The following is a 57,671-nucleotide window of genomic DNA, read 5'->3' as shown; positions in this document are numbered from 1 at the left end:
TCCGACTACCAGAAGAAGCTTCCGCTGGCGCTGAACAGCGGTCAGAAGCTCGACCTGGTCGGCGTGCAGACCTCCGCGATGGCCGAGCAGTTGCACGCCAAGCTGACCCCGATCGCCGACCTGGGCATCGGTGACGAGGTACTGAACCAACTCGCGCCGAAGGCCCTCGACCAGAGCCGGAAGCTGGTCAAGGACGGCAAGCTCTACTTCATCCCGATGGGCCGCCTCGGCTCGGCCGCGATGTTCTACAACAAGGACATGCTCGACCGGGCCGGCGTCACCACCGTGCCCAGGACCATGGCCGAGCTCAAAGAGGCCGTCACCAAGGTCAAGGCGACCGCACCGGACAGCATCCCGGTCGTGATGGCCGGCGACTCGTGGTTCCAGGACGAGGTCGCGCTCACCGTGGCCGGGCAGACCACACCCACGCTGTTCAACGACATCCGCTACGGCAAGGGCCGCTGGGACAACGAGGCGTACGTCGGCGCGCTGCGCGACTACGCGGGCCTGTACAAGGACGGCACTCTCAGCAAGGACACCCTCGACCTGACCGGCACGCGCGCCACCGAGCTGTTCGCGTCCGGCAAGTCGGCGTTCTACGTGGGCGGCACCTGGGACGCGGGCATGCTCTCCCCCGGCTACCGCAGCGCCAACAAGATCGACATCAAGGACGTCGGCGCCGCCGCCCTGCCCGTGCTGAATCCGACCGCGACCCCCTCGCTGCGCGGCTTCATCGAGACCGGCCTGGCCGTCCCGAAGAACTCCAAGCACCCCAAGGAGGCGGCCGAGCTGCTCAAGTTCCTGACCGTCGGCGACGGCGTCTCCGTATGGGGCGCGGACCTGGGCCTGTTCCCGAGCAAGAAGGACTTCGCACTCGCGCCGGACGTGCTGTCCACCGAGACCGCGAAGACCGGCTACACCGCGCTCCAGCAGCTCGTGGACTCCTCCGTCGGCGAGCGCAACAACATGAGCGACTTCACCGTGGTCGCCGGCGACACGGTCAAGAAGGTCATCCAGGGCTCCGACCCCTCCTCCGAGGCGAAGAAGCTCCAGGAGGAGTTCACGAGCGGCCGCTACAGCAAGTAGCCGCACCACCCGGCGCACCCCAAGCATGCGCGTGGAACACGCCGCCCTCCCCCGGCCGGCACGCCGCCGCACCGCCCCCGATCGGCAAGGACGCCCATCATGACCACCACCGCCCCGGGCCCGGCCGGCACCGCGTCAGCCGGGGCCGGGCCGGCGGCCCCCCGCCGCCTGCCCGGCCTGCGCCGCGCAGGCAAAGCCGGTCGCACACGCAAGACCAAGCGGATCGACGGCCCGCAGCAGCGGGGGATGATGCGCACGGCGCTGCTGTTCCTCCTCCCGCTCCTCGCCTTCTACCTCGTGTTCTACGTCTTCGGCTTCGTATTCCTGGCCCGCACCAGCCTCCAGCGCACCGACCTGTCCTTCCTGGACCCGGAGTCGGTCGGACTGGAGAACTATCGACTGCTGTTCACCGACGACCGGTTCATCCGGGCGCTGCTGAACAACGTCGTGTTCGCCGCCGCCGCCGTCGCCGGCGCACTGACCCTGGGCTTCTTCCTGGCCGTCGTGCTGAGCACGGGCATGCGCGGCCGCAAGGTCTTCTACGCGGTGTTCCTGGTCCCCTCGCTGATGCCGGTCGCACTGGTCGCCTCGGTGTTCGGCGGCATGATGGAGAACCGCTACGGCACGCTCAACGAGACGCTGCGCAGCGCCCACCTGGACTTCTTGGCCGGCCACTGGCTGACCGAACCGGGCCTGGCGTACGCCGTGGTCATCGGCATCTTCGTCTACCTGGTCGGCCTGCCGATCATGTACTACACCGCCGACCTGAGCGCGCTGAACACCTCCCTCCTGGAGGCCGCGGTCCTGGACGGCGCCTCGTTCTGGCAGTTGCTGCGCACGATGCTCTTCCCGCTGATGCGCACCACCCACAAGACGGTGGTCGTCTCGATCCTGCTGATGTCCTTCCGCGCCTTCGAGATCGTCTTCTTCTCGACCAAGGGCGGACCGGCCGGCGGCACCGAGATCTCCGGCACCTACGTGTACAACTACGCGACCTCGCCCGGTCCCCGGGTCGGCTACGCGTCGGCCGCCGCCGTGGTCGTCCTGCTGCTCGCGCTCCTGTTGTCCGCGATCCAGCTCCGTTTCACCGGAAAGTCCGAGGAGTAGACCGTGGCCGAGACCAGCGACGCCATGCGCGTACTCACCGGTCGCAAGCGCGACCGCCGGATCCTCCAGGGCATGCTGCTGCTGATGGGCGCGATCTGGCTCTTCCCGATCTACGCCGCGATCAAGCGATCCCTCGAAGGCGGCGGGACGGGCAACTACACCGCGCTGTTCACCGACCCGGTCGGCGACGTCACGATCTACGACACCTACCTGAACTCCTTCATCATCGCCGTGCTGCACGCCGGCATCGTGGTCAGCGTCGGCGCGCTCGCCGGATACGCCTTCTCCAAGCTGCACTTCCGCGGCAAGGAGGCGCTGTACTACGGCATCGTGTTGTGTCTGGCGGTGCCCGGGACCGCGATCCTGGTGCCGCTGTACTACACGATCCGCGAGGCGGGCCTGTTCGACAACTACCTGGGCGTCGCGCTGCCCGAGGCGGCGCTGACCCTGCCGTTCGCGGTGCTGCTGCTGCGCAACTTCGGCGACAACATCCCCGATTCGCTGATCGAGGCGGCGCGGATGGACCGGGCCGGGCACTGGCAGGTCTTTCGCACGGTCTATCTGCCGCTGTGCCGGCCCGCGTTGGTCAACCTCTCCATCCTGTGCGTCATGTGGTCGCTCCAGGACTTCCTGTTCCCGAGCCTGCTGTTCACCGACGAGAAGTACACGACCGCCGCGAAGGCGGTGCAGTCCTTCCAGCAGTACCTGGCGACCAGCCCCTCGGACATCGGCAAGTACAACGCCTCGCTGGTGCTGCTCGCCGTCCCCGCGCTGCTGCTCGTCGTCTTCGGCCTGCGCTTCATCACCGCGGGCCTGACCAGCGGCGGGGTCAAGGAATGAGCATGCCCGCCTCGATCGCCCACCACCCCTTCTGCACGTTGGAGCACTCATGGCCCAGGTGATGTTGGACCAGGTGTCCAAGACCTACCCGAACGGGCACGTCGCGGTGCACGGCATGGATCTGGACATCGCCGACGGCGAGTTCCTGGTCCTGGTCGGCCCCTCGGGCTGCGGCAAGTCCACCCTGCTGCGGATGATCGCGGGCCTGGAATCGATCACCGGCGGCGAACTGCGCATCGGCGACCGCGTCGTCAACGACGTGCACCCGGGCGACCGCGACATCGCGATGGTGTTCCAGAACTACGCGCTCTACCCGCACTACACGGTGGCCCGCAACATCGCCTACCCGCTGCGCCTGGCCAAGCGGCCCAAGGACGAGATCGACCGCCGGGTGCGCGAGGTGGCGGCCATGCTGGAGCTGACCGACTACCTCGACCGCAAGCCCGGCCAGCTCTCCGGCGGCCAGCGCCAGCGCGTCGCGATGGGCCGGGCGATCATCCGTGACGCCGCGCTGTTCCTGATGGACGAGCCGCTGTCGAACCTGGACGCCAAGCTGCGCGTGCAGATGCGCGGCGAGATCGCCCGCCTGCAGCGCCGGGTCGGCACCACGATGGTCTACGTGACGCACGATCAGGTCGAGGCGATGACCATGGGCCACCGGGTCGCCGTGCTCAAGGAGGGTCGTCTCCAGCAGATCGGCACGCCCGACGAGATCTACCGCTCCCCCGCGAACACCTTCGTCGCGTCGTTCATGGGCACGCCGCCGATGAACCTGGTCGAGGCGCGGCTGCGCACCGGCAAGGGCGGCACCGAGGTGGTACTCGGCGGCGTGGACGTGCCGTTGCCCGCCGCCGAGCGCGGGTATCCGGAGGGGCCGGTCACCGTCGGCGTGCGGCCCGAGCACCTGCTGGACGCGTCGATCCTCGGGGACACCGCCAGGCATGTGCGGATCCCGGCGATCGTCGAGTACGTCGAGGCACTGGGCGCGGAGAAGAACGTCTACGTCACCCTCGGCGCGATACGCGGCGACGCGACCTCGGCCGGTGCGCCGATCGCCTGCCGCTTCCCGGCCGAGAGCGCCGTGGTCGCGGACGCGAAGGTCGAACTGGCCCTGGACCCCGCGCGGATCCACCTGTTCGACGCCGAATCCGGGGCTGCCCTGCGCTGACCGGACGCCCCCACCCCGAACCCGCGAATGCCCGGCCGTACGCCCGTACCGCCGGGCATTCGTGTACGGCGCCGTCGCCTGGCCGCGACGGCGCCGATCCATCAGCACCCTCCCGGCGACAAGCAAGGAGTCTTGACCGATGTTGAGACGATGGTGCACCATCCTGGCGACCACCGCGGCCATGTGCGCGCCGCTGGTGGTCGTCGCGCCCGCCGCACAGGCGGCGCGCACACCCCGGCCGGCCGAATCGGCGCCGGCCGCAGCACCGGACGCCGTCCCGCAGGCGGGACAGGTCCCGCTGCCGGTCGACCAGAAGGCGGTCACGGACAACGTCACGACCCTGATGGGTACGGCCGCCGAGCGCACGCCCTCGATGTCCGTGTTCGCCCCCGACACCAGGAAGAACTTCTGGGTCGAGAACTTCAAGACCTCGGACGACTACCTCGCGTGGACCGTGACCGTGCCCAAGGGCGACGTGTACCGGATCACCGGGATGGTCAACGCGGCACCGGGCCAGACGTTCAAGATCGGCGTGCGCGGTTCGGCCGCGGCGACCGGCTTCGCCCAGCCCGCCGGCGGGTGGGCGCGCGTGGACGCGGGCAAGCTCGCGCTGCCGTCCGGGACGTCGACGATCGTGCTCGGTCGCACCGCGACGCTCGCGGGCGACGCGCAGGTCAAGTCGCTCGAACTGGTTCGGGAGAAGGACCGCCCGGCGCGCGAGGCACGGATCGCCGCCGCCCGCGCGAACACCTCCGACTTCGCGTCGGCGGGCTACGGCCTGATGTTCCAGTACGGCTCGTGGGGCTTCCCGGAGAACGGCGGGCCGGCCAAGTCGCTGAACCGCCAGGCCGCCGACTTCGACGTGCCGGCCTTCGTGAAGATGGTCAAAGGCACCGGCGCGGGCTACGTGATCTGGTCGTACAGCTGGTGGGGTTACCACGTCGACGGCCCGAACGCGGCGATCGACAGGATCGTCGGCAACGGCGATCTCACCGCCGAGCGGGACCTGATCGGCGAGATCGCCGACGCGCTGCACGCCGAGGGCCTGGGCTTCACGCTGTACTACCACCTGGGCACCGAGGACGCGGCCTGGTGGCCCACCCAGAAGTTCCCGAACACCTTCTACACCACCGGCACCGGCGACCGCAGCACGCTGCTGAACAACTGGAAGCAGGTCGTCGCGGACATCGGCAACCGCTACGGCAAGAAGCTCGACGGCTTCTTCTTCGACGACGGTCTGATCTACTACCCGGCCCCGTTCGAGGAGTTGGAGAAGATCGCGCGCACCGGCAACCCGGCGCGCATGGTCTCCTGGAACTCGTGGATCCTGCCCCGCTACACCGACTTCCAGGACACCTACTTCGCCGAGGAGGTGCACGGCGAGCCGATCGACGGCAGCGCGCCGGTCGGCGGCAACGGCATCTTCCGGTCCGGTCCACAGAAGGGCCTGCTCCAGCACGCGATGTTCCGGATGGAGGACGACTGGGGCATCCACCTGCGCGGCCAAAAGATCGGCGGCCCGAACTTCTCCGCCAAGCAGGCCGTCGACTGGGCGCTGGACGCCGCCTCACGCAAGGTCCCGCTCAGCTTCAACCTGATGATGTACGAGGACGGCAAGGTCTCCGAGCAATCCCTCTCGATCCTCAACGACGTGCGCCAGGCCCTGCGCGGCAACGCCGAACGCATCGACGCCGAGCCCGTCGACCAGGACACGCCCGGCTTCACCTGGGACGGCGCGTGGAAGTACACGAGCAACTCCTGGACCGGTGATCTCGGCGACGACGTGCAGGCGGCGACCGCGAACGGCAGCTCGGTCACGTACACGTTCACCGGCACAGCCGCCGACGTCCTGGGCCCGCGCAACCTGCTGGGCGGCGAGTACGACGTGTACCTCGACGGTGCGCTCGTCCAACGGCTGGACGGCTTCTCCTGGTGGCCTCGACCGCAGTCCGTGCTGTACGCGGCACGCCACCTGGCGCCGGGCACACACACCGTCAAACTGGTCAAGGTCTCCGGCGTGCGGCTCACGATCGACGGCGCCCGGATGATCGAGGGCCCGATGGCGCTCAACGACACCGACTCGGGGGTCTCCTACCAGGGCGCTTGGACACATTCCGGCAATCGCGGCGGCGGCGACCACGGCGACGACGTGACCTGGAGCTCGACGAACGGCGACTCGGTCACGATCACGTTCACCGGCAGCGCCGTCGACGTACTGGCCCCGATGGGTGACGGCTACGCGACCGCCGACGTCACCCTCGACGGCGTCGCGGCCGGGATGGCCACCACCGACAACGGCGGGTCGTACGCGGCCCGACAGAAGGTGTACTCGGCGAAGTTCCCGACCTCGGGCCCGCACACCGTCACACTCACCAAGACCGGAGGCAGCTACCTCCAGTTCGACGCGGCGTACGTGACCAAGTAGCACCCGGACCCGCCGTCACCCGAGAGCCCGGCCGTACTTCGCGTACGGCCGGGCTCTCTTGTCGGCACGTGCGCGCGACGCGACGACGCGACGACAAACCGAAGCGGCGACGCAGCGATGCGACAACATGAAGTGACAACAGAACTACGCAATTACGCAACTACACGACAAAAAGGGCCCGTTTCCCGGTCGGGAAACGGGCCCTCGGCTCGCCCTGCCCCAGTGCGGGGCGAGTCGCGTCTCAGGTCACGGCGGCGAGTTCGGCCCACAGGGCCGCCGGGACATCCCACCCGCCCATCGCGGCCGCGTCGGCCGCCTCCTCGGGGCTGCGGGCGCCGACCAGGACCGTGGCGACCGCGGGGTGCGCGGCGGCGAAGCCGATCGCCGCGGCGCGCAGGGGGACGTCGTGGCGCGCGCAGATCGCCTGCAACCGCAGGGCGCGGGCGAGCAGGTCGGCGTCGGCCGGCGCGTAGTCGAAGTGGGCGCCGGGACGCGGATCGGCGAGCAGACCGCTGTTGTACACGCCGCCCGCCAGCACCGAAACGCCGCGCTTCGCGCAGTGATCGAGCAACGCGCCGCCGCTGCGGTCGAGCAGGGTGTACCGGCCGGCGAGCAACACACAGTCCACGTCGGTTTCGGCGACGAAGCGATCGAGCATCGTGGACTGGTTCATGCCGACTCCGATCGCGCCCACGACACCCTGCTCGCGCAGTGCCACGAGCGCGGGTACCGCCTCGTGCGCGGCCTGCTCCCAGTGTTCGTCGGGGTCGTGCACGAGCGCGATGTCGATCCGGTCCAACCCCAGGCGTTCCAGGCTGGATTCGAGACTGCGTCGCACGCCGTCCGCGGTGTAGTCGCGCACGCGTCGCCGGCGCGGCGTGTCGACGAATCCGTCCGCGGCGGTGGGCGCGGCCGGGTCGTCGACGAGCAGCCGGCCGACCTTGGTCGAGATCGTGTACGCGCTGCGCGGGCGCCCGCGCAGCGCGGCCCCGAGCCGGGTCTCGGCCAGGCCCACCCCGTAGTGCGGCGCGGTGTCGAAGTAGCGGATCCCGGCGGCCCACGCGGCCTCGACGGTCGTGTGCGCCTGTTCGTCGTCGGTCGCGGTGTACAGATTCCCGAGCGCCGCCGCCCCGAGACCGATCGAGCTCACGACGACGGGCGTATTGCCGATGCGGTTGGTGTCCACGAACGATACTCCCTTGCTGAACAAAGACCGCGGAGTCGAGGGCGCACACGATGCGTTCGCCTCCCTCGACTCCGGATCCCGGTCGTGATCGGGTTATTCCGGCCGCAGCCGCAGTCCCTGCATGCCGCCGTCGACGGCGAGCGAGGTGCCGGTGGTGGAGGCCGCCAGGGGGCTCGCCAGCGAGCAGATCGCGAAGGCGACCTCGTCGGCGTCGACGAGCCGGCCCATCGGCTGGCGGGCGTCGAGGGCCGCCCGCTCGCGCGCCGGGTCGTCGGCGGCATTCAGCAGCCGGCCGACCCACGGAGTGTCGGCGGTGCCGGGGTTGACGCAGTTCACCCGGATGCCCTCGCGGACGTGGTCGGCCGCCATCGCCAGGGTCAGCGCCAGCACCGCGCCCTTGGAGGCGGAGTAGAGCGCGCGCTGCGGCAGACCCGCGGTCGCGGCGATCGAGCACGTGTTGACGATCGCCGCGTGCGCCGATGCCCGCAGGTGCGGCAGCGCGGCGCGGGTGACCCGGACCAGGCCGACGACGTTGACGTCCAACACCCGGTGCCACTCGCCGTCTTCGTTGTCGGCGACGGTGCCGGCCGCGCCGATGCCGGCGTTGTTGACCAGGATGTCCAGGCCGCCGAGCAGCGCGGTGGCGTCCCGGACGGCCGCGGTGACCGAGGCGTCGTCGGTGATGTCCGCGGTGAACGGGGACAGGTCGGGGTCGCCGGCCACCGCGGTCGGATCGCGGTCGAGCACGGCCACGGTCGCGCCGCGGGCGGTCAGCATCCGGGCGGTGGCCAGCCCGATGCCGGACGCGCCGCCGGTGACCAGGGCGCGCAGGCCGGTGAAGTCTCCGGTCGACGGCGAGGCCGGCGCGGAGGCCGGGGACGAGGCGGACGGGCTTGACGAGGCGGACGGGTTGGTCGGGCCGGCCGGCTTGCTCATGCGGACACCTTCACGACAGGCGCCTGTGCGGCGCGATCGGCAGCCCAGAACTCGCCGTCCGGGTAGCGGAATCGAGCGATCGAGGCGGGGTTCATGGTGGACGAGAAACCGGGTGCGGACGGCGCCCGGTAGTTTCCGTCGGCGATCACGACCGGGGCAAGGAAGTGCTCGTGCAGGTGGTCGACGTACTCGATCACCCGGTCCTCGATCCGGCCGCCGACCGCGACGTAGTCGAACATCGACAGATGCTGGACCAGTTCGCACAGGCCGACGCCGCCGGCGTGCGGGCATACCGGGACGCCGAATTTGGCGGCGAGCAGCAGGATCGCGATGTTCTCGTTCACACCGCCGACCCGGCACGCGTCGATCTGTACGAAGTCGATCGCCTCGGCCTGGAGCAACTGCTTGAAGACGATCCGGTTCTGCACGTGCTCGCCGGTGGCGACCTTGATCGGGGCGATCGCCCTGCGGATCGCCGCGTGGCCCAACACCTCGTCCGGGCTGGTGGGCTCCTCGATCCAGTGCGGATCGAACGGGGCCAGCGAGCGCATCCAGACGATCGCCTCGTCCACGTCCCAACGCTGGTTGGCGTCCACCGCTATGCGGATGTCCGGGCCGACGCTCTCCCGGGCGATCCGACAGCGCCGGACGTCGTCGGCCAGATCGGCGCCGACCTTGAGCTTGATCTGGGTGAAGCCCTCGGCGACCGCCTCGCGGCACAACCGGGCGAGCTTGTCGTCGTCGTAGCCCAGCCACCCGGGCGAGGTCGTGTACGCGGGATACCCGGTGCGGCGCAGCGCTTCGGCCCGCTCGGCGCGGGTCGGCTCGGCGCGGCGCAGGATCGCCAGCGCGTCCTCGCGGGTGAGCGCGTCGCCGAGGTAGCGGAAGTCGACGAGGTCGACGATCTCCTCCGGCGTCAGGTCGGCGAGCAGTTGCCACAGCGGCTTGCCCGCGCGTTTGGCCCTGAGATCCCACGCGGCGTTGACGACCGCGGAGATGGCCATGTGCATGATGCCCTTCTCCGGGCCCAGCCAGCGGAACTGGCTGTCGCCGACCAGGGACCGGGAGAACGCGCCCAGGTCGTCGAGCAGCTCGTCCAGCGGCCGGCCGACCACGTACGGACGCAGCGCGTCGATCGCGGCGACCTGTACGTCGTTGCCGCGCCCGATGGTGAACGAGAAGCCGTGTCCCTCGTGCGGGTCGGCGGCGTCGGTGCGCAGGACGACGTATGCGGCGGAGTAGTCCGGGTCCGGGTTCATCGCGTCCGAGCCGTCCAGGTCCCGGGAGGTCGGGAAGCGGATGTCGGTGGTCACGAGTTCGGTGACGACGGGTCGGGTCGGTGTCGTGGGCCGTTCGGGTGGGGCGGGCCGGCTCACGCCGTTCGGGTGCTGCGGGGTCACGTGTGGCTCCTCGGTTGTCGGCCGTGCGGCCCGGCCGCCGCGAACGGGGTGGGTTCCCTGTGGCGGGGTGTCCGGGACGGGCTGGGCCCGGAGACCCCAGACATCCGATGTATACCGTGGTTGGCGTGCACGCGTCCAGCATTCATCGGATCAATATCTCCATCGAATGGGCAAAGTAAGTCATATTCCACATACTTCGACCGTCTATCATGACCTATACGTCGGATGACTCATTCGATGAGGCAAGACACAATCACCCCAGGAGACCGATGTGAAGCGGTCCGTGCAGCCCTTCCGGTTGTGAACGCCCGGCCCTCCCGGGTGCCGACGGGATCCTGCGCGACCTGTCGGGAATGGCCGAGGACATCGACACCGCGCCGCTCGCGGACCGGTCCGTCCACCTGAACCGGCGAGCCTGCCGCTCCTGGACGCGATCGGCCCGCACTACGGCCCGCCGCTCGCCCGATCCGGGAAGATCGTGTGCTTGGGCCTGAACTACCACGACCACACGCGCGAGACCGGCGCCGGGATACCGATCGAGCCGATCGTGTTCATGAGGGCCCGGCCTTCGACCCGCTCGGCCCGTGGCCGGCCACCGCCGACGAGGTGCCCGATCCGCAGGCGCCGGCCCTCGTCCTGAGCGTCAACGGCACGCTCCGACGAACCGGCACGACGGCCGACATGCTTTCCCAGGGCGTGCCTGGTCGAGTACCTGCTGAGCCACCTGACGCGCGGTCCGGCGGGCCCGCCGGACCGCGCGTCAGGCCACCTTGCGCAGCCACTGCTCGACACCCGCGATGTGCGCCGTCGACCACGCCCGCGCGGCCTCCGCGTCGCCGCTCTCCAGTGCGTCCACGATCGCCTGGTGCTCGCGCACCGTACGCTCCCACGAGTCGCTCTGGGTCAGACCGCGCCAGACCCGGGCGCGCATCGTGGGACTGGACAGCGAGTCCAGCAGCGAGCACAGCACGAGATTGCCGCTGAAGCCCGCGATCGCCTGGTGGAAGCGCAGGTCCTGCTCGATCAGTTGCTCGGTGGTGGGATGCGGCTCGTCGACCTGCGCGAGGCCGCGCAGCTCGGCGATCCCCACAGCATCGATCCGGGCCGCGGCGAGCGCGGTCGCGGCCGGTTCCAGGATCCGTCTGACCTGGAGGAAGTCGAGCACGCTCTTGTCGTGGTGGAAGTCCACGACGAACGCGATCGCGCCCATCAACAGACCGGGTTCCAGACTCGTCACATACGTGCCGTCGCCCTGCCGCACGTCCAGGATCTGGATCAGCGACAACGCCTTGACCGCCTCGCGCAGCGAGTTGCGCGACAGCCCCAGTTTGGTGGCCAGGTCCGCCTCTTTCGGAAGCTTGTCGCCGGGCCGAAGCTCGCCGGAGACGATCATCTCCTTGATCCTGTCGATGGCCTCGTCCGTCACAGCCATGCCGATGATCCTTCCAGAGGTCCGATGACTTCCAGTATGACGGCCCGGTGAACAAGAAGACAGGCCGGTCGGGTCGCCACCCACCGGCCGGTCCGCTCGACGCGCGTTCGCGATCACATCGGCTCGGGCGCCGGGCTGATCCGCAACACCGCCGGCTCGGGCACGCCGTCCCGAACGGGCGGCACCGGCAAGCCCGCCAGGCTACCGAGGGTGCCCACGGTGCCGTCCCCGCCGAGCCACACACAGCCGGCGTCAGCGGCGCCCGCAAGCCGCTCGGGCGCCGAGACACCGGCGCTCGGGCGGTCCAGGAAGGTCACGTACAGGTCGCCGTCCCGCTCGGTGTAGCGCACCCGCAGACCCTCAGCCGTCCGATCTTCCGCAACGTGCCAGGAACGGCTCCCGTACACCGCGTCACCGTTGACCGCGAGCCAGGCCCCCAGCTCGCGCAACGCCGCGTCCTGTTCCGGCGAGATGCGACCGGCCGCATCGGGACCGATGCCCAGGAGCAGATTGCCGCCCTTGCTCACCACATCCACCAGCAGTTCGACCAGGTCCGGCCCCGACGTGGTCCACGACGCGTCCTCTTGGCGGTTGTACCCGAAGGACAGCCCGACCCCGCGCACGGTCTCCCATTTGGTGCCGCCCGAGGTGGCGCGGGTCGCGTACTCGGGCGTCACGAAGTCGGGCGTGCCGGCGTAGAAGCGCTCGTTGACCACGCCGTCGGGAACGGCCCGGCGGTAGTCCGCGAAGAGCTTTTCCGGCTCGGCGGCCGGCGGATAGCCGATGTCGTTCCACAGCACGGCGGGCTCGTAGCGCTCGACCAGTTCACGCCAGTGCGCGTCGGCGTAGGCGGCGTACTCCGGCGAGTGCGGCACCGCGCGGGCCACGTCGTCGGCGCGCAGGATCGGCAGGTTGGCGAAGGTCCAGTCGATGCCGCCGGAGTAGTAGATCCCGAATCGCATCCCGCGCACCCGGACGGCTTCCCGGAACTCGCCCAGTACGTCGCGCTCCAGGGCCCAGTCGGGCCGGTGCGGGTTGGGCGTGCTGCTGGGCCACATCAGGAAGCCGTCGTGGTGCTTGGCGAGCGGGACGACGTACCGCGCGCCGGCCGCGGCGCACAACTCCGCCCAGGGCTCGGGCGACCACTGCTCCACGGCCGCGGCGAAATCGCCGCGGAAGTCGGCGTAGGTCCGGTCCCCATAGGTCTCCCGGTGGTGGTGCCAGGTGGGACTGCCCGGCACGGACACCGAGTTCAGGTACCACTCGCTGTAGCTCGTGGTCACGATCGGATCGAACCCGTCCGCGTCCGCCTCGGCATGGTAGGAGCGATCCCGGTCCGCCCCGTCGCCGTGCTCGGCGAGCAACCGGACCAGTCGATCGTCCAGCGGCGCCCACGCCGGCACCGAGTACAACCCCCACGTGATCATCACCCCGAGCTTGGCGTCGTCGAACCAGCCGGGAAGCGGGCGAACGGGATCGTCGTGACCGGGGGTGGATGCAGACATGCGAAATCCTTGGGCAGGGCCGAGCCGGAGCATGATCAGGAAAGGTAGGATCAATATTCCTGGTTATGACTGCTCTGACAAGAGTGCGACCCATGCAATGCCCTGATAATGGGCATATCGACGAAAGATAGATCGGCTCTCTCGATACAGGTCCACCATGCCTGCGGGAGCGCTCTGCTCGGGTGGCGACGGACGGCGCCGGCGTCGTGGACGGCGCCGAACGCCATGTGCGTCCCGAGCGGGACGGTCGATGTCGGCATCCGTCCTCGCTCACGTGATCAATCGGCCATCAGAACTGCTGCGCCGCGGACGTGGTCGGCGGCGAGGTCCGCGAGGGCTCGGTCGGCACGACTCATCGGGTAGCGCGTCGTCTTCACCCGAAGGTCGATCTCGCTCGCCAAGCGAAGAAACTCGGTGCCGTCGTGCCGCGTGTTGGCGGTGACGCTGCGCAGGTTGCGTTCGTGGAACAGGTGCCGTTGGTAGTTCAGCGGCGGAATGTCGGTCAGGTGAATGCCCGCGACGGCCACGGTTCCGGCTCGATCGAGCGCCGCGAGGGCCGTCGGCACGATCTCGCCGACCGGGGCGAACACGATGGCGGAGTCCAGCGGTTCGGGCGGTGTGTCGTAGGTGTCCCCGGCGGAGGCGGCGCCGAGTTCCAGGGCCAGGCGGCGGGCCTGTTCGGACCGGGTCATGACGTGCACGGACGCACCTCGCGCCAGCGCCACCTGCGCGGTGAGGTGAGCCGACGCGCCGAAGCCGTAGATACCCAGCCTGCCCCCGGGCGGCAGATCGGCGCGCAGCAGCGCCCGGTAGCCGATGATGCCCGCGCACAACAGCGGCGCCAAATGCCCGGCGTCGCGACCGGCGGGCAGTGCGTAGGCGTAGTCCTCGCGTGCCAGAACCCGGTCGGCGAACCCGCCGTCCGCGTCCCAGCCCGTATACGTCGAGTCGGGGCACAGATTCTCGGCACCGGCCCGGCAGTAGCGGCATCTCCCACAGGTGTGGCGCAGCCACGCGACGCCTACCCGGTCGCCGGGTGCGAAGCGCGTCGCGCCCACGCCGACGAACTCGACCTCGCCGACGACTTCGTGTCCGGGGACGGTGCTCGCTCTGTGCGGCGCCAGATCGCCCTCCGCAAGGTGCAGGTCCGTTCGGCAGACACCGCATGCCTCCACTCGCACCAGGATTTCCCCCGGCCCGGGCTCCGCCGGCTCGCGTTCGACGAGCGCGAGAGGGTGAGTGTCGATCGGCCCGGGGCGGGTCACGGCCCAGGCGCGCCCCGCGCGGCGCCCACTCGGAGAAATGTCGACGCTCATGTCCTTCGCCCCAAACCGTAGGAGAACCGGGCCCGACAGGCCACTGATCGCCGTTCACTTCCAACCGTCGCCCGCGCAGGCCACGAATCACAGGGCCGAGTGACGCCTCGACAGGGCCGAAGGTCCCGCCGCGCGGCGCTCACAGCAGGCCGCGTGGCGCCTTGCTCACGGCCGAGGCAACCGAGGCATCGGCTTCGCCCAGGCCCGAGCTCATGGCGTTCTCCTGCGCGCGCTGCACGCGTGGAACCAACGAACGCGATGAGCGCCGGGACATCGGCCGGGAGCGCCGCTGTTCCGAAGACCCTCCGGACCGGCGGCACGCGGATCAAGGCTGCGGTCAACAGGCTGACATCTATGCTGGTGCGTCGACGTCTACGGGGGCCGGCAACCGCCGGCGGGGAATCGACGTAGGCGCTCCAGAGGGGGACCGGAGATGACCGCTGCACGGAAGTTCGCCGATGCCGAGAACCTGACGCCGGTGATGCGGGAGGTCTTCGGCACCGACCGCCGTATCGTCGCCGTCGACCGCCTGCCCAACGGCACCAAGAAGGGCGTCTACCGCGTCACACTGGACGACGGCATGAGCACGATCGTCTATGTCTGGAACGCCGACGAGGACTACTGGGACGGGCTGCTTCCGGATGGCCACGACGACCCGTCGAACCCATTCGCCCACGCCTCCGGCATCGAATTCTTCGCGGGTGCCACCCATCGGCTCGAAGCGATCGGAGCTCGTTCGCCGCGGCTCGTGCTCGCCGACCGCAGCAAGAATCTGTACCCGGCCGACATCGCCGTCACGGAGGACGTCCGCGGCGGAACGCTGGAGGCGCTGCTGGAACGCGATCCGGACGCCGGCCGGCGAACGCTCGCCCAACTCTCGGACATGCTTGGGTACATGCACGCCTACCGCGCGCCGGCGTTCGGGCGGGTGGCGTGGATCGACGGCGGAGGCGCCCCGCCGGACACGACCTGCGAGCAGGCATACCTGGAGCGCGCACTGGTGAACATCGCCACCGCCGTGCCCCGCGACGCCCGAGCGGCCCAAGGCGAGGCGATGTTGGAGGAGAAGCTCCGCACGCTGCACGCCGCACTCGAACCGCGCGCAGAGTTCGGCGTGGTCCACGGCGAGCTCTGCGCGGGGCACACGCTCGTCGGGCCGGACGGGGAGCCGGTCATCATCGACATCGAGGGCCTGATGTACAGCGACATCGAAGTGGAGCACTGCTGGATGCGGATGCGGTTCGGCCCGCACTACGAGGCGCTCCGCAACCCGAACCTCGACCCGCGGCGCGTCGAGTACTACCAGTACGTCATGCACCTGGATCTGGTCGGCGGCCCGCTTCGCATCGCTGAGGGCGACTTCCCGAACCGGGAGTGGATGCTCGACGTCGCGGACTTCCATCTACAGAGTGCGCTCGCCTACGAGGCATGAGCCGCCCGCCGTCCCCGGGGGGCCGCTCGCATCACCACCGCCGGGACCGCAACCCGAACAGAATTCGCGTTGTTCCGGCAGCGCCACGCGAGCACACCGGCCCCGAACCTCCCGTAAACGCCCCGTGCCGAAGGACCTTGTGTGGATTGCGGTTTCGCCTCGGAACCTCAGGATGTGATCGCGGCGCCGGGGCCGTCCGGGACGGCTCCGCGTGCGCTCGCCGCTCCCTGCCGGACTCCGGCGCGCCCGCGTCCGCGCGCCGGTAGCGTCGGCACGTGACTCTTCCGCGTATGGTCGCCCTCACCGTGGTGGCCGCCGTGTTCGTCCTGGCGGGATGTTCCGACGACGACGGGCGTCCGACCCCCGGCCCCGACGACACCGGCATCCAGCCCAACCTCTACCACTACGACGGCCCGTCCCCCGGATTCGCGACACCGGTATCCCCGGCGCGACCATGACGACCGCGGACCGCCGGGCAAGGCGCACGGCGCCCAATCGCACCGCCGTCGACTGTGGATCGCCGCGTTTCGCGTGAGGAGCGTTCAACCGTCCGGGCCTGCGCCGGCGGGCACGGTGGCGTGGTCCGGCCGCGCTGCGGCCGCTGGAGGAACCGCTCCGACACCGGTGCCGCACGCCTCTTATCGCAGAGGGAAACGCCGTGGCACCCTCACGGCGCGCGCCAGACGTTGTCGTAGGCGGCTTGTTCGATCGCGCGCCGCCGGCGGACGGCTTCGAGTTCGGTGGCCGCGTCGTCGACCGCGGCGAGGATTGTGCCGACCGGGCCGCCCGCAGGATCCACCGGGGTTGCCCGGTCCTTGTCGAGAGCGCCCGCCATGGTGGCCAGCGCCACGAGAACCGGCTCCTGCGCCGTCCAGCGATTCTGTGCGCTCCGGTGGTCTGCCGAGTCGGCCACGACGACTTTTCCTGCCCTCCCCGGTCGCCGGCGGCGGTGCTGCCGCGTGAGTTGGTCTTCGGCGGCGAGGGCCGCCGCGTAGGCGGCAGCCAGGTCGCGGCCGCGGCGCCACAGCCAGTCCTCGACGGACTCGTACGGCTTGTGCCGGCGCAATGCCATGGCAGCCCGGGTGAGCAGCGGCTCGTCGAATGGCGGGGTGCCGCCGGGGGTGAGGGCGTCGGGGCTCGGGACGATGACGTCGTCGTCCAGGGTGATCGTCCCGGCGGCCAACAGGTCGACGAGTTCGGCGCCGGCGAGCGCGAGCGAGAGTTCGCCCTGCGCGATCGAACCGTTCGGCGACTCGTCGATGGCAGTGATCATCAGGTCGCGGGCGGTCGTCATGCGGGGCCTCCCGTCGCGGGCGTCGGAAAGGCCTCGGACGGCCAACCGACGACTTTCCTCCACCTACGAGCCTAAAGGAGCCCGGGTGAATGCCGCACGGGGACGCGGCGCGCCGCGGCCCCGTGCGGCCTCGTCGCGTCCCGGATCGTCGGGGTGGGATTCGAGCGGGGTGACGGCGTGAGTGTCCCGACGATGTTTGTCCGCCCCCGTCATGTGATACGCGCCCGGCGGAGCGGGCCGACGCCCGCTCCGCCGGCAGCCACCGGAAGGATTCCAGCATGCCCACGGTAACCACGCGTGACGGTGTCGAGATCTTCTACAAGGACTGGGGCAGCGGCCGCCCTGTGGTGTTCATCCACGGCTGGCCGCTCAACGGCGACGCCTGGCAGGACCAACTGAAGGCCGTCGCCGACGCCGGATTCCGCGGCATCGCCCACGACCGTCGCGGTCACGGCCGCTCGACGCCGGTGTTCGACGGCTACGACTTCGACACCTTCGCCGACGACCTCAACGATCTCATCACCCGATTGGACCTGCGCGACGTCACTCTCGTCGCGCACTCGATGGGCGGCGGCGAACTCGCCCGGTACATCGGGCGCCACGGCACGAGCCGGGTCAAGTCGACGGTGTTGCTCTCCGCGATCCCGCCGCTCATGCTCCAGGGCCCGGACAACCCGGAGGGCGTGCCCCAGTCCGTCTTCGACGACCTCAAGAAGGGGATCATCGCCGAGCGTTCGCAGTTCTGGAAGGACACCGCAGTCGGGTTCTTCTCCGCGAACCGCGACGGCACCAAGGCGACCCAGGGCAACAAGGACGCGTTCTGGTACATGGCCATGGCCGAGACCATCCAGGGCGGCGTCGCGTGCGTCGACGCCTTCGCCAATACGGACTTCCACGAGGACCTGAAGAAGTTCGACGTGCCCACGCTCGTCGTCCACGGCGACGACGACCAGGTGGTGCCCATCGACGCCACCGGCCGCAAGAGCGCGAAGATCATCCCCAACGCAACCCTGAAGGTCTACCCGGGCGGCTCCCACGGCATCGCCCTCGTCCCGGGCGACAAGGAGAAGTTCAACAAGGACCTCATCGAGTTCCTCAAGAACTGACCCGGGCCCGGGGGTTGGGTGCGGCCTCGGATCCGTCCGGGCCCCACCCGGCCACCGCGGTGTCCACGAGGTCGTCGAGCAGGCCAGGGGCGCAGAAGGGGACGAGGGGCAGGACGGCCGCTGTCCGGCGCGGCAGAGGCACGGGTGACTCCGTGGTGGCGACTGCGCGCCAGGCGTACGCCGACGAACCCCGCCGGCGTACGCCTGGCCTGCCGGCACTGCCGGGGATCAGCGTGTGTCGGTGGCGGCCTGCTCGATGAGGCGTTCGACGACATCGGGGTGGCTGATCATGACGACGTGGGAGGCGTCGCGGACTTCGACGACCCGGCGCGCGCCGGCCCGCTGGTACTCCCACCGCTCCACGGCTGCCGGGATCGCCTTGTCGGCGCCGGCGACCACGCCGTAGGAGGGGATGGTGCGCCAGGCGGCCGCGGTGGTTGCGTCGCCGAAGGCGGAGGCGCTGAACGGCCGTTGCTCGGCGGCCATCAGCTGGGTCTCCTTCTTCGACAGGTCGGCGGCGAAGACGTCGCGCAGCCGGTCGGCCCGGATGTAGAGGTCGGTCCCGGTGGTGCCGTCGGGATTGGTGAAGGGCACCTGCCGTGTGGCGGCCTGGATTTCGCTGCCGGGGTAGCGGTTGATGATGTCGCCCAGCTTCTCGCCGGTGTCGGGAACGAACGCGGCGACGTAGACGAGAGCCTTGACGTTCGGGTTGCCCGCGGCGGCGTTGGTGATGACGGCGCCGCCGTAGGAGTGGCCGACCAACACGATCGGGCCCTGGATCGACGTGAGCACGCTTGCGATGTAGGTGGCGTCGGTGGGTATGCCGCGCAGCGGGTTGGCCGGGGCGATGACCGGATACCCGTCCTTGTGCAGCCGGGAGATGACGCCGTTCCAGTTGGAGGCGTCGGCGAAGCCGCCGTGCACGAGCACGATGGTGGGCTTGGGCGGGCGGGGGCCGTGGCGGTCGCCGTCGGCAGCCGCGGCCGCGGGGGGCAGGGTGGCGAACGCGGCGGCACCGGCGAGGGTGAACGCCGCAGCGCCGAGGGCGAGCTTCCGGCGGCTGCGCGGGGACTTCACGATGGTGTTCCTCCGGTGACGGGGTGATCGGCGACCGGCCCGGACGCGGGTGTGCGGCGGCTGCCGCGCTGCGACGGGCCGAGGCCGACGGGATTCGGGGCCGGCCCGCCGGGGAGGGTGGCGCGGATCCGGCGGCGGGACGTTCGGCGCCCGCCGCCCGGTCCGGTGGCGAACGGGATGGCGGGCGCCGGCGAGGTGCGTGGTTCGGGTGCGGTCAGCCGCCGGCGGCCTGCTTGATCAGGTCGGCGACGGCGGCGGGCTGCGAGACGTAGATCGCGTGGCTGCCGGCCACCTCGACGGTCCGGGCACCGATGCGCTCGGCCATCGCGTGCTGGGCGGGCGGCGGGATCATGCGGTCGTCGGTGGCCACCAGGTACCAGGAGGGCTTGGTCCGCCAGGCCGGCGTGGAGACCGCGCCGCCGGCCGCGTCCAGGCCCCAGGGGACCTGCGAGTCGGCCATGAACTCGGCCTGCGCGAGCGGGAGATCACCGGCGAAGGACTCCGCGAACCTGTCGCGGTCCAGGAGCAGGAAGCCCTCGCTCGGCGGCAGGATCGGCGGGACCGCGGCACCGGGCGGCGGGTCGGCGATCAGCGTGTTCACGGACTCGCTCTTGTCGGGGGCGAACGCGGCGATGTAGGCCAGCGCCGTCACCTTCTCGTGGTTCCCGGCCTCGGTGATCACCACCCCGCCGTAGGAGTGGCCGACCAGGGTGACCGGACCCGGCTGGGCGTCGATCACCTGCCGGGTGGCGGCCACGTCGCCTTCCAGCGACAGTGTGGGGTTCTGCACGACGGCCACGGTGTAGCCGTCGTCCTTGAGGGCCTCGTACACACCCTGCCATCCCGAGCCGTCCACGAAGCCTCCGTGGACGAGCACGACACTCCTGCGCGGCGCGTTGTCGCTCATCGTTTCCTCCCGGGTTGTCCGAGCCGGAATCCGCGGCCCGTGCCGAGCACTGTAGGAATGCCGCCGGTTCCGGCGCCCCCGTCAAATGACGTAGTTCCGCGGCAGGTCGCGTCACGGAGCCGGGTCTCCGCCGCGGCGGCGAGGTGGCGGCGGTCCTTGAGCCGGTGCTTTGCTGCGTCATGGCCGTTCACCCTTGGTGGAGGTGGACGCGTGCCGGGGCGAAGGGCCGGCGCTCCGCGCCCGCGACGACGCCGGCGATGAGGCGCGGCTCCGCCCGGACCCGGTGGACGTGAGCGACGCTACGGACTTGACGGGCGCGGCGAACCGATCGGACGACTGGCTTCGGCGAGTCTGGCGGGCCTGACGGGTCCGCGGCCGCGGGCCCTCGCGCCGGTGTCGACGGCTGCGGGCGCCCGGTAGAGTCGCGACGTGCCGGGGTGGATGTGGGGCAGTCGACTCGTGGGGCGTGAGCGCGAACTGGGCGTGTTGCACGGCTTCGTCGACGCCGTGGCGACGGACGGCGGCTCCCTGCTCGTCGTCGGCGAGGCGGGCGTGGGCAAGACGTCGCTCCTGGATGCTGCGACTGCCCACGCTGCCAGGCTCGGCATGCGCGTCCTGCGCGTGTCCGGCGTCGAGTTCGAGGCGCAGGTGAGCTTCGCCGGGCTGCATCAGCTGGTCGCTCCGCTTGCCGCCGAACCGGCCGTGCTGCCAGCCGATGCCCGACGCGCGATCGACGTCGCCGTGGGCCTCGCGCAGGGGCCCGCGCCCGACCGGCTCGCGCTGACGAACGCGCTACTCGCTCTGCTGTCCGATGCCGCCGGCCGGGACGCCGTGCTGGTGGTGGTCGACGACCTGCAGTGGCTCGATCGCGCGAGCGCCACCCTGTTCGCCATCCTCGCGCGGCGGCTGGGCGGCTCGCGCATCGGCCTGCTCGGCGTCGTGCGGACAGGTGAGGGCAGCGTGTTCGAGGACGCGGGACTGGCGGAGATCGCCATCGGACCGCTCGACGACGACGACGCTGCGGTACTCCTCGCCGAGGCGTTCCCCGAGCTGCCACCGCGCGCGGCGCGGCAGGTGATCACCGAGGCTCAGGGCAACCCGCTGGCGCTGATCGAGCTTCCGGCACACGTCGGCCCGACCGCCGCGGAACCTCCGCTCGGCCGCACGCCGGTCGGCCGACGGTTGCGACTGACCTTCGCCCGGCGGATCGAGGCGCTCCCCGCCGACACGCGCGCCCACCTGCTCCTCGCGGCGCTCGACGGGACCGGCGAGCTGTTCCCCGCGATCTCGGTCGGCGAGCTCGAACCGGCCGAGCGCGCCCGGCTGATCCGCATTCATCCGGTCACCCGCGGCATCCGGTTCCGGCATCCGCTCACCCGTTCCGCGGTCGTCGAGCTGTCGACCGAAGAAGAACGGCGCGGGGCGCACCGGCGGCTGGCGGAACGGCACCCGGCGGGCTCCGAGCGGCGCGCATGGCATCTGGCGGAGGCGGCGTCGTCGCCGGACGAACAGATCGCGCAACTGCTCGAAGAAGCCGCGCTGAGGACCAAGGGACGCGGCGACCCGGTCGGCGCCATCGGTCTGCTACTACGCGCCGCCGAACTGAGCCCGGAACCCGACGACCATCACCGCCGCGCCATGTTCGCGACCTACCTCGGCGCCGACATCACCGGGGATCTCACCGACCCGCGGGCACTCCTCGCCGAACGCGGCGGGCAAGGCCACACGGTGGCGGCCGCCGTCGCCGCCGCCTCCTACATGGTGAACAGCGGCGGCGACGTCGACACCATCCACCGGCTGCTGCTCGGCGCGTTGCGCAACGCCTGCCGGCCGAGCGCGGCTTGGGACGCGCCGCTCAGCGAGATCGTCTACGTCCTGCAGGCGAACTGCTCCTTCGGGTCCCGCGCCGAGCTGGCGGACGACTACTGGGCGGTCCTCGATCGACTCGGCGTCGAGCCCCCGGAGATCCTGGACCTGCTGGGCAACACGTACCTCGAGCCCACACGACGGGCAGGGCCGTCACTCCCGCTGCTCGACGAGGCGATAGCCGGCATCGGCGGGCAGGCCGACCACGCCCACGCGGTGCGGCTGGGCATCGCGGCGCTGTACGTGGACCGGATCGCCGGCTGCCGCAGCACGCTGTGGCGGGTGGTCGAACACGGCCGCGGCGGCGGCGCGATCGCAGCGGCGATCAAGGCTTTCGTGCTCCTGGGTTTCGACGGCGTGCTGAGCGGCGACTGGGACGGCGTCCAACGGCTGACCGAAGAGGGACTCGCCGTCACGACGCGGCACCACTACCGGCTGCTCGGCGGCTTCCTGCAGTACGACCGAGCGATGGTCGCCGCCGCCCGCGGCGATCGCGAGACCGTCCGGCATCTCGCCGACGAACTGGTGGCCTGGGGGGCGCCGAACCGCATCGCCTTCGTGCTTCAGCTCGCCGCGCACGCGAAGGCCGTCGACGCGCTGAGCAACGGGGAGTTCGAGACCGCCTACCATCACGCGGTCGAGATCTGCTCGCCGGGGACGGTGCCCGCCTACAAACCCGCGGCGCTGTGGGTTCTCCTCGACCTCGTCGAGGCGGCCGTCCGGGCCGGACGGACGGCGGCGGCGAGCGCGCACGTCGCCGACATCCATCGCTCAGGTGTCGCCGACCTCTCGCCTCGGCTCGCCATGGTCGCGGCCGGCGTAACGGGGATGACCGCCCCGGCCGCGTCGTTCCGCGAGGCGTTCGACACCGCGCTCGCGACCCCGGGAGCAAGCCGCTGGCCGTTCGCGCAGGCACGGATCCGGCTCGCCTACGCCGAACGCCTCCGCCGAGCAAGGTCCACCTCCGAGGCCCGGCTCCAACTCACCAATGCCCTCGACACCTTCGAACGCCTCGGCGCCGCCCCCTGGACGGCACGCGCACGCGCCGAACTCCGCGCAAGCGGCATACCCACCACCCACCCGACCCCCGGGCCGACCGCCCCGCTGACCCCGCAGGAACGCGAGATCGCCACGCTCGCCGCCGCAGGGCTCACGAACAAGCAGATCGGCGAACGGCTCTACCTCTCCCCCCGCACGGTAAGCACCCACCTGTACAACCTGTTTCCGAAGCTCGGCATCAGCTCACGAGCAGCGCTACGCGACGCACTCGTGGAGCTGCCGCCCACGAGCGCCTGAGCGGGCGCGGCCAGAGCCTCCGATGTCGTCCGCCGAGTCGTCTCCGAACGTCGGCAAGTGTGCCCGCGGCATGCCGTTTCGGCGTCACGCCCGGCGCACGGCGGAGACGTTCCCATCCACACGGGCGATTTCGGCCCACAACGCGTCGGAGAGCGTGACCCCGTTCTTCCGGGAACGCGCTTCGAGACCCCCGCGTGCCTGGCGCAGCCACCGCCGCATCGTGCGCTCGGACACCCCGGCCGTCTCGGCGATGACCCCGGCGCGTGTGTGCCGGCGCACCCCGCCCCGGGTACGGGACACCGGAATGGTCAACCAGCGAGAAACCCCACAGGCGTGATGGAAGACCCGGATCATCACCTCGGCCCACGTCCGCGTCCTGCGCGTGAGTCAAAGCGCGGCACCTCGGATGCACAGCGCGGTCGGCACGGCACAGCGCGACGTCGCGCGCCCTCGGGCTGCGGCGCGGTCCCGACATCTGCCGCCGACCCGCCCTCGCGCGCCGGCCGAGCCTCCCGAGCCGGACAACTCGTCACCGCGCACGATGGATCGGCCTGTTCTAGCGTGGAAATATGAAGACACAAATCACGCACTACACAGTTGTCAAGGGCGACACGCTCTCCGCGATAGCCGCGAGGTTCGGGACCACCGTCGACCAACTCGTCGAGTGGAACCACATCGCCGATCGGGACCGGATCCCGATCGGGCTGGACCTGCTGGTCGCCGGTCCGCAGTCGAGTGAGAGCTACGTACCGTTCCCCGGTGCCGGCTTTTTCACGAGCACGCGGGACGACCCGATCATCAGATCGATGGGGATCCGCCTGATCCAGGAGTACTGCTCGGCCTGGCTTCCTCCGGAGGAGCCGACGTCGCTGTGGACGAAGACCGCCCGGGAGTCCTACGCGATGTGGCAGCGCAAGCTCGGCTACCAGGGTTCGGACGCGGACGGCATCCCGGGCCTGACGTCCTGGACGAAGCTCCGGGTTCCCTACTTCGACAACGAAGGCGACTGAAGACACCCGGGTCGCAGCCGTGTCCGTCCTGCCCGACGCAGGGCCTTCCACGGCTGTCGACCCTCAGGCCGTCGCCGCGTACGACAAAGCGCGCGCAGCCGCCCCGGAGGACATCGGCGCACTGGTGCGTCGGGCGACCGGGCCGCCGCGCGAGGAGGCCGCGGGTCGGGCGCCGCGGACCAACGCAGATCGACTGCTACCGCACGCCGGTGGGCGGGGTCGCCGCCGACGGCACGGAGTTCGCGCACGGGCGGCCCGTTCGGCGCGCCCGAATCGCTGTCGGCGGAGAACCGGGCCGCGCCCAGCTCGGAACTGCCCGACATCGGGGAAGCGTCGTTCGGTCCGCCCCCACCCCCACCGGAAACCATGCACGGCGGTCGCCCCGCCGAGGTCGAACTCCGGATCACCTGAAGTCGTCGGAGGGACGACCCGAGGATCACCGGAGTCCGCCGATTGCGGTGCCGGTCCCGTTCAGCGGGCCGAACAAGGGGCTGCCGAGGGCCGGTTCACGTATTCGCCCTTGGCGGACGGGCCGGGGCTAGTGGATGTCGGGGATGGCGTCCCTGCCCCTGCTGCGCGGGCCGCCGTGTGCCTCGACGATGTCCTCGGGGGCGTTGCCGCCGCCTGCCTGCCACTCGGCGGTCATCTGTGTACGTTCCGGCAGGGAGCGGCCCTGGAACCACTTGTACACGCGGTCATCTTCCTTGAGGATCTCGGCGAAGTCGTTGACGTCGACCATGTCGGTGTCCTTTCGTCGTGTGTCCCGTGTGGCGGCCGGTCGGGTGCACGTTGTCCGCGGCAGCGGCACCGGGCGCCGTGAGATCCGGTTCCTCCGGACCCCACGGCAGCAACTACCCGGTTCACCATGGAAGGCGCGGACGATCACCCGCGCGGACCAGCGTCGGCTGTGGTGTCCGCCGGCCACGCACTACCGAGCGGCACCTCACGCACCGAACACATCACCGGAAGCGGTGGGTGTCAGGCCGGGGGCGGGGGGACGACGGGCAGGAGGATGCCGTGGCTCACGGCGCCGACGCTCTGTGCGAGGACTGCTTCGTGGCCTTTGTAGGCCAGGGGGTCGACGCTGAGGCCCGTGGAATCGGCGTCCGGGGTGCCGCTTCCCCTTCCAACCGATCGGATGACCGAAAGGCGCCTCCTTTCATCCGAACGGCGACGGATGGTCGTGCCCCAGACGCCGCGGCGAGTCGCGATCACAACCCCTCCGCCCCCCACAGGGGATCAGACAGGCGGCATCAGATCGCTCTCGCTGATGGTGTACGTCAGCAGGGGGTAGATGAAGTCCGTTTCATTGTTCTCACGGCGCCGTAGTTGGTAAAACTCGTGCCTCTGCTCGTCGTCGGCCGACATGAGGCGCGCACCTTGCGGGAGGTATACATATCCGTCGCGAAACCGAACGAAGGTCTTTGACGTTCGAAAGGTTACACCCAACCATTGATTGTCCACCGTCCGGACGGCGGGTGTTTCCAATACGATTTTGTGCCTGAGTCGCCGATTCGAGTCGACGGAAAACACGACGATACTGTTGTGGGCGAGGGGGATCTCGAACTTCTCGCCACCGGACCCCTTTGATTCGAAGATCAGCTTCCTCGGCGGGCTCGCCTCGGGATGTTGGTAACAGGAGAAGACGGCGATAAACGACTCGTGGGCCAGATCGAGGGCTTGGTCGGAATGGCTGCCCATGGTTGTGTAAGCGTTCGTGTAGCTCTCGATGAGAGCGTTGTTGAAGCCGACCGGAAGCGCCGCACGTTCTTGAATCTGTTGCGCCAGCCGTTCGTGCACCGCCCGGAAATGCTGCGTCGGTCTGCTGTATCGAGTGGTTGTACGCACGAGAGGCACACCACCCGCCTCGTCGATCTTGGTAAGCGTGGCGCCTCGTCGGCCTTTTCCTATGTCTTCCAAGCGAGCCGAAGCGGACAGCTCCGCAAAGAGGTTCTCCTCGGTTGACAAAGCGCACGAGAGGATCTCATCCGAGATTCTAGGCTCGGGGGGCAACGTAGTCTCCCGTGTTCATACTGAAGAGGAATTCGTCGCCGTAATCGATGAAGGACGAGGTCCTGTTCTCCTCGGCGTACAGCCTGCGCAGCTCGTTCATACCGGCCGGTGTGGGTGGCCCCAGCTTCACCAAATCTCCGGCCGTTTTGAGGAACGTGTGGCCGTTCTTGTGAACGGCTTCGGCGCTCGAACAGCGCACCACGTATCCCAGGCGGGTCGGGAGCAACTCGGCGTCCAATGTCGAGGGACGGATTTCGTGCGTATACAGGCGGTTGGTGGACAGCGGCATGAAGAATACGGAGCCGGGATAGAGAGTCAGGGTGAACTGCGGCGGGAGCGCGCGCCCGTCGCATTCTTCGGCCGGCTCCTTGAGGCGAAAGTGGATTCTGGTCAGCCCACTGGCACCCTTCACGCCGTAGTCGAAGGCGTCTTCGGCCAGGGGCCGCAGCTTGTCGAGCCGGTCATAGAAGGTGCAGAAGGCCATGATGCCATTGACGGGCATGTCCTTGGTCTTGTCGGCATGAGCCGAGATCTTGGCCTTGGACTGCTTGCGCTCGGCCGTGGCAAGGGTGTTGTGGTAGATCTGAGCGAGGACGTGATTCAGCGGCGCCTGGTCCCGGAAGACGTCGGCGGCCTCGCGGTTCAGAGCCTCGACGATGCGCGTGTCGGTCGGGCGAAAGCCCTCGGTCGGCCCCGAGAGATTCGTGGAGCACCGGAGCAGGCGGAAATGTAGTTCGCCACCGTTTCGTGTGACGGGCGTCAGGTAGATTCCGCTGCGATGGGCTGTTCCAGGCTTGGTGGACTCCGTCAGGGACTGGAACGCGTGCTCCGCACGGATCCGCCCGAAGTGATCGGCGTCGAGCCCGAAGAAGCGGCGGTAGTACACGCCGATGCCGTGTACGCGGATGGGAACTCGGCCGATGTCGACGAGGGTCCAAGGTTCGTCGGCGTCCTCGTGGTAACCGTGTGATAGCTCCCGGATAACGAATACCCGGGCGGCCTCATGCAGTTGGCGGCCGGTGATCCCGGATATATCGCCACACAGGTAGACGGTCTTATGCGCGAGGTTGGGCGAACCAGAAGCAAGGTCCTCTGCCGTGATCGTGGACCCGAAGAAGTCCCTGATCAAGTCATTATCTTGCAACATCGAAGGCGCAACCAAAATGTTGCTCGCATCCTCGATGCGGGCTTCTGCCGGCTCTGTGGTGTACATCAAACGGTTCCTGCCATTCGCGGATCTCGATGGATTGCTCAAAACCGTGGACATGGCAACGGCCCGTACTCTTTCATTTGCGTTGCGAAGCGTAAATGAAAGGAGACGGACCGTTGAACCTTGATGCTCTCACGGGGCTCGACAGCGGGCAACGGGTTCTGCTGTACGGGGCGTTGTTCGGAACGCACGCCGGGGGCAAGAAGCACAAGTGGCCCGCCGTGGACGTGTAGTCGGGACCAGTCGGGACGGCCGCGACATGCTCGACCGGCAGGGCGCTTCGTCGACGCCGGTGCTGCCGAGTCGGGCCGGGCCGGCGACCGACGAGTCGGCCACCCGGCGCTTGACGACGGCGTCGCCGCCGTACGCGGCGTGCCAACGCTTCGCGAGAAGCTCGTCGGTTGCATTGCACGGCAAAAGGCAAAGGCAAGGAGATGCCTCTCCTTGCCTGTCTCAACGTATAGCGCACCGGGGGGCTTGCGGCAAGACCCGGGTGGTGGCGCAAAATCGTCGGCCGAGGCCACAGCCTGCGGAAATGGGGGCACGACGTGCGTGTGTTGTCGACGGATGGGGGGCGCGGTGACGTCGAACCGGTGGTGGGACCGGCAGTTCGGTCGCGAGCGCTCGGGGCGGTGGTGCGGGGGTGCGCGCCGCCCGACCGGGCGGAGCGGTCGGGCGACTCGTCCGAGGGAGGGCGGGCAGAGACGGGGACGTGCCCGACGAGAGGTTCGACGGAGCCGGTGGCGCCGGTGATTCGATCGGCCGGTGCGGTGCGACGGGACACGACTGCCTTGGGGGTATCGCGATGATCGAGCAGTACGTGTGGGATCTTCAAGAGGTTGACGAGACGCAGGTCGCGGTCGTCGGCGGCAAGGGCGCGCACTTGGGCGCGCTTTCGCGGATCGAAGGCGTCCGCGTGCCGGCCGGCTTTTGCGTGACGACGGACGCCTTCCGGCGGATCATCGCGCAGGCGCCGTCGATCGACGATCGGCTCGACCGGTTGTCGCGCGCGGACCCGGATGACCGGGAGGCGATCCGCACGCTCAGCGCGCAGATTCGTCGGACCGTCGAAGCGATCGCCATCCCGGGCGATCTCGCGGCGGCGATCACCCGCGCGCTCGCCCGGTTTGGCGAGCAAGCCGCCTTTGCCGTCCGATCCAGCGCGACGGCGGAGGACCTGCCGACGGCCTCCTTCGCCGGCCAGCAGGACACGTACCTGAACGTCGTGGGGCCGACGGCGGTCCTTCGGCACGTCAGTCGGTGCTGGGCCTCGCTGTTCACCGAAAGGGCCGTGACCTACCGCCGGCGGAACGGCATCGACCACCGTACGGTCCACATGGCAGTGGTCGTGCAGCGGATGGTCTTTGCGCAGGCGGCCGGCATCCTGTTCACGGCCGACCCCGTCACGGGCAACCGGAGGATCGCCACCGTGGACGCCGGCTTGGGCCTCGGCGAGGCTCTGGTGTCCGGCCTGGTCAACCCGGACGTCTTCACGGTGCGAGACGGCGAGGTCGTCGCCAAGGCGATCGCCTCCAAACAGCGCGCCGTTCACGCCCTGCCGGCCGGCGGTACGCGGGAAGTGGCGATCGACTCGCAGCGGCAGGAGCAGCCGGCTCTGACGGATGCGCAGGTCGTGCGGCTCGTGGGGCTCGGGCGACGGATCGAAGCGCACTTCGGCCGCCCGCAGGACATCGAATGGTGCCTGGTCGACGACGGCTTCCGGATCGTTCAGAGCCGCCCGATCACGACGCTGTTCCCCATCCCCGAGACCGGCGACCGGGAGAATCACGTCTACGTCTCCGTTGGTCATGGGCAGATGATGACCGACCCCATGAAGCCCCTGGGGCTCTCGATGTGGCAGCTGACGGCCATGGTGCCGATGCACCAGGCCGGCGGAAGGTTGTTCGTCGACGTCACCCGGCGCCTGGCCTCACCCGCGAGCCGCGCCGGGCTCCTGGACGTCCTGGGGAGAGGTGATCCGCTGATCAGGGACGCTCTGGAGACCGTCCTCGACCGCGACGATTTCGTCCCGTCGCTCCCTGACCCGGGTCCCGACGGGCCGCCGGCCGGTGATGCGTCCGCCCCGATCGAGACCGATCCGGCCATCGTGGCCGAGCTGATCGAGCGCAGCCGGGTGTCCATCGCCACCCTGGAGCGCGACATCCGGACGAAGACCGGACCGGCGCTGTTCGCCTTCCTGCTGGAGGCATTCGAGGAGCACAAGCGAGTCCTCGGCGACCCGCTGAGCATGCGGGCGATCATGGCGGGGATGGAGGCCACATGGTGGCTCAACGACAAGCTGCGGGAGTGGCTGGGCGAGAAGAACGCGGCTGACACGCTCACGCTGTCCGCCCCCGACAACGTCACGTCGGAGATGGGATTGGCGCTGCTCGACGTCGCGGACGTGATCCGCCCGTGGTCGGAGGTGGTGGCGTTCCTGCAGGACGTCCGGGACGACGAGGGCTTCCCGGACGAGGGCTTTCCGGACGAGCTGGCGAAGCTCGCGGGCGGGACCGAAGCGCGCCACGCGATCGAGGACTACCTCGACCGGTACGGCATGCGCTGCGTCGGCGAGATCGACATCACGAGGCCACGTTGGCGCGAGCGCCCCACCACGCTCGTGCCGGTGATCCTCGACAACATCAGGAACTTCGAGCCGGGCGCCGCCGAGCGGCGCTTCGAGCAGGGGCGGCGGAAGGCGCGGGAGAAGGAACAGGACGTACTGTCACGCTTGCGGGCCCTGCCGGACGGGGACCGGAAGGCCGACGAGGCCAAACGGATGATCGACCGGGTCCGAACCTTCGTCGGGTACCGGGAGTACCCCAAATACGGCATCATCAGCCGCTACTTCGTCTACAAGCAGGCCCTGCTGGAGGAGGCCGAGCGCCTCGTGCAGGCCGGCGTGCTCACCGAGAAGGAGGACATCTTCTACCTCACGTTCCAGGAACTCCACGACGTCGCGCGCTCGAACCGGGTGGATGACCGGCTCATCCGGCGGCGCAAGGACGCGTTCCGGTCGTACCACGCGCTCACACCGCCCCGGGTGCTCACATCGGACGGTGAGGCCGTCACCGGGGCGTATCGGCGCGACGACGTTCCGGCCGGCGCCCTGATCGGCCTGCCGGTTTCCGCCGGGACCATCGAGGGACGAGCCCGCGTCATCCTCGACATGGCGCAGGCCGATCTCGAAGCGGGCGACATCCTGGTCACGACCTTCACGGACCCCAGTTGGTCGCCACTGTTCGTCGGAGTCGCGGGCCTGGTGACGGAGGTCGGCGGCCTGATGACCCATGGCGCGGTGATCGCCCGGGAGTACGGCTTGCCGGCCGTCGTGGGCGTGGAGCAGGCCACCCGGCTGATCCGGGACGGGCAGCGGATCCGCGTGCACGGAACCGACGGGTACGTCGAGATCCTGCCTTGACCGACCGCACCGACAAGCCCCATCCGTAGCCTTCGACTCTTCACCCGGGAAGGGCCTCTTCCGCTCGACCCCGGCTACGGGTTCTGCTTCGCTCGTCCACCCCCTGCGGGCACCGGGCCTGACGACCCGTCACCCCGCGTGGGCGGTGGGGTGCGGTGGCGGCAGAATCCGGTGTCATGAATGGTGACGGGATGGATGCGCCGGGCATTGTCGGTGCGGGCCGGTCGCGGTCGACGCGGGTTCTCGCGTTATCCGCGGCGGCCTTGTGCTTCGTGGTCGCGGTGGTGTGGTCGTTGTGGTCGGCGTGGCATCTGCCGTCGTGGGACCGGCAGATGGACCTGCACGTGTACATCGGCGCGGTGCGGGCGGTGGGTAACGGGGTGCCGCTGTACGAGTACGTGGCGGAGAACGGTGATCCGTTCACGTATCCGCCGTTCGCGCTCGCGGCGTTGTGGCCGCTGAGGTGGGTGTCCGAGCCGGTCGCGCGGGTGGTGTGGCTTGTTGCCACGGTGGTCGCGGTGGTCTCGATCGCGGCCGCGTTCACCGCGCGGCGGGGGATCGTGGGGCGGCGTCGTCATGTCGCGTTGACGCTCGTGGCGGCCGCGGTCCTGTTGGTGTCGGCGCCGGTTCAGAGCAATCTGCGCTTCGGTCAGGTCAGTGTGTTCCTGGTGGTGTTGGCGTTCGTGGACGCGCTCGATCTGATGCCGCGTCCGGTGCGCGGGGTGCTGATCGGGGTGGCGTCGGCGATCAAGCTGACGCCGCTGCTGTTCGTGCCCTATCTGTGGGTCACCGGCCGGCGCCGCGACGCGGTGCGGGCGGGCGCGTCGTTCGCGGCGTGTACGGGTCTGGCCCACGTGTTGTGGCCGGCCGCGTCGACGACGTTCTGGACCGACGCGATCTTCAGCACCTCGCGGATCGGGAATCTGGCCGCGCCCGGCAACCAGTCCCTCAACGGCGCGNTGATNCGGGTNGGGGNGGTGCCGCCGGAACGCGCCGCGGCGTGGCTGGTCCTGTCGGCCCTGGTGTGCGCGGTGGCGTTGGTCGGTGCGCGTCAGTGTCACCGCGAGGGCCACGCGGCGCGGGGTGTGGTCGTGGTGGGGTGCGCGACGGTGGTGGCGTCGCCCGTGTCGTGGACGCATCACCAGGTGTGGCTGGTCCTGGCGGGCCTGTTGTTGGTGGCGGGTCCGCGTCGGGCTCGCGTGGCGTGGGGTGTCGTACTGCTGGTGGCCATGACGTTCAGCGTGGGCGGATGGCTCCCGGCCGGGTTCGCCCGTGAGAACGTGCGGCTGCTCGCGGCGCTCGCGGTGTGTACCTGGGGTCTCGCGCCGCTGCGGAACCGGGCCCCGGCGACGGTGGGGCTCCTGCCGGGAGTGCGTTTGGTGGTTTGCCCGCGCACGGCGATGGCCTACGCGGGTGTCGTCGCGGTGGCCGCCGGCGCGGTGATGCTCCTGGTTCGGGAAACGCCCGTCGCCGTGCGGTTCGAGACGTCCGACCAACACGACGAGGCATTGTGGGGATCACCAACGGATGGATGCATGGGGTACGCATCTACGTTGCGGGCGGACGGCACGGTCGGCTACGCCTGTGAGAGCGCCGTGGACCCGGTCGGCGGACGACAACTCAACTTCAGCGGCGGACAAGGCGGTCCGAGCGGGATGGTGACGATCCAAGGTCAGGTCGGCCCGGAGGTGGCACGCCTGGTCTTCGTCCCCGTCGAAGGAACGAAGGCTCTCGACGTCCCTCTCCTTCCCCAACCCGGCCCCGGCAGCGGACCGCTACGCACCCCCCGAAACGCCCACCCGGACATGACCACGTCCGGACCGATCGAGGATCGTCGCCTCGAAGGCGCCCGAGGATTCTCCATAGCCGCCACCAACACCGACCACGCCCTACTCCTGGCCTATGGGCGGGACGGAAAACTGATCTCGACCGGGGGCGACAAACTCCGCATGCGTTGAGGCGGTCGGTAACCCGCGGCCCGATCGAAAGCCCGGAGCAGCGACCAATTTGACAACGCACCGCCGACCGCAGCGCCGCCGGGGATCGGGCGTCCATGTCGGGCACCGTCGCGACGGTGGTCTCGACCTGGGTGACGAGGTTCGGCGCGTCCTGTTCGCACGTCTCGGTCAGGTGGACTTTGTATCCGTCCCAGAGGGTGTCCCGTTTGATGCCCACGCGGGCTTCGATGTCATGGGGCGAGACCAGGCGCGTGGCGCCCGGCGGGCGGTCCTTCACATCGCGCGAGCGGATGTTGCCGTCGACCATGTGAAAATGCTGGACCCATACCCGCCGCAGGATCTCGACGGCCGGAAGCTCCGGCAGGTGCGGGGGCGCGTCCGATGCGTGCACGGCCCGGAGCAGGCGTATCCCGTCCTTGCCCGTCCGTTCGGCGATCTCGGCCCGTTTGGTACGGCTCTTGGGAAATCTCGTCTCTTCGAGCCGGGTCGAGTAGTGGTCGAACCACTCCGGCCGGGCCCGCTCGGACAGCCAGTCCGGCGCGGTGTGGGCGAGGGCGTTCAGGGCCGAGCGCAGACTCTCGCCGCGCAGTTCGAGGCGGGTCAACTCCCGTGCCGAGGACAGGACGTGGGTGGAGTCGGTGCGGCCCCGGCCGGCCGCATTGAGCAGGCCCCGCCCGTCCGCGGCGTCCAGGACCGCGTCCAGAAGGCCGCGTCCGGCCTCCGCGTCGACCAGGCGGTCGCGGAACTCGTTGAGAACCGAACGGTCGAAGCCCGGATCGGTCGGTTCAAGGCCCAGGCAGTACTTCCAGCCGATCCTCGCCCTGACGGCGTCGGCGGCCTGGCGGTCCGTCAGCCCCTCGGCGAATGGAGCACCAGCACCGTGGCCAGCCGCCACGGCGACCAGGCGGGCCTGCCCCGCGGCGGTGATGAGGATCTCCGAAATCGGCCAGTGTCGCTTCTCGCCTCACTTGCTTGATGCGTCATTGAAGTGGGGAATGTGGGGAGCGAAGAGCGCGTCAGGCCCCGCCGACCGAAGGTCGGCGGGGCCTGACGATGAGCGGATGGTCAGCCGGTCATGGGACTCTTCGCAGCGGGATGTCGGGTCCGCGGTTGTGGATGGTGGGCCGTGCCGCTTCCGGGGTCGCCAGCAGGGCCACGATGGTGATCGGCTGATTGCAGTGCGGGCAGTTGCGCGTCGCGGCCGGCTCCAAGGGGTCCCGGGCGGGGGTCTGTTGCCGTGAGGTGAGCGGGCGGGTCGTGGGAGCGGTCGGTGGAGGAAAATCCATCCTCGGCAAGGGTTGGGGAGTCTGGATATCACTTCCGGGTCGTTGCGTTTCGCCGAGTCGCCGGGCGCTGATCGGGTGCGGACAACAGCAGGCCGGGGTGTATTACACATGAAGATCATGAGGGATCGTATGCACCGCCCCGGGCCGCTGTGTCATCGGCCAATGACCCCACGATGCGCCGTGGAATATTTCCGAGTCGGCGACCGCCCGCCCTGGAACTGCCCGACACCCCGTCTCCGGTGAGACTGGCCGGGTCGACTGCCATCGGACTGTGTCGGAGCCCGACCCGGAGCGAGCGCGGACTTGTCAAGATCCGTGTCCCGCGCCGCTGGAGGCCACCTGCACCGCCGCTTTCACCGACCCTCGAGGTGGTGGCGACCAGACCCGGGCCCACCGAATCACGTCTGCCTGCACTACGCCGTCGATGAACCCACGGCGAGATCCCATCGACGAGAAGAGGGAATTTTTCCTGGGAATGCGTGCGCGCTCCCTGCTCTGCAGAATAGCGGTGCGACGAACCTGGCCGACATTTGCTCCGTTGCATGGCATGACTGCCCAATGCTCTCAAATATCGCATAAGCATGTGGCATTATTGTGCCGCGAGATGTTCTGTCGTATTTACCGACATAAACGGAAGAGTCTCTGGATTGACGATCTTCCCTGACTGAAGGACGAAAGGGAAAACAGATCCGGACAATCGGTGGTCGGGCTCGGCCGGCAGGGAGGCGTGTAAGGAGGCTCGCATTACGCGGTGAAGACATGATTGAGGGTCAATTCTCGGGAATCGACGGAAAACTTTTTTGAGATAGCCTGTCTCGTCGAAGTTTCGGGCGGTGCATCCTGGGGTTGAGGGGCTGTGTACGCCTCCTTATTGTTAGCCGCTACAGTCGTAGCATGGATACTTTGGCTGAGCTCGATCGACGTCTTCGTACCTTTGATCCTTGGCTGCCGCCGTGGGTGGTGGCGACCATGATCGAGCACGGCCATCTTGACGAAGTTCGCTCCCAGGCAGAGTCGGGCGACTGGTACTGCGCAGTGGGCTTGGCTCAGTTGCTTGCTGGGCGGGGCGAGCGCGATGGAGTCCTCGATGTCATTGCCCCCTTCATCGAAATCGGCTGGTGGGAGGCGGTGGGTGCAGCCGCCGACATTATCGACAATTGGGGGTGTCGTGACGAGGCGGTTGCGTTGGTCCGCCCGTCAGCGGAAGCTGGCGACCTCTCTGCGATTAAGCGGCTGGCGACGCTGTTGGCCGGCTTGGGCCACACCGATGAAGTGATCACCCTGTTGCGTCCACACGCGGGGAAACAAGTATGCGGGCGAGCTTTGGTCAATTTGACCGCCGGGTGCGGCAGGGGCGACACAGTGATGGCTTTGCTGCCTACCGTCCCTGCCGAGCCGCGCTTCGGTGAGGCTCCGACCGTTGTGGGTTTGCCTGCTGCCGTACTGGAGCGGCAGGGACGGGTGGATGAGGCGCTGGCCCTGCTGGATACGCGCATTTACCACCCCAACGGCGCATCGGCTAACGTGATCGAACAGTATGCCGACATCTTGGCACGTCACGATCGGCTGCCAGATTTGCGCGAATTCGCTGCCGGGGCCGGTGGGCGAGATGCGTCCTACCGTCTGGCTGATTTGCTGGAGGAGCGAGGTCATGTGGACGCCGCCGCCGATGTCTTGCGGCCGTTTGCGGCAGCCGGTTCGCCGGATGCCACAGTGGGATTGGCGGACCTGTTGACCCGAAACGATCGTTTCGACGAGGCGGTTCTGGTGCTGCGCTCTGCGTCGGGGGCGGCGGCCGGTGACGAAGGGGTTCTGAAGTCCCTGCTGACATTGTTGACGGAGCACGGGCGGACCGAGGAGGCCTTTGCGATTATCGACGACATTGCCGCGCGAAACGGGGGCATGTCGGCCGAACTGTTCTTCGAACGCGTTTGGTTGCTTTCTTGCTGCGGCCGTGCTGAGCAAGCCATCATCGAACTACGTGCCCGGCCCGATGCCGACACCCGGAACATGAAGTTTCGTCTGGCCGACCTCTTGGCTGATACCGGGTGCCTCGAAGAAGCTATTGCGATTCTGACACCGACCAGCGGAATGGATGTCGCCGTATTGGCGGATCTGCTGATCCGTGGAGGACGGGTCAAGGACGCCATAGCGGCCTGGCATGAGCGCGACACCACCCCTGCCTTTGAGAACCCTTGGGCAGTGTGAGTTGCGCCGTCGTGACCGGTCTTTCAGAGGTGTGAGTGCGCGTCGGGGTGGCGGTGGTTGATCGTCAGTGGGGCGCGGGTGTCGTGTGGGTGTTTGTGTGCTGGTCGGGGCATGAATGACCGTGGTCGTTTCGACTGTTACAGGCATGACCATCGACTGACGTCGGGTGCCTAACCTCGATCGTTCATGAGTCCTCGTCGGTTCGCTGGCGGGGACTCTGTGCTTGTGAGGTGCGGCCCTTTTGATGCTTGGGCATGCCGGTGGCCCGATTGTCGCGTCGGATCGGCGCCGGTTTCCACGTCTCCGGGTTTTGTCTCGGTTCGTCGGGGCGATCGGGTCGGGTGTCATGTGGGTGCGGCGAGCCGGTCGAGTCGGGCGATTCCCTCGAGGATGTGCCCGGTCCAGGGCCATCGCTCCGGCAGGCGGACGACGATCCGTCGGCCGGTGCGAACCAGGCGGGCTGCGGCCGAGAAGAGCCGGAAGCGGAGCTTCTTGATCTCCCACCGGCGGGCGTCGCCGGTCAGGGCGAGCATCTGCGTCCAGGCGACCAACTCGCGGGCGAGGGACACGAGTTCGCACCAGACCTGGTTTTGTGCGAAGCCGTGCAGGGGCAGGTTCCGCAGGCCGGTCGCCTTCGCCTGGCGGATGCGGTCCTCGGCGCGGGCGCGTCGGCGGTGGCGGAGTTCGAGGTCCGCGAGCTGCCCGCCGGCCGTGTTCGTGACGAAGGCCACGCACCGGTTGCCGTCGACGTCGGTGATCCGCAACTGCGCGTCGGGGTGAACCGCTCCGGGTTCGTTAGAGACTCGGGTTTATGGCGGTGACCTGCGGCTTTGGCTGTCCTTGGTAGTGCCTGGCTTCGTACTCGGCGGGTGGGACGTGGCCGATCTCACCGTGGAGTCGGGTGTGGTTGTACCAGTCGATCCATTCGGCGGTGGCGAGTTCCACGGTGGCCAGGGTGCGCCACGGGCCTCGGGGTTTGATCAACTCTGTTTTGTAGAGGCCGATGGTGGATTCCATCAGGGCGTTGTCGAGGGCGTCGCCGACGGTGCCGATGGATCCGGCGGTGCCCTCGCGCGCGAGGTGGGCGGCGAGGCGGAACGAGGTGTATTGCTTGGGTTCAAGGGGTCGTTGCAACACCGCTTACTTGCAGTGAGCGTAGATGATCGTTGAGGGCCTCGGCGGGAGTTCGCCAGTTGAGTGTCTTGCGGGGACGGCCGTTGAGTGCGGCGGCGACGGCCTCGAGCTCGTCGACGTTCCAGCGGGACAGATCAGTGCCCTTGGGAAAGTACTGACGCAGCAGTCCGTTGGTGTTCTCGTTCGTGCCGCGCTGCCACGGGCTGTGCGGGTCGGCAAAGTAGACCAACAGCCCTGTCTCACAACGGAGTTGCACGTGTTGGGCGAGTTCCTTGCCGCGGTCCCAGGTCAGCGATCGACGTAGTTCCTCGGGCAGCTCGATGAGCCTGGCCGCAATCGCATTCTTCATCGCCTCGGCGCCATAGCCGGCCAGCGCCGGGCCGTTCTTCACCCGCGGTTGGACGCCGTAGCCCTCCATGCGCGGCAGGTGCAGCAGCACCGTGAACCGCGTCGTGCGTTCCACGAGCGTGCCTATCGCGGACCGGCCCGTGCCGATGATCAGGTCGCCCTCCCAATGGCCCGGAACCGCCCGGTCGTCGGCCTCGACGGGCCGCTCGCCGATCATCACCTCGGAGGTGACGTGCCCCGCGGGGCGTCGTCGGGAACGGGCTCGCGGAACGCGAAGCGCCCGCCCGGTGCGAAGGCAGGCGACCAGCTCGCGCCGCAGTGCTCCGCGCCCCTCGACGAACAGCGCCTGATAGATCGCTTCGTGCGATATCCGCATGGACTCGTCCTCGGGGAAGTCGACCTCGAGCCGGTGGGCGATCTGCTCCGGGCTCCAGGCCGTCACCCACCTACGGTCCTGCCGGTGCGGCTTGTTGCGGCCCTTCCACCGCGCCGTCCCCGGCCCCGGCACCGGTGTTCCGTCGGGCCGGTGGACCCGACCCGAGAGCCGGTCCTGCACGTACTCGCGAAGCCGCTCGTTCCCGGCCAGCTTGGCGGTCTTGGGGCGCCTCGCCACCAATTCCGCCTTCCACTGCGCAACCGACGCCCGGTAGTCCAGCTTCCCACCGCGGGTTGCGGCGTTGCGGCGAAGCTCCCGCGAGACGGTCGACGGGTCGCGGCCCAACCGGCGGGCAGTCTCCCGGACCCCGACGCCCCGGGCTTTCAGCAGCGCGATCTCCTCCCGTTCCTCGAACGACAAGTAACGACCCGACAGCGGGGTGACCAAGTGTGTGGGCATGCCGCCACGATCCCGGAACCACCGACTGCCGGCCGCCTGCGACGCGCCGACCGCGACCGCCGCGTCCTCGCTGGTCAGCCCCTTGGCGACCTCACGCCAGAACAACCGCTCGACGTCACGACGCAGTGAGGGCTTCCCCGGCGACTTCATCACCGCCCTGCCCGTCAACTCCCGCATCCACCCCGCCGGCCTGCCCATCCACACCTCCATTGTTGAAGTGTTGCGACGACCGGTTGAATCCGCCTTGCGAGCCGGCGTCGCTGTGATGGATCAACTCCCCCTGCCGGACGGGGTATTGCGCTCGGTCACGCTGCCAGAGGCCCATTTCGAACGCCGAGAGTACGAGGTCGGTGCGCTTGTTCGTGGCGGCCGACCAGCCGACGACGCGGCGCGAGAAGGTGTCCACGACGAACGCGACGTAGACGGTGCCGGCCCACGCGGCGACGTGGGTGAAGTCCGCCACCCACACGCGGTTCGGCGCGGTGGCGACGAACGCGCGCCGCAGCAGGTCCGGCGGACGCGCGGCGGTCGGGTCCGGTTCCGTGGTGCGGCCCTTGCGGCCGCGGACCGCGCCGGAGAGCCCGGCATCCCTCATCAACCGGGCGACCGTGCATCGGGCGACGTCGGTGTGGCCGCGGCGCTTCAACTCGGCCCAGACCTTGCGAACGCCGTAGACCCCGTAGTTGATTTCGTGGATGTTCTCGATCAGGGCGGTCAGTTCCGCGTCGCGAACGGAGCGCGCGGAGGGCAGGCGCTTCTTGAAGGCGTAGTAGGTGGACGGGTGGATGCCGCAGTCGTGCGCGGTGAGCACGCTGCAGATCGGCTCGACTCCGCCGAAGCGGTCCCGGTGCTCGTCGATGAACGCTACGAGCGTGTGTGTGGCCGGTCGAGCTCGGCCGCGAAGAAAGACGCCGCCGCCTTCAGGATCTCGTTCGCGCGTTTGAGCTCGGCGTTCTCCCGCTTCAACGCCTTCAACTGCGCGGACTCCTCCGTCGTGGTGCCGGGTCGGCCACCGGCGTCGACCTCGGCCTGACGCACCCAATTGCGCAGCGACTCGGGCCCCACATCGAGCTTGGCGGCGATCGAGCGGATCGCCGCGTGCTCGGATTTGTACTGGTCACGGGACTCCAGCACCAGCCGCACGGCCCGCTCCTTGAGGTCCCTTGGATAGTTCTTCGGCATGATTCGTCCGATCCTCTCAAGAATGAGAGTCTCGATCAAACCCGGAGCGGTTCGAACAACGGTGTGAGTGGTTGTTGGTTGTGGGGTGGTGTGGGGGGTGTGGGCTGGGGTTTCGCAGTTGTATCGGGATGGTTGTTCCGGGGGCACACCCCGGGTGTCCAGGAGCCGCGGTCGGAGCCCGCCGGTGCTCCAACACGCGTGCCGCGGGCACCACACGCGGTGGGCGGGCAGGTACACCCGTGCCCGCGCGGTGGCGCCGCAGGTGTGTCGCAGGGTGCACCACGGACACGCCCACGAGGGTTGTTCGTACGGGCCTGGGCGGTGCCACGAGGCGATGCCGGCCCCGGTCGCCCCGACAGCGTCCGGTATTCGAGCCGGGTTCCGATCCCGGGGCCGTGCGAGGTGGGGGAGCGCCCGCGCAAGGTGGTGGTGGGGGACTCGGGTGAAGACGGCGAGTCGGTGCCACGCGGCGTCGTCGAGGTGGATCTCGGCCGTGTCCATCTCGCCGGCGCTGTGGCGTGGCGGTGGTGTTGCGGTTTGATCTTGTGTGTGGGGTGGGGTTCTGCGGGTTGGTTGAGAACATGCCGAGGCGGTTGGGGGTGTGCGGGTTCGGGTCTGCTGATCGGTGTGGTTCGGGCGGGGTGTTCGGGCTGTTTGTGACCTGGTCTTTCCCCGGGTTCGGTAGTTGTGTTGAGACCGGGCGCGGGTTTCCTGCAGTTGTGTTGACGCGCCTATGAGTGTTGGTGTCCGGGGCGGGTTCGGGCCGGGCCGGCGCCCGGGGGCCGGTGGTGGAGTCGGGCCCACAGGAGGTCGTCGGGTGCGACCACCAGGCGGGCGAGCCCGAGGTGGCCGGCGATGTGGGCCACAGCGCCGGCGGTGTCGGGCGCGGCCCCTCGTGTCGGGGCCCCGCCAAGTGTGGTCAACGCCCGGGCGAGGGCGACGGTTTCGGGATAGGTGACCACCGCGCGGGTCAGGAGAACCGCCGAGACGCCCCCACCGGACGCGGCCAGGGCGGGGTTGCCCGCGGTGAGCCGGCCCAACCGCCCCCGCCGGCGCCGTGCCAAGTGTTGCCCGTGGTCGTTGCCGGCGAGTGGTGACCGCCGCCGCCCAGGACTGGGCCACCACGCCGTCGAAGCGTCGTGCCGGCCGACTCGTGAACCGGCTCTGAACTGCGACGATTCATAGACTACGTGTCCGCGATGGTGACTCGACGTTTTTTTGGTGTTGTTCGTTGCCTCAGCCTGTCGGGTCCCAGAGCCCGCCGGCCTCGCCGCGGGCGAGGTTCTCGGCGTAGATGCCGACCTTCCAGGCAATGATGGAGCGGCACTCCTCCAGCGCCTGAATCTGTGCCTCGACGCGCTGCTGATGGGCATCGAGGAGCTGCAGACGTTCTGCCTCGTTGCCCGGGCCGTGGCGTACCAACTCGGCGAAGTGCTTGAGGTCGGCGAGCGGCATGCCGGATTCACGCAGCTTGACGCAGATCAGCAGCCATTCGACATCGACTGTTGTGTATCGCCGTCGGCCGCCCGCGGTGCGCTGGACCGGCCCGACGAGCATGCCCTCGCGTTCGTAGAAGCGCAGTGCATGCACGCTGAGTCCGGTCCGCTCGGCCACTTCGCCGATGCTCAGTGGCTCCGCAGGGGCCTCGGTAGTCGCCATGCCGCCCAGTCTAGGACTTGATCTAGACCCTGCTCTAGCTCGTAGCGTCATCGGCATGACCATCACTGATCAGCAGCCGCTCGGCTCGCCCTTCTCTGCCACCAGCACCACCGAGGACGTCATGGTCGGCCTCGACCTTTCCGGCACGACCGCCGTCGTGACCGGGGGCTACTCCGGGCTCGGCTTGGAAACCGCCCGGGGCCTGGCGGCCTCCGGGGCCCAGGTCATCGTTCCGGCACGCCGGCCCGGCGTGGCCCGCGCCGCACTTGAGGATGTGGATGGCTGTGAAGTCATCCCCATGGACCTGGCAGACCTCGACAGCGTTCGCGCCGCCGCCGCACGGATCAGTGACTCCACCAACAGGCTCGACCTTCTGATGGCCGTCGCCGGCGTCATGGCCACCCCCGAGCGACGCGTCGGACCCGGCTGGGAAGGCCAGCTCACCGCCAACCACTTCGGACACTTCACACTCGCCTGCGAGCTTTACCCGCTCCTGGCCGCCGCCGACGGTGCGCGCGTCGTCATCAACAGCTCCGCCGGGCACGCCCTGACCGACATCCGCTGGCATGACCCGCACTTCCGCACCGGCTACGACAAGTGGCTGGCCTATGGCCAGGCCAAGACCGCCAATGTCCTGTTCGCCGTGCAGCTCGACGCCCTCGGACGCAACGACGGCGTCCGGGCGTTCTCCCTCCACCCGGGAAAGATCATTACCGGCCTCCAGCGTGAGATGACGCTCCAGGAGCAGATCGAACGCGGATGGGTGGACGAGCACGGCAACGTGATCGGCGCCGACTTCAAGACACCCTCCCAGGGCGCTGCCACCGGTCTGTGGGCAGCCACGTCTCCACTCCTGGACGGTCGTGGCGGGCTCTACCTCGAGGACTGCGATGTCGCGCGCATCTCTGCTCCCGCAGAGCCCATGGACGACGGCGGTGTCCGCGAGTACGCCATCGGCCCCGACACGGCGGCACGGCTATGGGAACTGTCCGTCGCGGCGACCGGCGCCACCCCGATCCCTCGATGAACCCGCGTGCCGCCTGCGCCGACCCACGTGCCATCGCGGCACTCCAAGCGGCATGAGAAGCCCCCGGCCTCACGTCGCCGCAGGTGAAGAGATCTCGGGAGCCGGGCCGCCGTGGGCTGCCGGGCTCCCAAGACCGAGTCGTGCCGTCAGGCGCGATGGGTCGGAACCGTCGACGTCACTGCTGATCTCCCTGTGAGGGGTCGGCGACCTGGGCTTCGAGGTCGACCATGCGGCGGTCCTGGAACCGGAGGTTGGAGCGGGCGGCCTTGAGCCGTTCGTCCAGGGTGCGGTTGTCGGTGGTGAGCCGGCGGACGCGCTGTTTGAGGGTGGTGTTCTCGCTGGTGATCCGCTGGACGGCTTCCTGGGTCCATTCTGCTTCCAAGTCGCGTATCCGACCGAGGAGTTCGCCGATCCGGGTGCGCTGGGTGAGGATCTCGGCGTGGGCGGCCTTGAGGGCCTCCTCGGCGTTCAGGGCGCGTTCGCGCCAGGTCGCCTCGCGCTCGTCGTCCTGCTCGGCGAGCGTGCGGGACCGGCGTTCGCCGGCCTCGGTCAATACCGCGGCGACCGCGGCTCTGGCCTCGCCGTTGTCGTAGAGGAAGGTGCGCGAGACGCCCGCTCGGCGGGCGACGGCGGCAACACTGACCTGGGCCTTCTCGCGACGGAGCCGGGCAATGGCCTGGTGGACCTGCTCCAGGGCGGTCTCGGTCTTGCGGCGGCGGGCGGCCAGGGCGGCAGCGGTGCGGGGTTCGGGAACGGTGGCGGTGTTCATGCAGTTTCCTGTTCGGGGTCGTTGTCGTCGGTTGTGCACGTTTCGCTGTACTCGCGATCTGCGCACACGCCCCGGCCATCACCGCCGCGGCCTGCAGCGCCCGCACCCCGCCCGCGTCGGCGCGACCGGGACGGTGGGCCGGCAGTGCGGTGCCGTCCGCGTGGCGGGCGAACACCTGCGGCACCCACGACCGCACCCGCCCGTCCGCCGCGTCGCGCCACGGCAGCCGCACGGGCCGCCGCCATGCCCGCACCTGCGGATCACGGCCGGCACCGTCGACTGCGGGCGCATTGCGTTCGACCCCGCGGACACACATGCCGCCCGTGGTCGACGACCGTCACAGCCCCGACCCCACCGCTTCTCCCGGTCATGGTCGGGTTCTCGGGTTCTCGGGCGATGGCGGCGAGAGCGTCGCGTCGGGGCCGAACCGCCGGTGTGCGGACCCGTGAGGTTCCCATGCCTGCGTGAAGCCGCCTCCGGGATGCCGGAGTGGCGCCCCTCGACCGAAACCCACAAGCATGGAATGATAGGAGCTTGGTATCATTGCCGCATGTTGTATGCGACTCCCCGTCTCGAGCCCGTCGACCTGCAGGTCCTGGAGCAGGTCGACGCGATGCGTGATCGGCTGCGCCACGCGGTGCAGCAGGCGCCCAGGAAATGGACCCTCGATCTGCGCAAGGCCCTGACGGCCAGTGCCATCGCGGCGTCGAACACGATCGAGGGCTACCGGGTCGACGCCAAGGACGTCGCGGACCTGATGGACGGGGAACGCGAGGTCGACGCGAGCGACGAGAACAAGGCGGAGACGCTGGCCTACCAGCAGACCATGACATACATCCAATCACTGCACGACGTGACCGACTTCCGGTACGGCAAGGAACTGCTGAACGCGCTCCACTGGATGTTGCAGGGGCATCATCATCCGCTGAAGAGGGCGGGGCAGTGGCGAAGGACCTCGATCCGGATCACGGCCCCCGGCGACGAGCTGGCGACGGACTACGAGGGGCCGGATCAGGAGTTGGTCCCGGACCTGATGGGCGAGCTCGTCGACTGGCTGAACGAGGGCGACCTCGACGACCACGTGCTCATCCGGGCCGCGATGGCACACCTGAACCTGGTGAAGATCCATCCGTGGTCGGACGGCAACGGGCGGATGTCCCGCTCCCTGCAGACCCTGCTGATCGCCCGCGGCGGCGTCCTGGCCCCCGAGTTCTCCTCGATCGAGGAATGGCTGGGCATGCCGGGCAACACCTGGGACTACTACAAAGTGCTTCGCGAGGTCGGCGGCCCCCTCTGGTCACCCGAACGCGACACACTGCCGTGGATCAAGTTCAACCTCCTTGCCTACCACCAACAAGCCCAACGCGTGCAACACCGTATCGCCCGCTCCAACGCATGCTGGATACAGCTCATGGAGGCCGCCGAAGCCGACGGCATCACCGAACGCCAGGTCACCGCCCTCCACGAAGTCGCCATGGTCGGCAGAGTGCGACGCTCCCGCTACGAACGGGCCGAAGCGATCAACACCCAACAGGCGACACGCGACCTCCAGGCACTGACGAAGGCAGGAGTACTGACCGCCGTGGGACAGACCAAGGGCCGCCACTACGTCGCAGGCCCCCGCTTCCCGCACAACGTGCTGGAGATCGCCAAGCGACCCCACCGCATCGTCAACCCGTACACCGAGTGACGCGCAAGGGGATCCGTGCAACCGGGAACGGCACCCACCGGCCGACACCGACCACCGGAACCGGCGGGTCGCACGGCCCCACACCGTCGGCGGGTCCGACGGACCATCGCAATACCCGCCCCACCCGGGTCTCCTCGTCCGTACCGCCCCGGGCCGCGTCCGCGGTGCTCCCGCTCTGCGCCCCGCGCAACCCCACCAACTGCTCCTCCGCGTCACCCACGAACTCGCCGATCAGCATGCGTTCCTCCGCCGGCCACCGTCGAGCGCCACAGCGTCCCCGAACCGCCCGCCTTCCGCTCCCTGCCCAGCGACCGCAGCAGCGCGGCCGTGGTCGCCGGCCGATCCTCCTGCCGCACCCGCCACGGATCGTCCACCCACCCGAACCCCACACCCACACCCCCACGCCGCCGGCGGACGACGGCGCCCATCCACGCGATCAAGGGCCCGCCGTCCTCGACCGCGATTAACGGCCCCAGCCACGGCCGCCCGACCCGTCCCGGCATCGTCAGGCAAGACGAACCGGCACCGGCTCAACCGTGGCGGCCACCGACAGCTGAACTCCGCGCTCTACCGCGTAGTGATCGTCCGTATGCGCTTCCACCTGCCCACAATCGACTACATCACCCGACGCTCGGCCGAGGCCAAGACAAAACAGGAAATCGTCCGCTGCCTCGAGCGGTACCTGGCCCGAGAGATCTACCAGCACATCAAGGCCAAGAAGCCAGCAGTGAATCCGACTTGACGAACCATAGGAGCATCAACGCGACGGTCGAGGCACTGAACGGCACGTTCAAGGCCGAGCTCATCGAAATGCAGGGCCCCTGAAGAGACTTCACCCATCTCGAACGCGCCGTCGTGCGCTGGGTCGGCTGGTACAACGAGGAACGGCTCTACTCGGCCCTGGACTACGTGTCACCCGTCGAACAGCGGACTCCCCGATAGGACAGCCCAGTTGGTGTTGGCCGCTGCCCGGTCCGAAGACGGGGTCGAGCATGTCAGCGTGCACGCCGACGCGCCCGGCAACCCGGTGCTCGGACTCTTCCTGACCGCTTCGGCCCTTGCCGTCGCGGAGGCCATGGCACGCCGCGTCTGCGAACGCGCTGTGGCACCGGGCGGACGGCAGGCCGGGTTCGTGCTCGTCGACGTCGAAGCGGGGCTGGTGCCGCAGGCGTTCGACCGCCGGCTGTTCTGAACCCGCCGGGCTGGACGGCTTAGGACAGGGCCGCTTCAGGACAGCTCGACCCCCTGGATATGCCTCTGACCAGCGGACATGCTGGTACCCAACGGCAGCGACAAGCAGTCGCGGAAACCGGGGCGGCCTCACCGCGGGAGGCGACCGGATCCGGAACACACCCCGCACCTGTGTCCTGAAGGAGAGCTCTGCCATGATCCGCACCTGCATTGCGAAGGCCGCCGTGGTCGCCGCCCTCGCCATCGCCGCCTCCGTGGCCACCCCGGTCCCCGCCCCGCTTCCCATCGCCCACACCGACACCATGGGCTGGCAGTAGCCCTCCCCGTCCCCGGCCATCTGCAAGCGCCGGCAACGTTCTTGCATGGCCGGCTCAGGTGCCGGCGCGTAAATGCGTAGCTTTCGGGCGCCGCCCGGCCGTCGAGCCGCTTTTCCGGACAGCCGGGGCTTTCGCTGAGCACTCGGCATCCCTCCCATGCACTGTGGCCGCGCCGAATGCACGTCCGCGTTGGTCGGAACGGCTCCGAGCCTGATCCGCCCGCGGCTCGGCTTGCCGCAGTCTTCCCACCTTTGCCTTCACACCCTTCACCCCTTGCCCTCCTTGGAGTTCGGTATGCAAACATTCAATGCTCTTCGGCGCGTAACCGTCGGCATCGTTCTCGCCGGTTCCCTTGGCCTCGGCCTCCTCGGCCAGGCGCAGGCCGCCACCCCGGCGGACGGCTCGACGCCTTCCGCCGCAACGTCCAACGACAAAGGAGGCGGCGGTCAGGGGCCATCGCTGACGCCGACCCAGAGCCGCATGCTCGCCGCAGCAGCGGCGCAACTCACGCGCAGCCAGGTTCTGCAGCGGGCCGAGACGTGGGTGGGCAAGGGGCTCATATATGACCAGGGAGGCTTCTACCAGGGCTACCGGCGGGACTGTTCGGGATTCGCCTCGATGGCATGGGGGTTGCCGACCCCCGGCCTTGTGACGGGCACCTTCGTCTCCTCAGGCGCTGCCACGCCCATCTCCAAGTCCCAGCTCAAACCGGGCGACGCGTTGAACAATCCCGCAAGCGGGAGTCTCGGCCACGTGGTCATCTTCGCAGGCTGGACCAACGATGCCCAAACGGCCTACGACGGATATGAGTTCACGTCCAGCGGCGTCCATCACCGCGAGATTCCGTACCCCTACTTCTCCGGCCACGGCACTTTCACACCGATCCGAGCCGTCAACGTCGTCGACAACGCTCGTACGTCGGATGTCACGGGGGACGGGAAGGCGGAGATCGTCATCCAGGAGTCGGACGGCGGCGTGACGATGGGCGTGGGCGGCGGGAACGGATTCGACAACTACCACCGCATCACCGGCAACGGCTGGGGCGACTACCTGAACAACGGGCGCATGCATTTCGCGGACGTCACCGGGGATGGCAAGGCCGACATCATCANCCAGGAGTCGGACGGCGGCGTGACGATGGGCGTGGGCGGCGGGAACGGATTCGACAACTACCACCGCATCACCGGAACGGGCTTCGCCGACTATCTCGACGGCGGGCGCATGCATTTCGCGGACGTCACCGGGGACGGCAAGGCCGACATCATCACCCAGGAGTCGGACGGCGGCATCACCATGGGCGTGGGCGACGGGAACGGATTCGACAACTACCACCGCATCACCGGCAACGGCTGGGGCGACTACCTCAACACCAAGAACATCCACTTCGTCGGCTGACGAACCCATCGCGTGCATGGCGGGAGTCGTGTCTGCGCGGAAGCACACGGTGCCGGCTCCGACCACTCTTTGGTCGGAGCCGGCACCTTTGTTGCCGCCACCCCTGCCTGAGCTTGACTCTGAAGCTGAACGGAGTCTTCAACGTCCTCCGGGCAGGGGGCGGTATCCGTTCTGCGGAGCGGAACGGATGTCCGGGCGGCGGGTGGGGGTGATCAGGCTGCGGGTGCGAGGGTGACCTGGTGGCCGAGGGCTTGGAGTTGGGCGGACGAGGTCGCGGGTTTTGCGACCGGGGTTGAGGTGGCGTTGGTGCCGGTCGGCCCCGAGTTCTTGATAGTGGGCGTCGGGTTCGTTGAACAAATGCCAGGTGATGACGAGGATGGAGCGGGCGACGGCGACGACGGCTTTGGCGTGACCGCGGTGTTTGACGATGCGTCGGTAGCGGGCTCCGAGGAAGGTGCCGTGGTCGCAGGGACTGAGGGATCGAGCAAGCATCGAAGTCGTCCGGCGCTGCCTCCTGGATCGACCATCCTGCGCCGAATCCTGTAACTGAGCACGAGGTTCACCCGATCGGGCAGGCTGGGCACATGACGATGCCGCCATCACCCGGACAGGGTGGCTACCCCGGATACGGGCAGCAGCCAGGCCAGGGATACCGGAGCAACCAGCCGTACCCGGGCAGCAGTACCCTCAAGGCGGGCATCAGTATTCCCTGCCTCCGCAGAATCCGTACGACGGCACGCCGCAGTACCCGGGGGACGGCGGACCACGGCACCCATACGGCAAAGGACCGCTGAGTGCGATGGTGACCGCCGCCATCCTCGTGGTCTGCGCGGTCCTCGCCGCCCTCGTGGTGGTCCTGGACGGGGACGACAAGAAGAAGTCGGCGTCGCCCACGCCCAATCCGACCGCCTCGGCCGTGTCCTCGCCGAGCGCCACGCAGAGCGCGCCGCCCACGGCCCACCCGACCGCGCTGCGGCCGGCGCGGCCGGGACGCGGCGTAGTTGACTTTCCCTTCCCGCCCCACCGTGGTGGCCCTGCACGACGCGCTTTGGCGCCGACTGCGACCGGGAACATTGACGCGTTTGCGACCCTCTCATCGCCCGCGGCCACGAGTTGGTCAACCTGAGCCGAACCGGCGACAACCGCACGAAACCGAGTCGAGATCCCGATTCGCGTGAATGGGACCCCATACACCTGAATCCTGATAATCCCGACCCGCTGGTTTTACCGTTCGCAGCCATCGGCGTCCTACAACCAACTGCGACGTGCGGCTTCGGCACCGGCTTGGAAGCGGCTGCGGGCGCCGAGAGTGTCCATGATATCGGCGGCGATGCGGCGGGCGGTGCGGCCGGAGACACCGAGGCGGTTGGCGATGGCGTCGTCGGTGAGTCCCTGGCCGAGCAGGCGCAGCGTCTCCGATTCCTGTGTGGTCAGTCCGCGAGTATCGCGAGTCTTGCCTTTGCCGAGTGGGGTGGCGGTGTCCCACAGGGTGTCGAACAGCGCGCAAAGCGCGGTCAAGGTGCCCAGCCCGGTCAGGACGACGGCGCCGTGGGCGGTGTCCTGGTTGTCTATGGGAACCACGGCGGTGGTGCGATCGACGATGATCATGCGGACGGGCAGGGTGGGGGCTGTGCGGACCTCACCGCCGAGGTCGGTGAGCCAGTCGGCGTAGGCGATGGAGGGCGGGTTGTAGCGGACACTGTCGAGGTAGAGCGTGCGCATCAGCACGCCGCGCTCGAGGAGTTCGCCGTCCAGCGGTTTGGCGGCTTCCATGTTGTCCATGGTCTGGCCGCCGCCGGGGGCGAACGTCAGGACCTCGCTGTGGACTTCGCGGGTGAGCCCGACGAGGCGGTCGCGTATTCGGTCCAGGCCGATCAATTGCTCGACGCCGGGAGTGGTGGCGGCGGGCCGCAGGTCGGCGCATTCGGCGATCAGTCGTGCGGCTGCGGCGCGGGAGGCATCGATGCGATGCTGCCGGGCGACGAGTTCGGCCTCCTGGCGGGCGAGAAGGACCTCCATGCCCACATCGGGGCTGACCGCGTGCAGTCGTCCATCGTGTTCCGCAGACGGGCGCAGCAGCGCCAGCGTGCTCAGCGTGTCGAGCGCCGAGCGCAGCTGTACTTCGCTCAATCCGAGTCGTGCGGCCAGCGCGGAGACACCCTCGTCGGGCCGGGCCAGCATCGCCCGGTACACGGATTCCGCGACGTCGTCGAGACCCAAAACGTCCAACATCGATTCCCCCCAAGAGAGCCGATCATCCAGTTGGTGATCATGCCATGTCGGACCGGCTCTGCCGAGGGGGTTGCGCGGCGGTGGTGTCCTGTTCCGGCCATGACGCAAACCGGCCATTCCGGGATGCTGTGCGCGGCGATCAAGGTGCGCAGTCTGGGTTGATGTATCTGATCCACGTGTACCTGCGGCATGCGACCGACTGCGGACTGCCCGACGGCGCTGCCGAGTTCGTGCTCGCGGCCGCCGAACCGGAGGACGGACTGGAGCACGTGAGCGTCCACGCTCACGCGTCCGGCGGCCCGGTCCTGGGATTGTTCCTCCTTGCCCCGACACTCGCCGTGGCGGAGGCCGCTGCGCTGCGGGTGTGCGAGCGTGCGTTGGTCTCGAGCGCCGCGCTTGCCGCGTTCGGTCTCGTCGGCGTCCAAGCAGCGCTGGTGCCACAGGCTTTCGACCGATGGCTGCGCTGAACCGCCACGGCTGGGCGGCTTACTGAAGTTTTCGTCGTGATGTCGTGGACGGTTGAAGATCCCTGCGCTATGCCGTGGATATGCGGTATGCGCAGGGTGGTGGGTTGACTCCCAAGGAACGCGCGGCTCGGGAGCGGTTGCGATTGGACGCCGCCGAGCGGTTCGAGCACGGGGAGTCCAACGCGGTGATCGCGTCCGAGTTACGGGTGGCGCGTCGGTCGGTGGAGCGGTGGCGTCGGGCTTGGCGCGAGGCGGGTGTGGAGGGTCTGCGGTCCGCCGGCCCCGCGTCGCTCCCCAAGCTGGATCCTTCGCAAGTGGCGGCACTGGAAAGGGAGTTGGACATGGGCCCGAGGGCCCATGGTTGGGAGGATCAGCGCTGGACACTGATGCGGGTCAAGGCCGTGATCCGACGCCGCTTCGGTGTGACGTACTCGATCCACGGGGTGTGGGACCTGCTGCGTCGCGCCGGCTGGTCGTGTCAGCAACCGGCCCGGCGGGCGGTGGAGCGGGACGAGGACGCGGTGCGGGGTTGGGTGCGGGAGACGTGGCCGTCGGTGGAAGCACCGCGGCGGCGCTCGACGCGTGGATCGTCTTCGAGGACGAGGCCGGGATGTCGATGACGCCGCCGCACGCACGCACTTGGGGTCGACGCGGGATCACACCGGTGGTCCGGGTGCGCGGCGGCTCCCGCGGCCGGGTCTCGATCGCCGCCCTGGCCTGCTACAAACCCGGTGAACGCTCCCGTCTGATCTACCGACCCCGCCTCCACACCCGCCGCAAGGGGGAACGGAGAGGCTTCGCCTGGACGGACTACCGCGACCTGGCGGTGCGGGCGCATCTGCAGTTGGGAGGACCGATCGTCTTGATCTGGGACAACCTCAACACCCACCGCGCCGCGGATCTGCGGAAGTATGCCGCCGACCACGACTGGCTGACGGTCGTCCAACTGCCGAGCTACGCGCCGGATCTGAATCCGGTGGAGGGGATCTGGTCGCTGGTTCGTCGCGGCTTCACCGGGAACGTCGCGTTCACCGACGCCGACCACCTGGTCCGCACGATCAGACACGGCCTCCGCCATATCCAACGACGCCCCCATCTCATCGAGGGATGTCTCGCCGAAACCGGACTTGTCATCCGACCCAGGAAGTGAAACCCAACCAAGCGACATCACAACGAAAACCTCAGTAACGGTGGTTTGTTAGTTCGGGAGGTAAAGGTGCAGGCCACAGCCCGCACCGACCGAGTTCATCAGGGCCTGTAACTGTGGGGGTGGGGGCGCGTTCGACCAGGCCCGCCAGTAGCGTTGCAGCGCGATCCACGGGGCGATCCAGGCGCGGACGGCCCGGATTGCCCGGGGCCAGGACGGCGCTGTGGGTTTCGGAGCGAGTGGCGGCCCCCTCTCTCCGGTGTCGTCGCGAGGCTGCGGCACCGGCGTGTTCGTCGACTCCTGTTCGGTGAACCAGGCGTCCCAGCAGAACGAGAACGCGCAGTTCACCAGGGTCTGGTGGCGGCGGATCGCCGTGTCGGAACGGACCTGGAAGTCGGCCTAACCCAACTCGTCCTTGACCTGCTTGTATCCCTGCTCGATCCAATGACGGATTCCGTGGATCCGCACGATTTCGTCCAGGTCGGCGGCCGGGTGCGGGGCCTCGTCCTCGCGCGGCCCGCCGGGACGGGGAAGGTTCGTGGCGAGGTACCAGGTGGCCTTGGCCGGCAGCGTCCCCGGATCGGCGGTGGCGACCACCAGCCGGGTCGTCCCGTCCGGGCCCCACCAGCCCAGCGTGGCATCGGCGGCCCACCACGTCTCGGTGTGCCCGTCACGGAAGGTGCGGATCACCGCGTTCCAGTCGCCCGGATCCCGCGGCCCACCCCAGGACAGCTCGCGGGCGGCATCGACCGGGGTGCGGGCCTGGTCGCCGTAGGCCCACGTCCCGCGCCGTGGCTTCAACGCCATCACGAACGGCAGTCCGGCCTCGCTCAGTTCGCCGCGGAAGCCGTCCTGGTCGCCGTACGCGCAGTCGGCGGCCACCGCACGGAACACGAACCCCGCGTCGTGGGCTTGCGCCGCCAACTCCGCTCCGATCCGCAGCTTGGTGCGGAACCCCGGGTCGTTCCGGCCCTTCGGGAAATGCCGGGCCGGCGTGTAGGGGACGGCGTGCAGCGGGTAATGGACCCGCTCGTCGGCCCACAGGGTGGTCACCGTGACGACCCCGTTGTCGGTCTTGCCCAGCCGTCCCAGCCATTGGCGGCCCACGTGCGCGGTCGCCGAGCCGTCCTTGCGGTCCCCGGAATCGTCGATCACCAACACCCCCGCCCCGTGCGGGGCGGTCGCCGGATCGGCGAGCAGCAGTTCCAGTCGACGGGCGTTGACCCGCTCGTGGTCCCAGGTCGACTCGGAGAGGAAGAACTGCAGCCGCTGCACCGCCCGATGTTGCGCGCCGACCACCGGCTCCGCCCCCGCCAGGCAGGTCAGCGTCTTGTTCCGGTCCCGCGGCGCCAACAACCCGACCAGGTACTCCCGGAACCCCCGCCGCTGAGCAAGCGTCCCGAACAGGTCGTCGAACCGGGCCGCATACCCCTCCAACGGCCCCGGCGCAGGCGGACACGGCACACGAGCGGTCACGGCACACCCCCGAACGGGCCCACAAATACTGCTACTTCACGGCATACTGCTAATCAGAGCCGCTGTCAACAAACCACCGGTAGTGCTGCGTTCCTCAAAGGGTGTACACGAACCGGCGTCGTAATGTGCGGGTCGGTGGGGCCGGTCTGCCCCAGATCCAAGGTCTGGCACGGGCGTTGAGTTGGACGGTCGCGAGGGTCGTGGCCTGGGCAATGTCGTCGGGGTTGGAAAACGAGCGGCCTGCCAGTGCGGCCTTGCGGAAGATGCGCCACCATCCCTCCTGCAGGTTCAACCAGCAGGCGCCGACCGGGATGAAGACATGGTGGATCCTGGGATGGTCGACGAGCCACTCCCGGGTGGAAACGCTGTTGTGGGAGGAGAGGTTGTCGGTGACGACCACGATGTCGCCGGTGGGGTTGGCGTCCTCGACGAGCCGGAGAAACTGCTGGTGGAAGCCGCTGTTGCGGGCCGAGGCGGTCATCGTGACCTCGGTCCCGTCGCGGACCCGCAGGCCTCCGTAGACCCAGGTCTTCTCCGGCCCGCGACTGTAGTCGAGCACGTTCTTGATGCGGTGTCCGTCCGGCGACCAACCCGGCGCCGGGGGGAACGCGCGCGGGATCACCGGGCCGAGTTCGTCGGCGCACACGACCGTGACGCCTTCGGGCGGGTCGGTGTAGAGCTCGACGATCCGCGTCCTTTTCCCGCGAAGTCCGGGTCCCTCGACCGAACCCACGACCGCGTACGGCGCCACCGCACCCCCTCCGCGAGCAGGATCCTGCGGACCTGACTTCGACCCACCACGATGCCCANGGGTGTTGATCGGGGTGGCGTCGGCGATCAAGCTGACGCCGTTGCTGTTCGTGCCCTATCTGTGGGTCACCGGCCGGCGCCGCGACGCGGTGCGCGCGGGCGTGTCGTTCGCGGCGTGTACGGGTCTGGCCCACGTGTTGTGGCCGGCCGCGTCGACGACGTTCTGGACCGACGCGATCTTCAGCACCTCGCGGATCGGGAATCTGGCCGCGCCCGGCAACCAGTCCCTCAACGGCGCGTTGATACGGGTGGGGGCGGTGCCGCCGGAACGCGCCGCGGCGTGGCTGGTCCTGTCGGCCCTGGTGTGCGCGGTGGCGTTGGTCGGTGCGCGTCAGTGTCACCGCGAGGGCCACGCGGCGCGGGGTGTGGTCGTGGTGGGGTGCGCGACGGTGGTGGCGTCGCCCGTGTCGTGGACGCACCACCAGGTGTGGCTGGTCCTGGCGGGCCTGCTGTTGGTGGCGGGCCCGCGCAGGGCTCGCATGGCGTGGGGTGTCGTGCTGCTGGTGGCCATGACGTTCAGTGTCGGCGGATGGCTCCCGGCCGGGTTCGCGCGCGAGAACGTGCGGTTGCTCGCGGCGCTCGCGGTGTGCACCTGGGGTCTCGCGCCGCTGCGGGACCGGGCTCCGGCGACGGTGGGGCTCCTGCCGGGTGTGCGTTTGGTCGTTCGTCCGCGCACGGCCATGGCCTACGCGGGTGTCGTCGCGACGGCCGCCGGCGCGGTGATGCTCCTCGTTCGGGAGTCGCCCGTCTCCGTGCGGTTCGAGACGCCCGACCAACATGACGAGGCCCTGTGGGGACCACCGACGGATGGATGCATGTCGTACATGTGGATACCGCGGGCGGACGGCACGGTCGGCTACGCGTGTGAGAGCGGCGTGGACGCGGCGAGCGGTCGACAGCTCAACTTCAGTGGCGGGTGGGGTGGTTCGAGTGGGATGGTGACGATCCAGGGTCAGGTCGGCCCGGAGGTGGCACGCCTGGTCTTCGTCCCCGTCGAAGGCACAAAGGCTCTCGACGTCCCCCTTCTGCCCCAACCCGGCCCCGGCAGTGGCCCCCTGCGCCTCCCCCGTCAAGGACCCCCCGGCATGATCGCGTCCGGACCGGTCGAGGACCGCCGATTCGCAGGCGCCCGAGGATTCTCCATAGCCGCCACCAACACGGACCACGCCTTGCTCCTGGCCTTCGGACGGGACGGAAAACTGATCGGAGACGGGGGCGCCAAACTTCGCACCGGTTGAGGCGGTCGGTGAACCCGCGGTCCGACCCAAAAGCCTGTTGAACCTCCACCTTCGGCGGCGCCTCGATTTCCCGTCGCCGGTCCCGCCGCGTCCCTTGGTCCTTCCCCGAGGCCACCGGGTGATCACGTGGCGGCGCGGGTCGGCGTGACGCCGGCACCGACCGCCACCCCGTGTTAACACCGGATAACCGATTCGGGTGACGTCACGGTAACCCGCTGCGGCGTAGACCGGTTGTCACGCCCCGCGCCGTCACGGCGGGGGGTGACCACACGACCGGCGGATAACTACGGGCGGGAGCAGCAGTGATGACGACGTTCGGGCGCATGGGATCGGGACGACCCCCGGCGCTGCCGTCGGTGGACGAGGTGGTTCCGGCGGGTGGCCTCGTCTTGAACACGCCCGGTTGCGAGGGTGGCGGCCCGACGAAGAGCAAGGTGGCCTCGGGCGGCGGCAGGGACGCGAAGGCCGAGTGTGACCGGCACAATTCCGTTCCGCCGTCCGGAATGGGGCAGGGTTTCGGACAGCCCGCGTAGTGGGGGCCTGGGCAACTGCGTTACTGGCAACGGCAATAGCCATATCAACGGTCCAGGCCATCAACGGTGACGTCGCCTTGGCCGACCACCCGGACTGGATCCGGAACACCCTCTCGGGACCGCGTCCGCAGCGAAGAAGGAAGCCGGCAATTCCCGCTTCATGTCGGGTGGTTCGAGCGATGAGGCGGCATTTGCCGCGTGCGGTCCACTGACCCGCGCACCGACCGAAACATCAGCAACGGAAAGGAGCCGGCAGTGACGTCACAGGACGGACACCGGATGGCCGAGGGAATGTCCCGGAGGCGGATTCTGGGAGCGATGGCCGCAGGCGCCGTGGCCTCGGCCGGGCCGGCCGGGCAGGCGTACGGCTCGCCCGTCCGGGCCCCTTCGGCCGCGGAGCGGGTGACCGGGCCGGTGAAGCGGCACATGGAGACACTCGATGTGATCGCTGCCCGGCACGGCGGCAACCGGGCGGCCGGCCTCCCCGGCTTCACGCACTCCGCTCTCTACGTGGAGGCGCAGTTGCACAAGGCCGGATACCGCACCCGGCGCCTGCCGGTCGGCTACGACCGCACGGATCACATACGGGACATCGTCGAACAGGTTCGCCCCCGGCAGCGCAGCGTCTTTCACACCGTGGCGCAAGGAGTCGCGGCCTCACCGGCCGGTGGGGACACCGGGGAGTTGGTCACGCCCCGCGATGCCTTCGGTGACGCCGCCGACAGTTGGGAGGGGATCGCCGCCCGCGGGAAGGTGGCGCTGTTGCAGCTGCGCCCGAACCTGCTGCGCGGTGCCCGCCGGGAGTACGTCGGCGGCGGATGCCACGGCGGCGGGGTGGTCGGGAGACAACGGATCGCCGCGGATCAGACCGAGTCCGCCCGCCGGGCCCTGATCAACGCCCGAGCCGCCGGCGTCCCGGCGGTGTTGTTCTACCTCGATCAAGCCGACATCCCGATCGGCCTGGTCTTCGACGCTCCGGGAGACGCCGAACTGCCGCCGGCGGGAGTCGTCTTCTCCAGCGACGCCACCGCGCTGCGCGAGGACATGAAAGCCGGCGGCACCACGGTGCGCGTCGAACTGGAGCTGCGACAGCGGCGTGTGGACACCTTCAGCGTGCTCACCGAGCCCCCGGACGCCACCGCCGCCAGACACCTGATCGGCGCGCACCTGGACAGCGTCCCGCAAGGCCCCGGCATCGACGACAACGGCTCCGGGTCCGCGTTGCTCCTCCACCTCGCCCACGTCTTCGCCGCCGAGCCCGCCGCCAATCCCGTGCAGTTCTGCTGGTGGGGCGGCGAAGAGGACGGCATGCGCGGCTCCCGCCGTTTCGTCGAGACCGAACCGCTCCAGCCGATCCGCGGCTACTTCAACTTGGACATGGTCGCCGCCCCCAACCACGTCATCGGCGTCTACGGCAACGGGCCGCAACGCCACTACATCGACCACTTCACCGCCATCGGTCAACCCTGGCTCGAAGGTCCCGTCGACGGCATGTCCGACCAAGTCCCCTTCCTCGACGCCGGGATTCCCGTCGCCGGGATCGACACGGTCCGCAGCGCACCCGCAGCCCTCAAAAGCGACCGTGAAGCCGAACTGTTCGGAGGTACGGCCGGCCAACCCTTCGACCCCAGGTACCACACCGCCGGCGACACCATCACCAACATCGGCACCAGAGCCCTCGCCATCTGCACCACCGCCGGCCGGGCCGCGCTGCGAGCCGTCAGCCGCTGACAGGT

42 protein-coding genes and 8 pseudogenes (1 of these 50 cut by a window edge) are annotated in these 57,671 nt (G+C 69.1%); 26 read left to right on the top strand and 24 right to left on the bottom strand.

What is annotated here, in order from left to right:
- The 5 genes from A3IC_RS0123220 to A3IC_RS0123200 all read left to right on the top strand — a co-directional run.
- On the top strand, positions 1 to 1,086 hold the 3' portion of the coding sequence (locus A3IC_RS0123220; RefSeq protein WP_020552456.1) for an ABC transporter substrate-binding protein. 228 nt of this gene lie to the left of the window's left edge; 1,086 of the gene's 1,314 nt are visible here — the last part of the coding sequence; its start codon lies beyond the left edge, outside the window; the stop codon is at positions 1,084 to 1,086.
- A 99-nt stretch (positions 1,087 to 1,185) separates the two neighbouring features.
- Positions 1,186 to 2,193 carry a carbohydrate ABC transporter permease gene (locus tag A3IC_RS0123215; RefSeq protein ID WP_020552455.1) on the top strand — a complete coding sequence of 336 codons (1,008 nt, stop codon included), beginning with the start codon at positions 1,186 to 1,188 and terminating at the stop codon, positions 2,191 to 2,193.
- Positions 2,194 to 2,196: 3 nt separating this feature from the next.
- Positions 2,197 to 3,033 (top strand): carbohydrate ABC transporter permease, encoded by an 837-nt coding sequence (locus A3IC_RS0123210; RefSeq protein WP_020552454.1) that lies wholly within the window; start codon positions 2,197 to 2,199, stop codon positions 3,031 to 3,033.
- Positions 3,034 to 3,082: 49 nt separating this feature from the next.
- The gene (locus A3IC_RS0123205) at positions 3,083 to 4,201 is read left to right on the top strand and encodes an ABC transporter ATP-binding protein (protein WP_020552453.1); all 1,119 of its coding nucleotides are present in this window, start codon (positions 3,083 to 3,085) and stop codon (positions 4,199 to 4,201) included.
- A 139-nt stretch (positions 4,202 to 4,340) separates the two neighbouring features.
- The gene (locus tag A3IC_RS0123200; RefSeq protein WP_026218624.1) at positions 4,341 to 6,626 is read left to right on the top strand and encodes an alpha-L-fucosidase; all 2,286 of its coding nucleotides are present in this window, start codon (positions 4,341 to 4,343) and stop codon (positions 6,624 to 6,626) included.
- 241 nt (positions 6,627 to 6,867) lie between these two features.
- Here the strand turns inward: A3IC_RS0123200 and A3IC_RS0123195 are convergent, their stop codons facing one another.
- The 3 genes from A3IC_RS0123195 to A3IC_RS0123185 form a co-directional block, all read right to left on the bottom strand.
- Complete coding sequence (locus tag A3IC_RS0123195; RefSeq protein ID WP_026218623.1) at positions 6,868 to 7,812, bottom strand: aldo/keto reductase; 945 nt, start codon at positions 7,810 to 7,812, stop codon at positions 6,868 to 6,870.
- Between the two features lie 93 nt (positions 7,813 to 7,905).
- Positions 7,906 to 8,748, bottom strand: coding sequence for an SDR family NAD(P)-dependent oxidoreductase (locus A3IC_RS0123190; protein WP_020552450.1), 843 nt, complete (start codon positions 8,746 to 8,748; stop codon positions 7,906 to 7,908).
- Entirely contained in the window at positions 8,745 to 10,148 is a 1,404-nt protein-coding gene (locus A3IC_RS0123185) for an L-fuconate dehydratase (protein WP_020552449.1), read from the bottom strand. Before A3IC_RS0123185 ends, A3IC_RS0123190 begins: the two co-directional genes overlap by 4 nt.
- A gap of 293 nt (positions 10,149 to 10,441) precedes the next feature.
- Between A3IC_RS0123185 and A3IC_RS68885 the strand changes: the two are divergent.
- Positions 10,442 to 10,835, top strand: a pseudogene (locus A3IC_RS68885) (hypothetical protein); the annotation flags it as partial.
- Between the two features lie 73 nt (positions 10,836 to 10,908).
- On the opposite strand, the gene A3IC_RS0123180 reads toward A3IC_RS68885, so the two are convergent.
- From A3IC_RS0123180 to A3IC_RS0123170, 3 genes are all read right to left on the bottom strand, one after another.
- Positions 10,909 to 11,580: a FadR/GntR family transcriptional regulator gene (locus A3IC_RS0123180; RefSeq protein ID WP_026218620.1), complete on the bottom strand. Its 672-nt coding sequence runs from the start codon at positions 11,578 to 11,580 to the stop codon at positions 10,909 to 10,911.
- A gap of 113 nt (positions 11,581 to 11,693) precedes the next feature.
- The gene (locus A3IC_RS56065; RefSeq protein ID WP_020552447.1) at positions 11,694 to 13,085 is read right to left on the bottom strand and encodes an alpha-L-fucosidase; all 1,392 of its coding nucleotides are present in this window, start codon (positions 13,083 to 13,085) and stop codon (positions 11,694 to 11,696) included.
- 278 nt (positions 13,086 to 13,363) lie between these two features.
- On the bottom strand, positions 13,364 to 14,401 hold the full coding sequence (locus A3IC_RS0123170; protein ID WP_052173728.1) for a zinc-dependent alcohol dehydrogenase family protein: 1,038 nt from the start codon (positions 14,399 to 14,401) through the stop codon (positions 13,364 to 13,366).
- A gap of 433 nt (positions 14,402 to 14,834) precedes the next feature.
- On the opposite strand from A3IC_RS0123170, the gene A3IC_RS0123165 reads away from it, so the two are divergent.
- Entirely contained in the window at positions 14,835 to 15,833 is a 999-nt protein-coding gene (locus A3IC_RS0123165) for a phosphotransferase (RefSeq protein WP_020552444.1), read from the top strand.
- 275 nt (positions 15,834 to 16,108) lie between these two features.
- Positions 16,109 to 16,291: a hypothetical protein gene (locus A3IC_RS68880; protein ID WP_158696065.1), complete on the top strand. Its 183-nt coding sequence runs from the start codon at positions 16,109 to 16,111 to the stop codon at positions 16,289 to 16,291.
- A 209-nt stretch (positions 16,292 to 16,500) separates the two neighbouring features.
- Here the strand turns inward: A3IC_RS68880 and A3IC_RS0123155 are convergent, their stop codons facing one another.
- On the bottom strand, positions 16,501 to 17,127 hold the full coding sequence (locus A3IC_RS0123155; protein ID WP_020552442.1) for a GPP34 family phosphoprotein: 627 nt from the start codon (positions 17,125 to 17,127) through the stop codon (positions 16,501 to 16,503).
- A gap of 278 nt (positions 17,128 to 17,405) precedes the next feature.
- On the opposite strand from A3IC_RS0123155, the gene A3IC_RS0123150 reads away from it, so the two are divergent.
- A complete protein-coding gene (locus A3IC_RS0123150; RefSeq protein WP_020552441.1) occupies positions 17,406 to 18,233 on the top strand; it encodes an alpha/beta fold hydrolase in 828 nt (275 codons plus the stop codon).
- A 228-nt stretch (positions 18,234 to 18,461) separates the two neighbouring features.
- On the opposite strand, the gene A3IC_RS0123145 is transcribed toward A3IC_RS0123150, so the two are convergent.
- Positions 18,462 to 19,310: an alpha/beta fold hydrolase gene (locus A3IC_RS0123145; protein WP_020552440.1), complete on the bottom strand. Its 849-nt coding sequence runs from the start codon at positions 19,308 to 19,310 to the stop codon at positions 18,462 to 18,464.
- A 214-nt stretch (positions 19,311 to 19,524) separates the two neighbouring features.
- Positions 19,525 to 20,217 carry an alpha/beta fold hydrolase gene (locus A3IC_RS0123140; RefSeq protein WP_026218619.1) on the bottom strand — a complete coding sequence of 231 codons (693 nt, stop codon included), beginning with the start codon at positions 20,215 to 20,217 and terminating at the stop codon, positions 19,525 to 19,527.
- 429 nt (positions 20,218 to 20,646) lie between these two features.
- Between A3IC_RS0123140 and A3IC_RS0123130 the strand changes: the two genes are divergently transcribed.
- A complete protein-coding gene (locus tag A3IC_RS0123130) occupies positions 20,647 to 23,379 on the top strand; it encodes a helix-turn-helix transcriptional regulator (RefSeq protein ID WP_026218618.1) in 2,733 nt (910 codons plus the stop codon).
- A gap of 84 nt (positions 23,380 to 23,463) precedes the next feature.
- Here A3IC_RS0123130 and A3IC_RS0123125 read toward each other — a convergent pair whose 3' ends face one another.
- Positions 23,464 to 23,691, bottom strand: a complete 228-nt coding sequence (locus tag A3IC_RS0123125) for a hypothetical protein (RefSeq protein ID WP_191864158.1) — start codon at positions 23,689 to 23,691, stop codon at positions 23,464 to 23,466.
- Between the two features lie 257 nt (positions 23,692 to 23,948).
- Between A3IC_RS0123125 and A3IC_RS56060 the strand changes: the two genes are divergently transcribed.
- On the top strand, positions 23,949 to 24,389 hold the full coding sequence (locus tag A3IC_RS56060) for a peptidoglycan-binding protein (RefSeq protein ID WP_020552435.1): 441 nt from the start codon (positions 23,949 to 23,951) through the stop codon (positions 24,387 to 24,389).
- Between the two features lie 538 nt (positions 24,390 to 24,927).
- On the opposite strand, the gene A3IC_RS0123115 is transcribed toward A3IC_RS56060, so the two are convergent.
- The 3 genes from A3IC_RS0123115 to A3IC_RS0123105 all read right to left on the bottom strand — a co-directional run bounded on the left by A3IC_RS0123115 (position 24,928) and on the right by A3IC_RS0123105 (position 27,615).
- Complete coding sequence (locus A3IC_RS0123115) at positions 24,928 to 25,128, bottom strand: hypothetical protein (protein WP_020552434.1); 201 nt, start codon at positions 25,126 to 25,128, stop codon at positions 24,928 to 24,930.
- Between the two features lie 500 nt (positions 25,129 to 25,628).
- Positions 25,629 to 26,402, bottom strand: a complete 774-nt coding sequence (locus A3IC_RS0123110; protein WP_026218617.1) for an alpha-ketoglutarate-dependent dioxygenase AlkB — start codon at positions 26,400 to 26,402, stop codon at positions 25,629 to 25,631.
- Positions 26,386 to 27,615, bottom strand: a complete 1,230-nt coding sequence (locus A3IC_RS0123105) for a hypothetical protein (RefSeq protein ID WP_020552432.1) — start codon at positions 27,613 to 27,615, stop codon at positions 26,386 to 26,388. The genes A3IC_RS0123110 and A3IC_RS0123105 overlap by 17 nt, the downstream gene beginning before the upstream one ends.
- Before the next feature lie 802 nt (positions 27,616 to 28,417).
- Here A3IC_RS0123105 and rph point away from each other — a divergent pair.
- Entirely contained in the window at positions 28,418 to 31,033 is a 2,616-nt protein-coding gene (rph, locus tag A3IC_RS0123100) for a rifamycin-inactivating phosphotransferase (RefSeq protein WP_020552431.1), read from the top strand.
- A gap of 176 nt (positions 31,034 to 31,209) precedes the next feature.
- Positions 31,210 to 32,991 carry a glycosyltransferase 87 family protein gene (locus A3IC_RS62545; RefSeq protein WP_425387355.1) on the top strand — a complete coding sequence of 594 codons (1,782 nt, stop codon included), beginning with the start codon at positions 31,210 to 31,212 and terminating at the stop codon, positions 32,989 to 32,991.
- A 97-nt stretch (positions 32,992 to 33,088) separates the two neighbouring features.
- Here the strand turns inward: A3IC_RS62545 and A3IC_RS71230 are convergent.
- A pseudogene (locus A3IC_RS71230) lies at positions 33,089 to 33,909 on the bottom strand (transposase); the annotation flags it as partial.
- Between the two features lie 1,262 nt (positions 33,910 to 35,171).
- On the opposite strand from A3IC_RS71230, the gene A3IC_RS56050 reads away from it, so the two are divergent.
- A complete protein-coding gene (locus A3IC_RS56050) occupies positions 35,172 to 36,485 on the top strand; it encodes a tetratricopeptide repeat protein (RefSeq protein ID WP_063744867.1) in 1,314 nt (437 codons plus the stop codon).
- Positions 36,486 to 36,829: 344 nt separating this feature from the next.
- Here the strand turns inward: A3IC_RS56050 and A3IC_RS0123075 are convergent.
- The 6 genes and pseudogenes from A3IC_RS0123075 to A3IC_RS0123045 all read right to left on the bottom strand — a co-directional run.
- Positions 36,830 to 37,264 (bottom strand): annotated as a pseudogene (locus A3IC_RS0123075) (IS1380 family transposase); the annotation flags it as partial.
- A gap of 16 nt (positions 37,265 to 37,280) precedes the next feature.
- A pseudogene (locus A3IC_RS0123070) lies at positions 37,281 to 37,535 on the bottom strand (integrase core domain-containing protein); the annotation flags it as partial.
- A gap of 67 nt (positions 37,536 to 37,602) precedes the next feature.
- Complete coding sequence (locus A3IC_RS0123065; RefSeq protein ID WP_079026624.1) at positions 37,603 to 38,979, bottom strand: IS30 family transposase; 1,377 nt, start codon at positions 38,977 to 38,979, stop codon at positions 37,603 to 37,605.
- Entirely contained in the window at positions 38,918 to 39,844 is a 927-nt protein-coding gene (locus A3IC_RS56045; RefSeq protein ID WP_079026623.1) for an IS3 family transposase, read from the bottom strand. Before A3IC_RS56045 ends, A3IC_RS0123065 begins: the two co-directional genes overlap by 62 nt.
- Positions 39,745 to 39,984 (bottom strand): annotated as a pseudogene (locus tag A3IC_RS71225) (transposase); the annotation flags it as partial. The gene A3IC_RS56045 and the pseudogene A3IC_RS71225, both read right to left, overlap by 100 nt.
- A gap of 1,236 nt (positions 39,985 to 41,220) precedes the next feature.
- Positions 41,221 to 41,643 (bottom strand): MerR family transcriptional regulator, encoded by a 423-nt coding sequence (locus tag A3IC_RS0123045; RefSeq protein ID WP_026218614.1) that lies wholly within the window; start codon positions 41,641 to 41,643, stop codon positions 41,221 to 41,223.
- A gap of 55 nt (positions 41,644 to 41,698) precedes the next feature.
- Here A3IC_RS0123045 and A3IC_RS0123040 point away from each other — a divergent pair, with 55 nt between their 5' ends.
- Positions 41,699 to 42,670: an SDR family NAD(P)-dependent oxidoreductase gene (locus A3IC_RS0123040; RefSeq protein WP_020552419.1), complete on the top strand. Its 972-nt coding sequence runs from the start codon at positions 41,699 to 41,701 to the stop codon at positions 42,668 to 42,670.
- Between the two features lie 175 nt (positions 42,671 to 42,845).
- Here the strand turns inward: A3IC_RS0123040 and A3IC_RS0123035 are convergent, their stop codons facing one another.
- On the bottom strand, positions 42,846 to 43,439 hold the full coding sequence (locus A3IC_RS0123035; RefSeq protein ID WP_020552418.1) for a DUF6262 family protein: 594 nt from the start codon (positions 43,437 to 43,439) through the stop codon (positions 42,846 to 42,848).
- Between the two features lie 550 nt (positions 43,440 to 43,989).
- Here A3IC_RS0123035 and A3IC_RS0123030 point away from each other — a divergent pair.
- The 7 genes and pseudogenes from A3IC_RS0123030 to A3IC_RS73055 all read left to right on the top strand — a co-directional run bounded on the left by A3IC_RS0123030 (position 43,990) and on the right by A3IC_RS73055 (position 48,032).
- The gene (locus A3IC_RS0123030) at positions 43,990 to 45,129 is read left to right on the top strand and encodes a Fic family protein (RefSeq protein WP_020552417.1); all 1,140 of its coding nucleotides are present in this window, start codon (positions 43,990 to 43,992) and stop codon (positions 45,127 to 45,129) included.
- 175 nt (positions 45,130 to 45,304) lie between these two features.
- Positions 45,305 to 45,682, top strand: a pseudogene (locus A3IC_RS73595) (hypothetical protein); the annotation flags it as partial.
- Positions 45,683 to 45,718: 36 nt separating this feature from the next.
- Complete coding sequence (locus tag A3IC_RS71220; protein ID WP_020552415.1) at positions 45,719 to 45,871, top strand: hypothetical protein; 153 nt, start codon at positions 45,719 to 45,721, stop codon at positions 45,869 to 45,871.
- A gap of 98 nt (positions 45,872 to 45,969) precedes the next feature.
- Positions 45,970 to 46,071, top strand: a pseudogene (locus A3IC_RS73590) (hypothetical protein); the annotation flags it as partial.
- 58 nt (positions 46,072 to 46,129) lie between these two features.
- A complete protein-coding gene (locus tag A3IC_RS0123010) occupies positions 46,130 to 46,321 on the top strand; it encodes a hypothetical protein (RefSeq protein WP_191864157.1) in 192 nt (63 codons plus the stop codon).
- Positions 46,322 to 46,514: 193 nt separating this feature from the next.
- A complete protein-coding gene (locus tag A3IC_RS72625) occupies positions 46,515 to 46,637 on the top strand; it encodes a hypothetical protein (protein ID WP_020552413.1) in 123 nt (40 codons plus the stop codon).
- 156 nt (positions 46,638 to 46,793) lie between these two features.
- A complete protein-coding gene (locus A3IC_RS73055) occupies positions 46,794 to 48,032 on the top strand; it encodes a C40 family peptidase (protein ID WP_425387354.1) in 1,239 nt (412 codons plus the stop codon).
- Positions 48,033 to 49,280: 1,248 nt separating this feature from the next.
- Here the strand turns inward: A3IC_RS73055 and A3IC_RS0122990 are convergent.
- Positions 49,281 to 50,264 carry a helix-turn-helix domain-containing protein gene (locus tag A3IC_RS0122990; RefSeq protein ID WP_026218611.1) on the bottom strand — a complete coding sequence of 328 codons (984 nt, stop codon included), beginning with the start codon at positions 50,262 to 50,264 and terminating at the stop codon, positions 49,281 to 49,283.
- 161 nt (positions 50,265 to 50,425) lie between these two features.
- On the opposite strand from A3IC_RS0122990, the gene A3IC_RS56030 reads away from it, so the two are divergent.
- Both A3IC_RS56030 and A3IC_RS73585 read left to right on the top strand, forming a co-directional pair.
- Positions 50,426 to 50,731, top strand: coding sequence for a hypothetical protein (locus A3IC_RS56030; protein WP_020552409.1), 306 nt, complete (start codon positions 50,426 to 50,428; stop codon positions 50,729 to 50,731).
- Between the two features lie 80 nt (positions 50,732 to 50,811).
- Positions 50,812 to 51,881 (top strand): IS630 family transposase gene (locus tag A3IC_RS73585; RefSeq protein ID WP_425387353.1). Its coding sequence is split into 2 segments (ribosomal slippage): positions 50,812 to 51,258 and positions 51,261 to 51,881, totalling 1,068 coding nucleotides; the frame shifts between segments, so codons are not numbered across the junction.
- Between the two features lie 31 nt (positions 51,882 to 51,912).
- Here A3IC_RS73585 and A3IC_RS56025 read toward each other — a convergent pair.
- Together A3IC_RS56025 and A3IC_RS0122970 are read right to left on the bottom strand one after the other, a co-directional pair.
- Positions 51,913 to 53,354, bottom strand: a pseudogene (locus A3IC_RS56025) (IS701 family transposase).
- 94 nt (positions 53,355 to 53,448) lie between these two features.
- Positions 53,449 to 54,105: an IS630 family transposase gene (locus tag A3IC_RS0122970; protein ID WP_020552405.1), complete on the bottom strand. Its 657-nt coding sequence runs from the start codon at positions 54,103 to 54,105 to the stop codon at positions 53,449 to 53,451.
- Positions 54,106 to 54,166: 61 nt separating this feature from the next.
- Between A3IC_RS0122970 and A3IC_RS62540 the strand changes: the two genes are divergently transcribed.
- Both A3IC_RS62540 and A3IC_RS0122955 read left to right on the top strand, forming a co-directional pair.
- The gene (locus A3IC_RS62540; RefSeq protein WP_020552404.1) at positions 54,167 to 55,402 is read left to right on the top strand and encodes a glycosyltransferase 87 family protein; all 1,236 of its coding nucleotides are present in this window, start codon (positions 54,167 to 54,169) and stop codon (positions 55,400 to 55,402) included.
- A 788-nt stretch (positions 55,403 to 56,190) separates the two neighbouring features.
- Positions 56,191 to 57,666 carry a M28 family peptidase gene (locus tag A3IC_RS0122955; RefSeq protein ID WP_158696062.1) on the top strand — a complete coding sequence of 492 codons (1,476 nt, stop codon included), beginning with the start codon at positions 56,191 to 56,193 and terminating at the stop codon, positions 57,664 to 57,666.
- Positions 57,667 to 57,671: the final 5 nt, after the last annotated feature.

It is taken from the genome of Embleya scabrispora DSM 41855 (assembly GCF_000372745.1).
In the GTDB taxonomy this organism is placed as follows: domain Bacteria; phylum Actinomycetota; class Actinomycetes; order Streptomycetales; family Streptomycetaceae; genus Embleya; species Embleya scabrispora.
Note: the sequence above shows the minus strand (reverse complement) of the source record. Positions and strands in the feature narration are given on the sequence as shown.

What these genes read in the sequence shown, in the direction of transcription:
- A3IC_RS0123215 (WP_020552455.1), top strand. Translation starts at nt 1,186, where the DNA reads ATGACCACCACCGCCCCGGGCCCGGCCGGCACCGCGTCAGCCGGGGCC.
- A3IC_RS0123205 (WP_020552453.1), top strand. Translation starts at nt 3,083, where the DNA reads ATGGCCCAGGTGATGTTGGACCAGGTGTCCAAGACCTACCCGAACGGG.
- A3IC_RS0123200 (WP_026218624.1), top strand. Translation starts at nt 4,341, where the DNA reads ATGTTGAGACGATGGTGCACCATCCTGGCGACCACCGCGGCCATGTGC.
- A3IC_RS0123190 (WP_020552450.1), bottom strand. Translation starts at nt 8,748, where the DNA reads ATGAGCAAGCCGGCCGGCCCGACCAACCCGTCCGCCTCGTCAAGCCCG.
- A3IC_RS0123180 (WP_026218620.1), bottom strand. Translation starts at nt 11,580, where the DNA reads ATGGCTGTGACGGACGAGGCCATCGACAGGATCAAGGAGATGATCGTC.
- A3IC_RS56065 (WP_020552447.1), bottom strand. Translation starts at nt 13,085, where the DNA reads ATGTCTGCATCCACCCCCGGTCACGACGATCCCGTTCGCCCGCTTCCC.
- A3IC_RS0123170 (WP_052173728.1), bottom strand. Translation starts at nt 14,401, where the DNA reads ATGAGCGTCGACATTTCTCCGAGTGGGCGCCGCGCGGGGCGCGCCTGG.
- A3IC_RS0123165 (WP_020552444.1), top strand. Translation starts at nt 14,835, where the DNA reads ATGACCGCTGCACGGAAGTTCGCCGATGCCGAGAACCTGACGCCGGTG.
- A3IC_RS0123155 (WP_020552442.1), bottom strand. Translation starts at nt 17,127, where the DNA reads ATGACGACCGCCCGCGACCTGATGATCACTGCCATCGACGAGTCGCCG.
- A3IC_RS0123150 (WP_020552441.1), top strand. Translation starts at nt 17,406, where the DNA reads ATGCCCACGGTAACCACGCGTGACGGTGTCGAGATCTTCTACAAGGAC.
- A3IC_RS0123140 (WP_026218619.1), bottom strand. Translation starts at nt 20,217, where the DNA reads ATGAGCGACAACGCGCCGCGCAGGAGTGTCGTGCTCGTCCACGGAGGC.
- A3IC_RS56060 (WP_020552435.1), top strand. Translation starts at nt 23,949, where the DNA reads ATGAAGACACAAATCACGCACTACACAGTTGTCAAGGGCGACACGCTC.
- A3IC_RS0123115 (WP_020552434.1), bottom strand. Translation starts at nt 25,128, where the DNA reads ATGGTCGACGTCAACGACTTCGCCGAGATCCTCAAGGAAGATGACCGC.
- A3IC_RS0123105 (WP_020552432.1), bottom strand. Translation starts at nt 27,615, where the DNA reads ATGTACACCACAGAGCCGGCAGAAGCCCGCATCGAGGATGCGAGCAAC.
- rph (WP_020552431.1), top strand. Translation starts at nt 28,418, where the DNA reads ATGATCGAGCAGTACGTGTGGGATCTTCAAGAGGTTGACGAGACGCAG.
- A3IC_RS56050 (WP_063744867.1), top strand. Translation starts at nt 35,172, where the DNA reads ATGGATACTTTGGCTGAGCTCGATCGACGTCTTCGTACCTTTGATCCT.
- A3IC_RS0123065 (WP_079026624.1), bottom strand. Translation starts at nt 38,979, where the DNA reads ATGCGGGAGTTGACGGGCAGGGCGGTGATGAAGTCGCCGGGGAAGCCC.
- A3IC_RS0123045 (WP_026218614.1), bottom strand. Translation starts at nt 41,643, where the DNA reads ATGGCGACTACCGAGGCCCCTGCGGAGCCACTGAGCATCGGCGAAGTG.
- A3IC_RS0123040 (WP_020552419.1), top strand. Translation starts at nt 41,699, where the DNA reads ATGACCATCACTGATCAGCAGCCGCTCGGCTCGCCCTTCTCTGCCACC.
- A3IC_RS0123035 (WP_020552418.1), bottom strand. Translation starts at nt 43,439, where the DNA reads ATGAACACCGCCACCGTTCCCGAACCCCGCACCGCTGCCGCCCTGGCC.
- A3IC_RS0123030 (WP_020552417.1), top strand. Translation starts at nt 43,990, where the DNA reads ATGTTGTATGCGACTCCCCGTCTCGAGCCCGTCGACCTGCAGGTCCTG.
- A3IC_RS71220 (WP_020552415.1), top strand. Translation starts at nt 45,719, where the DNA reads ATGCGCTTCCACCTGCCCACAATCGACTACATCACCCGACGCTCGGCC.
- A3IC_RS72625 (WP_020552413.1), top strand. Translation starts at nt 46,515, where the DNA reads ATGATCCGCACCTGCATTGCGAAGGCCGCCGTGGTCGCCGCCCTCGCC.
- A3IC_RS0122990 (WP_026218611.1), bottom strand. Translation starts at nt 50,264, where the DNA reads ATGTTGGACGTTTTGGGTCTCGACGACGTCGCGGAATCCGTGTACCGG.
- A3IC_RS56030 (WP_020552409.1), top strand. Translation starts at nt 50,426, where the DNA reads ATGTATCTGATCCACGTGTACCTGCGGCATGCGACCGACTGCGGACTG.